The following is a 54,095-nucleotide window of genomic DNA, read 5'->3' on the forward strand; positions in this document are numbered from 1 at the left end:
CCCTTTCCGCTCTCGCAGTACCGGCCGCACAGGCCGATGACGGCCGTTCGTGGTCGGTGCCCCACCCGTTCTCGGCCTCCCAGCCCTCGAAGGCGGAGTCCGGCAAGGCGAAGCGCTCGTTCGGCGCCACCGCGCAGGGTGGCTCGGCGCTGATCACCCACGCTGTCCTCAACGGCGGCAAGCCCGCCGTGGCGGGTACCAAGACGCCGCAGACCTACAGCCTGTCGATCACGGCCACCGACGACTCCGGGATCACGGACGTCTACGCCTACGTCTGGAGGGGAAAGTCCGTCGACGACCCGGACAGCATCGGCATCTACCAGAACGAGGACGTGAACGACTGCAAGGCGGTCGACGCGAACACCCTCACCTGCAAGATGACCGTCACTTTCGACCCGGCGATGCTGTACAACTCGGACGCCGGCTCCTGGAAGATCGGCGCGGCCGCCCTCGCCAACGACGGTGAAGTCATCGAGAACCACACGGCCGGCAAGACATCGCTCCAGCGGTTCTCCAAGCTGACCGTGAACGCCTCCCCGGAGCCGGTGAAGAAGGGCCAGACCCTCACCGTCACCGGCAAGCTCACGCGGGCCAACTGGGACACCGCCACGTACAAGGGCTACACCAACCAGCCCGTGAAGCTCCAGTTCAAGAAGAAGGGCGCCACGAGCTACACGACGGTCAAGACCGTCACCTCCAGCTCCACCGGCACCCTGAAGACCACCGTCAAGGCCTCGGTCGACGGCTACTGGCGCTACAGCTTCGCCGGTACGTCCACCACCCCGGCCGTCTCGGCCGCCGGTGACTTCGTCGACGTGAAGTAGCCGAAGCGGGCGTGGAGCGGTGGACGTGCGGCCGCCTCGTGTGATCTTCACGAAAAAGTCATAGACCGCACAACCGTTCGCCTGACTCGCCTGTCTGTTCCTGTGAGCCAAGAGGCTCACAGGAACAGACGGGTCCCGTCGGGCCGGCGACGCGAGCGCGCCCCGGGGCCCCTTCTCCACTTGGGGACACATGCGTATTCGTGCCACCGTGGCCGCCGTTTCCGGCGCCCTGGCCCTTTCCGCTCTCGCCGTTCCGGCCGTCCAGGCCGACGAGAAGCCGGACGCGGGCCTGAGCCTGCCTTCCGGCGCCGATGTCTTCGCCGCCGAGTCCGCGCCCGCCGCCAAGGCCCGCGCCGCCCGTGCCGCGGAAGTGCCCGTCATCAAGAAGGTCGTCGTCAACGGCGGCAAGGACATCGTGGTGGGCACGAAGTCCAAGCAGAAGTTCACCATCGCGATCACTGCCTCGTCGCCGTCCGGCATCGACGACGCGTTCGCCTACCTGTGGCACGGCCAGTTGGACAAGGTCGACGGTCTCCTCGCTCCCGCCCAGGAGGTCGGCAGCTGCAAGGTCTCGGCCGACCCGACCACCTCCACGTGCACCGTCTCGATCACGGTCGACCCGCGGTCCGACGACCTCTACACGAGCAGCCTCGCCGGCACCTGGAACGTCGCCGCCGGCGCGCTCGCGGGCAGCCGCGGCCAGAACGACTTCGTGTGGAACGACCACCATGCCAAGTCCCGCGTGCAGCGGTTCTCCAAGCTGACCGTGAACGCGTCCCCCGAGCCGGTGAAGAAGGGCAAGACCCTCACCGTCACCGGCAAGCTCACGCGGGCCAACTGGGACACCAACACGTACAAGGGCTACGCCAACCAGCCCATGAAGCTCCAGTTCAAGAAGAAGGGGGCCAAGAGCTACACGACGGTGAAGACCATCAGGACCAGCTCCACCGGCACCCTGAAGACCACCGTCAAGGCCTCGGTCGACGGCTACTGGCGCTACAGCTTCGCCGGTACGTCCACCACCCCGGCCGTCTCGGCCGCCGGTGACTTCGTCGACGTGAAGTAGCCGAAGCCGCACGGCAGGACAGACGGAAGCCCCCGGGAGGACCACCGTCCTCCCGGGGGCTTCCGTATGCCCGCGGCCTACGCCCCGAAGCGCCGCCCCACCCAGCGCCAGACGGACTCCAGCAGAACCGCCGCCGCCACCGCGATGCCGACCGCCGTCCACGGCATCGTCGTGCCGACCAGCTTCAGCGCGAAGAAGTCCTGCAGCCACGGCACCACGAGCACGATCAGGAAGCCGAGCCCCATCGACGCCACCAGGCCGATCCGCCACCAGGTGTACGGGCGGGCGATGATCGCCAGGACCCACATCGCGACCAGGAACAGCGTCAGCGTCGCCGCGCTCGTCTCGGCGTCCAGGGCGCCCTCGCCGGTGTAGTGGTGCCGTGCCACCAGGTACGTGGTGAAGGTGGCCGCCGCCGCGATGACGCCCGAGGGGATCGCGTACCGCATGACCCGGCGTACGAAGTGGGGCTGGGCCCGTTCCTTGTTGGGCGCGAGCGCCAGGAAGAACGCGGGGACGCCGATGGTCAGCGTGGCCAGCAGGGTCAGGTGGCGCGGCAGGAACGGGTACTCCACCTGGGTGCAGACCACCAGGATCGCCAGCAGCACCGAGTAGACCGTCTTGGTCAGGAAGAGCGTCGCGACCCGGGTGATGTTGCCGATCACCCGGCGGCCCTCGGCCACCACCGACGGCAGCGTCGCGAAGCTGTTGTTCAGCAGCACGATCTGCGCCACAGCCCGCGTCGCCTCCGAGCCCGAGCCCATCGAGACGCCGATGTCGGCGTCCTTGAGGGCCAGCACGTCGTTCACGCCGTCGCCGGTCATCGCGACCGTGTGGCCACGCGACTGGAGGGCCGCCACCATGTCCCGCTTCTGCTGGGGGGTGACCCGGCCGAACACCGCGTTCTGCTCGATGGCGGTGGCCATCTCGTCCGGGTCGGTGGGCAGCCGGCGGGCGTCGAGGGTGTTCTCCGCGCCCGCCAGACCCAGCTTTCCGGCGACCGCGCCGACCGAGACCGCGTTGTCGCCGGAGATGACCTTGGTGGCCACGTTCTGGTCGGCGAAGTAGGCGAGCGTGTCGCCCGCGTCCGGCCGCAGCCGCTGCTCCAGGACGACCAGGGCGGCGGGGGCGGCTCCGGCGGCCGCGCCGGGCGCGTCAAGGGCGTCGCCCTGCACACGGGCCAGCAGCAGCACCCGCAGACCCTGCTCGTTGAGCTGCTCGATCTCGGCCAGGGCCGTGTCGCCCTCGGACAGCAGGACGTCGGGCGCGCCGAGCAGCCAGGCGGAAGCCGTCCCGTCGGCCTCGGTGAACGCCGCGCCGCTGTACTTGCGCGCGGAGGAGAACGGCATCGCGTCGGTGACCGCCCAGGCGGCCTCCTCCCTCTGCGGGTACGCGTCGATGAGGGCCTGGAGGCTGGCGTTGGGCCGGGGGTCCGAGGCGCCGAACGTCCGCAGCACCTCCTCGACGTACGCCTCGTCGCTCCCGTTCAGCGGCCGGACCTCCGTGACGTCCATGCCGCCCTCGGTCAGCGTGCCCGTCTTGTCCAGGCAGACCACGTCGACCCGGGCCAGGCCCTCGATGGCCGGCAGCTCCTGCACCAGGCACTGCTTGCGGCCCAGGCGGACGACACCGATGGCGAAGGCGACGGAGGTGAGGAGCACCAGGCCCTCGGGGATCATCGGGACGATGCCGCCGACGGTCCGGGCGACGGAGTCCTTGAAGTTGTTGTCCTTCACCACCAGCTGGCTGATGATCAGCCCGATCGCCGTCGGCACCATCATCCACGTGACGTACTTGAGGATCGTGCTGATGCCGCTGCGCAGCTCCGAGTGGACGAGCGTGAAGCGCGACGCCTCCTCGGCCAGCTGCGCGGCGTACGCCTCGCGTCCCACCCTGGTCGCGGTGAACGCGCCGCCGCCCGCGACGACGAAGCTGCCCGACATCACGGGGTCACCGGCCCGCTTGAGGACCGGGTCGGCCTCCCCGGTCAGCAGCGACTCGTCGATCTCCAGGCTGTCGGCCTCGGCGACCGTGCCGTCCACGACCACCTTGTCCCCGGGGCCGAGTTCGACCAGGTCGCCGAGGACGATCTCGGAGGTGGAGATCTCGGCGGCGACCCCGTCGCGCCGCACGGTCGGCTTCGCCTCGCCGATCACCGCGAGGCTGTCCAGGGTCCTCTTGGCCCGCCACTCCTGGATGATGCCGATGCCGGTGTTGGCGACGATCACGAAGCCGAAGAGGCTGTCCTGGATCGGCGCGACGAACAGCATGATCACCCAGAGCACACCGATGATCAGGTTGAACCGGGTGAAGACGTTGGCCCGGACGATCTCGGTCATCGAACGCGAGGAGCGTACGGGTACGTCGTTGATCTCACCGCGCGCGACCCGTTCGGCGACCTCGGCGGCGCTCAGACCGTCCGGGCGACGGGGCGGCGGTGGCTCCACGGGGTGCACGGGGTCGAGTTCCGCCCCCGCGTCGATCATGGCCGGCCGGGAGGGGCCGGGGGTCTGCTCCCCGGAGGAATCGAGTGCCCGCTGCGTCATGGCTCCGACGTTACGGGCGTCGGAGCCGGATCTCCCGCCGGGGGGTCGAAGATCCGACCAGGGGAGGACGAAGTCGGTCCCGTGGTTGTACGGAGACGCGAGCGGGTCAGGCGGTCCGGTCCGGTCGGTCGTCGCTCAGCGCCCTGCCCGCCGCCTCGGCTCCGGCCGCGTCCTTGACCTCGGCCCGGGCCGCGTGGCGCTTGAGGGCGGCGTCGCGGCCGCGCACGTACCAGATGCCGATCAGGCCGAGTCCGGCGCCGGCCAGCGGGGTCCACACCCACCAGGTGTGGCCGCGGTCGGCGAACCAGCCGTAGAAGGGGAGCTGGGCGAGGAAGAGGACGAACCAGAGGACCGTGCCGCCCACGACGGTGGCGACGACGGGGCCCTCCAGGGGTTCGGGCGCCTCGTGCTTCGGTGTCCACTTCTCCATGTGTTCAGTGTATGGGGCCCGGTGCGGGCCACCCGGTCGGCGGGTGACAGGGCGGTCGGACCAAGGGTCTACGCGCGGAGATAGCGATCTTCGCTTGATGTATTCATACTGAATCTGCTTTGGGCTGGCTCGAATTGTTCGTCTGAACATCCAAATTCGATCACCTCTCGTCCTTTGCTCCGCCTCCCCTACGTACGACTGAGGTCACCCATGCCCCCCTCGGCCACCGCTCCGGTCGACTCCCCGCCCCCTGCGGATCCGCAGCCCCAGGGCAGCCTGGACCGGTTCTTCAAGATCTCCGAGCGGGGGTCGACGGTCGCCCGTGAGTTCCGCGGCGGGTTCGCCACGTTCTTCGCGATGGCGTACATCATCGTGCTCAACCCGATCATCCTGGGCAGCGCGAAGGACATGTACGGCCACCAGCTCGACAACGGTCAGCTGGTCACCGCCACCGTGCTCTCCGCCGCCTTCTCCACGCTGCTGATGGGCGTCATCGGCAATGTGCCGATCGCGCTCGCCGCGGGTCTCGGCGTCAACACCGTCGTCGCGCTCCAGCTCGCCCCCCGGATGAGCTGGCCGGACGCGATGGGCATGGTCGTCCTCGCGGGCGTGGTGGTGATGCTGCTGGTCGCCACCGGGCTGCGGGAACGCGTGATGAACGCCGTGCCCAGGTCGCTCCGCAAGGGCATCGCGATCGGTATCGGCCTGTTCATCCTGCTGATCGGCCTCGTCGACTCCGGTTTCGTCTCGCGCATGCCGGACGCCGCCCACACCACCGTGCCGCTCCAGCTCGGCGCCGACGGCCACCTCAACGGCTGGCCGATTCTCGTCTTCGTCCTGGGTGCGCTGCTCACCCTCGCGCTGATCGTGCGCAAGGTGCCCGGCGCGATCCTGATCTCGATCATCGCCATGACGGTCGTCGCCCTGGTCATCGACGCGGTGGCGGGTCTGCCGGACGGGGCGTGGGGCCTGACGACGCCGTCGTGGCCGGGCAACCCGGTCTCGGCCCCGGACTTCGGGCTGCTCGGTGAGGTCAGCCTGTTCGGAGGCTTCGAGAAGGTCGGCTATCTGACCGGCGTGCTGTTCGTCTTCACCGTGCTGCTCTCCTGCTTCTTCGACGCGATGGGCACCATCCTGGGCGTCGGCGACGAGGCGAAGCTGATGGACGAGAAGGGCCACTTCCCCGGCATCAACAAGGTGCTGTTCGTGGACGGCATCGCGGTCGCCTCGGGCGGGGCGACCTCCGCCTCCGCCACCACGTGCTTCGTGGAGTCCACCGCGGGCGTCGGCGAGGGCGCCCGCACCGGACTGGCGAGCGTGGTGACCGGTCTGCTCTTCTCGGTGGCGCTGTTCCTCACACCGCTGGCGACCATGGTCCCGTCGCAGGCGGCCACTCCCGCCCTGCTGGCGGTCGGCTTCCTGATCATCGCGGGCTCGGTGCGGGACATCGACTGGAGCGACTACACGCTCGCCGTCCCCGCGTTCCTCGCGATGGTGATGATGCCGTTCACGTACTCGATCACCAACGGCATCGGCATCGGCTTCGTCGCCTTCTCCGTGTTGCGGCTGGCCGCGGGCCGGGGCCGCGAGGTCCCGATCGCGATGTACGTGGTGTCGGCGGTCTTCGTCTTCTACTACGCGATGCCGGCGCTCGGCCTCACGTGATCGGGTCCCTGGTCACCGCAGGGCCCGTCGGCCCGCAGAGCTTCTCCGTCTCTCCGTAGAACTTCTCCGTCTCCTCGACGGCCACCTTGAAGCGTTCGTCGAAGTCGTCGCGAATGAGCGTCCGGACCACGTAGTCCTGGACGCTCATTCCGCGTTTCGCGGCGTGCTGCCGGAGCCGGTCGAGCAGCTCACCGTCTATCCGCAGGCTGAGCACTGTCGATCCCATGTCCAGCAGGGTCGCCGCCCCGGAGCGCTCTTTGCGTCACTTTCCGCTTCCAACTCACTCGTTCGGGTGATCGGAATGTACGGGAGATGCAACCGGGTGGTATTTAGATTGGGTAATGAGTTACGCTAACGAACATGCCTGACCTGATCCACGACGGCGACAGTGCCGCCGCCGTGAGCTCCCTCCGCTCCGCCGTGATGCTGCTGGGCCGTCGCCTGAAGCACCAGCGAGTCGACGAGTCGCTGAGCCCCACCGAGATGTCGGTGCTCGGCACCCTGGCCCGCTGCGGCTCGGCCACCCCCGGTGAGCTGGCCCGCAAGGAGCACGTACAGCCGCCGTCGATGACCCGCATCGTCGCGCTGCTGGAGGCGAAGGGGCTGGTCAGGCTGGAACCGCACCCCGATGACCGTCGGCAGAAGAGGGTCAGCCAGACCGAGCAGGCCGAGGCCATGCTCGCGGAGAGCCGCACCAAGCGGAACGCCTGGCTGGCCCACCTCGCCGAGGGCCTGGACGAGGACGAGTGGGAGACGCTTCGGGCCGCCGCGCCCGTGTTGGAGAAGCTCGCCCACCTGTGACCCCACGGGCGCGCCGACGGTGATCTGCCGGGCCGTATCCCCGTATACGGCCGGACCGGATCGCCGCCGGAGCGCCCGTCGTCACGTCCTCGTCGGACCGCACACCGCAGACGTACGAGGAGATGAACCCTTTTGAGTACGGGACCCGGAGCAGACTCCGCCCCCGCACCGACTTCCACCCACGAGAGCACGACCGGCGGGACCTTCTCGTCGCTGAAGATCCGTAACTACCGCCTGTTCGCCACGGGCGCCGTGATCTCCAACACCGGTACCTGGATGTCCCGCATCACGCAGGACTGGCTCGTGCTGAGCCTGACGGGTTCCGCCACCGCCGTAGGCATCACCACGGCCCTGCAGTTCCTTCCGATGCTGCTCTTCGGCCTGTACGGCGGCGTCATCGCCGACCGCCTCCCGAAGCGGCAGATCCTGCTCGTCAGCCAGGCCATGCTCGGCCTGTGCGGTATCGCGCTGGCCGTCCTGACCCTCTCCGGGGTCGTCGAGGTCTGGCACGTCTATCTGGTCGCCTTCCTCCTCGGCATGGTGACCGTCGTCGACAACCCGGCCCGCCAGTCGTTCGTCTCCGAGATGGTCGGCCCCGCGCAGCTCCGCAACGCGGTCAGCCTGAACTCGGCGAACTTCCAGTCCGCCCGGCTCATCGGCCCCGCCGTCGCGGGCGTCCTGATCACCACGGTCGGCAGCGGCTGGGCGTTCCTGCTCAACGGCCTGTCCTTCCTGGCCCCGCTCGTCGGCCTGCTGATGATGCGGAGAGACGAACTGCACGCCTCGGTGACCGTGCCCCGCGCCAAGGGCCAGCTCCGCGAGGGCCTCGCTTACGTCCGTGGTCGCCCCGAGCTGGTCTGGCCGATCGTCCTGGTCGGCTTCGTCGGCACGTTCGGCTTCAACTTCCCGATCTGGCTGACCGCCTTCGCCGACGAGATCTTCGACGGCGGCGCGGGCATGTACTCCTTCTTCAACATCCTGATGGCGGTCGGTTCGCTGGCCGGTGCGCTGCTCTCGGCCCGTCGCCGCTCCTCGCGGCTGCGGATGCTGGTGGCGGCGGGCACGGCGTTCGGCCTGCTGGAGATCGCGGCTTCGCTGTCCCCGTCGGTCTGGCTGTTCGCGATCCTCCTGGTCCCGATCGGCATGCTCGGTCTGACGACGAACATCACCGCGAACACGAGCGTCCAGATGGCCGCGGACCCGGAGATGCGGGGCCGGGTGATGAGCCTGTACATGATGGTCTTCGCCGGGGGTACGCCGGTGGGGGCCCCGATCGTCGGCTGGATCAGCGACACGTACGGCGCCCGCGTCGGCTTCGCGGCCGGCGGCGCGATCTCGGTGATCGCCGCCCTGGCCGTCGGCTTCGCCCTCGCCCGCGTCGGCGGCCTCCGCCTGAAGGTCGACCTCCGCCCGGGCCGCCCGCATGTCCGCTTCGTTCCGCGCGAGCAGCTGGCGACGGCGGCGTGAGCGAACGGAAGGCGCCCTCCCCGGGAGCGGGGGAGGGCGCCTTTCGTGTGCCCGGGCGCGGGGTCAGTCGCGGGGGAAGGCGTCGGTCTTCAGGACCAGGTCCATGGCGGTGTCGGTGAGATCGACGTCGAGGCCGAAGTCGACGACGACCTTCTTGTGGTAGCCGCCGTCCTTCGGCTCCGAGTGGAGGAGGCAGCGACCCACGTACGGGTCGACGATGAGGAACACGGGGACGCCGGCAGCCGCATAGGCGTCCTTCTTGGGCCCGTAGTCGGCCGCGGCCGTGCCCTTGGAGATGACCTCGCCGACGAACTCGATGTGCTCGGGAAGCCAGCGGCCGTGGCTGTTCTTGGCCGCCTTGTCGCAGAGCTTCACGATGTCAGGGGCGAAGCCGTTGCCTTCGCCGAAGTCGATGCGTACGTCCGAGAGGGCCCTCACGTCCATTCCGAACCGGTCCTCCAGAGCACGGACGATCCTGCGGATGATCTCCCAGTGCGTGTCCCGCTGCGGCGACATGTGGACGGTCCCCTCGACGATCTCGACCTTGAATCCCTCGGGGGTGGGCTCAAGCCACTCGAACATCTCGTCCAGAGTGCGCTCGTCGCTGGTGTCGGCCATGTCGATCCTGTCGGTGTCTACGACGGTCATCGTGCCGCTCCTCCCCGCTGCCGCACGGGCGTGCGGGCAGCCGCGTAGGACAACGATAGGCCCGGCGTCCCGGACGCGCCCGGACCTGCCAGACTCGCGCGCATGAGCAGCAGCGATCCCGGTCGTCCGGCCACCGAGCGCCTCTTCGTCGCCGTCCTGCCGCCCGCCGCGGCCGTCGCCGAGCTCCGTGCGGCTCTCGCGCCGCTGCACGCCCTGCCCGGGGCGCCGGAACTGCGCTGGACGGGTCCCGAGGGCTGGCACTTCACGCTGGCGTTCTACGGGGAGGTGCCCGAGGACGTGCGGCCGGAGCTGGAGGCGCGCCTGGAGCGGGCCGCGCGCCGTACCGCGCCCTTCGCGCTCCGGATGCGCGGGGCCGGGCACTTCGGCGGGCGGGCACTGTGGGCCGGGGCGGCGGGCGGGCTCGACACGCTGCGGCTGCTCGCCGAGCGCGCGGATGCCGCCGCCCGGCGGGCCGGGCTCACGACGGAGGAGCACCGCCGTCACACCCCGCATCTCACCCTGGCCCGCAGCCGGCGCGCGGCGGACCTGCGACCCTTCGCCGCGGCGCTGGCGGGGTTCGAGGGGGAGCGCTGGGAGGCCGGGGAGCTCACGCTCGTACGGAGTCACCTGCCGGTGTCCGGGGTGCCGGGGGAGCGGCCGCGCTACTCGGCGGTGCGGGCCTGGCCGCTGGGCGGGTGAGCGCCGCCGTTACGCCGACCGGTGTACGGGGGCGGTCACGTCGGCCCGGTGTGCGGGTGCGGTTGCGGTGACCCGGGCGGGCTGGGCGTCGGTCCGGTGGGCGGTGCCGCTACGCTCGAAGGGTGGACCCGAAGACCAGAAACCGCATCATGGCGGCCGTGCTCGTGCTGATATTCGTCGTCGTCGCCGTGGGGGCCGCCTTCGGCGGCTGAGGCGGTCGGCGTGCGCGGCGTACCGGGCGACGCCCCCGCGCCGCGCTGCGCCAGCACCACCGCACCGATGACACCCACCGCGCCCAGCAACTGGAGCGGTCCCAGCGTCTGCCCCATGAAGAGGTAGCCGAGGACCGTCGCGGCCAGGGGTGAGCCGAACGACAGGAACGATGCGGTGAGCGCCGGCAGCCGTGCTATGCCGTGGAACCACACGACATACGCCAGCAGCGCCCCGATGATGCTCAGGTAGCCGAAGCCGCCGACGTTGCCCCAGGTCAGGCGGTCGGGGAGCGGTTCGCCGAGCAGGGTGACGGGCAGCAGGACGAGGCCGCCGACGGTGAGCTGCCATCCGGTGAACGCCACCGACGAGACCCCTTCGGGGCGCCCCCAGCGCTTCGTCAGCACGATGCCCGAGGCCATGCACACGGCCCCCAGGAGCCCGGCGAGCACGCCGACGCCGTCCAGGGCGGCCTGCGGCCGGAGGACCAGGAGTGCGACCCCGGCGGCGGCGAGCAGGCAGGCGCCGATGTGCGGGAGCCGTATCCGGGCGCCGAGCAAGAGGGCGCCGAGGACCAGCACGATCATCGGCTGGACGGCCATGACGAGGGCCGCCACGCCGCCGGGCAGGTGGTAGGCGGCGAGGAAGAGGAAGTAGAAGAAGGCGCCGATGTTCAGGACGCCCAGCACGGTCGCGCGCAGCCACCAGACGCCCCGGGGCAGAACGCGGGTCACCAGGAGCAGGATCAGCCCGGCCGGCAGGGCGCGCACGGTGGAGGCGAGCAGGGGACGGTCGGGCGGCAGGAACTCCGTGGTGACCAGGTAGGTGGAACCCCAGACGAGGGGCGCGAGGGCGGTGACGAAGGAGATCCGCACCTGGCTCTGTCGGGTCATACCGGTCTCCGTGACGTCGTCGGCGCGGGTGGCGTGAGTGGCGCGAGTGGAGTGAGTGGCGCGGGCGAGGCGCGATGGGCAGGCTCCGGGGGCACGGGGGTCCTCACCGCCCGAAGGTCTCGCTGAAGCAGGTCAGCGCGTGCTCCCGGCGGCCCGGGTGGGCGCGGGCCGTCTCCCAGATGTCGCCCCGGTCCTCCCGGTGGGCGGCCGACTCCGCGACGGACCCGAGCATCACCGGCGCCTCCTGGGGGTGGGGCTGCCCGCCGGTCGCGGCGGTGAGCGCGCGGAGGCCGGCCGGAGCGGCGACGGTGACGACGGACCGCGCCTGGAGGTTGAAGCCGGAGGGCGCCCGGAGGGCGAGGTCGGTCAGCCGCCGGAGGAGACCGGCGGGTATCGGGTCGGGCCGGTAGTGGCGGACGCTGCGGCGGGAGTGGATGACACGGGCGACGGTGTCGAAGTCGCCGGTGTCGAAGTCGCCGTTCGCGGGTCGGGCCGCGATGTCCCCGTAATCATTCGACGTCGAACTATCTCTCATGGAACGGAAAGGTAGGGCGGGAGGTAGGCTGACGTCAAACAGTTCGACGTGGAAGTACCAGGAGTGGGGCCGGGCGATGGACGAGACGGGGACGCGGACGCGGGACGCGGTCGACGACTTCCTGGACCAGTGGGCCGCTCTGCGGTCCGACCTGGACCTGGAGGCCATGGGCGCGGTGGGCCGGCTCCTGCGGCTGACCCGGCTCGTCGACAAGGAGGTCGGTCGGTACTTCGCCGAACACGGCATGGAGCGTTGGGAGTTCGACGTCCTCGCCACCCTCCGCCGCAGCGACCGCCCGCTCACCCCCAAGGAGCTGGCCGCGAGCGTCATGGTCAGCTCGGCCGCGCTGACGAACCGGATCGACCGCCTGACCGCCCGAGGCCTGGTCGTCCGGGAGGCCGTCCCGGACGACCGCCGCAGCCTGCACGTCACGCTCACCGACGCCGGGCGGGCGCTCGTCGACGACACGGTGGAGGGGCATGTGCGCAACGAGCGCAGGATGCTGGCGCGGCTGGACGAGAAGGACTGCGAGGAGCTGAACCGGCTGCTGCGGACGCTGGTGATCACGTTGGAGGGCGACGCCTGAGGCAGACGCCCGACGCCGACGGGTGGTGCCGGACGGTTGGTGCCTACGGGCGGCGCCGGGCGGGGGCATCGACGGGCGGGGCCCGTTACCGCCGGCAGGGGGCGGCGAGGGACACCCGGTCCTCGCGTCCTTGCCTGGAGTGGACTCGAAGGCGTTGGCTTGGGTGCCATGAAGTACACACAGCTCGGACGTACGGGACTCAAGGTCAGTCGGCTCGTTCTCGGAACGATGAACTTCGGCCCGCAGACCAATGAGTCGGACAGTCACGCGATCATGGACTCCGCGCTCGGCGCGGGCCTGAACTTCTTCGACACGGCCAACGTCTACGGCTGGGGCGAGAACAAGGGGCGCACCGAGGAGATCCTCGGCACCTGGTTCGCCCAGGGCGGCGGCCGCCGCGACAAGGTGGTCCTGGCCACCAAGATGTACGGGAACATGGGCGCCGACGGTGAGGCCTGGCCCAACCACGACAAGCTCTCCGCCGTGAACATCCGGCGCGCGGTCGACGCCTCGCTCAAGCGCCTCCAGACCGACCACATCGACCTCTACCAGTTCCACCACGTCGACCGGAACACGCCCTTCGACGAGATCTGGCAGGCGATCGACGTCCTGGTCCAGCAGGGCAAGATCCTCTACGCCGGCTCGTCCAACTTCTCCGGCTACAAGATCGCCCAGGCCAACGAGCAGGCCGCCCGGCGCGGTTCGCTCGGCCTGGTCAGCGAGCAGTGCATCTACAACCTGGTCGAGCGCCGCGCCGAGATGGAGGTCATCCCGGCCGCGCAGGAGTACGGTCTCGGGGTCATCCCCTGGTCGCCGCTGCACGGCGGTCTGCTGGGCGGCGTGATCAAGAAGACGACCGAGGGCGGCCGCCGCGCCTCGGGCCGCGCGGCCGACGCCCTGGCCGACCCCGCTACCAAGGCGCAGCTCCAGGCGTACGAGGACCTGCTCGACAAGCACGGCCTGGAGCCCGGCGAGGCGGCCCTGGCCTGGCTGCTGACCCGCCCCGGCATCACGGGCCCGATCGTCGGCCCGCGCACCGGCGAGCAGTTGGACAGCGCGCTGCGGGCGCTTGAGCTGGAGCTGCCGGAGGCAGTGCTCGCCGGCCTGGACGAGATCTTCCCGGGCCCGGGCCCTTCGCCGGAGGCGTTCGCCTGGTAGGGCAGGGAGCGCACAGGACAAGGGGGCCTCCCGTCACAGCGACGGGAGGCCCCCTTGCGTTGTTGCCCGACGCGTCAGCTGAGAGCCTGGAAGTCCAGCCAGCCCTGGGTCCCGACGGCTACACCGCTGCCGGAGATGTTGGGGTAGAGGTAGAACTTGTCGTCGCCGCCCGTGGCGAAGACGTCCGTCTTGTTGTCCGACCCCGCGTCAGGAACGGCGGTCACCAACGGCCGGTGGCTTCGCGTCCAGCCGGAACCGATGACAGTGGACTGGGGACCACTGCCGAGGCCCTCTCCCGAAGGGCCGGTCCCGGCGTAGAGCCGGAGTTCGCCGTTGGTCCGGTGCCGTGCGAGGAGATCGACGTGGCCGTTGCCGGTGCGGTCGCCCGGCGCGGCCAGGTCGTAGGACGACCAGGATCCGCTGCCGACGAGCACGGGGTCGCGTACGTCGTCGAGATAGAAGGAGGCGGAACCGAAGTACAGCCAGAGGAAGTTGCCTTCCTTGACCAGGAGGTCGGGGTATCCGGCGACCTCTGCGGTGCCGTCGCCGTCGGTGTCCAGGGGGCCGTCCACGTCACCGATGGCGAGGATCTGGTCGGCGTTCTGCCAGTGGTTGTTGGCCTCGTCGAAGACGGCGAGTTCCTGGCGGTCGTACTGGCAGGAGCGGGCGAACGGTGAGGTCCCAATCGGTCCAGTACTCGTAGGACTTGACGTCGTTGACACCGCCATTGCCGAGGATGAATGTCCCGGCGGTGCGAGCCTGCCCGGTGGCGGCCGGCCATCCGTCGGACCCGTCGGGGAACTCCGCAGAACTGATGGTGGGCGGCGAGCTGGGGCGCGTCGGATCGAAGGTGAAGCCACAGGTGCCCGTCGGAACCCAGGGAGAGTTGGCGGCCGAGTCGAGGGTCTGCACCTTCCAGCCGAAGTTGCCGCCCGCCGCTTCCAGATGCGTCTGGAGGGTTGCCTCGGGTACCTTCACCTTCGCGACGGTGCCGGACGTGGCGGACACGATCTGATTGAAGATCTCCGTGCCACCGGCCAGTTGGTTGGCGCGCCAGAGGCGGAACTGAGCGCGGAACGTTCCACCGTCCGCGTCGGAGACCTCCGCGGTCAGGGTGACGTCGGTGTTCCCCCGCGTACGACAAGGCCGGCAATACCATCAAGCGGACGATCGGCACGAAGGCCCAGGACCTTACGTGGGATGCCGAGGGGCACCTGGCGACGCTCACCGAGGGCGGATAGCAGACCAGCTACATCTACGACGCGGACGGCAACCGCATCGTCGCGAAGAACGGCGACGGCTCCAGTACCCTCACCCTCCCGAACGGTGACCAGCTGAACCTCGCGGCGAACGGCGCGAAGACCGCCACCCGGTACTACGTGCACAACGGCGAAACGGTCGCGGTCCGCAACGGCAACGCCATCGCCTACCTGATCAATGACCACCAGGGCACGGCGATGACGGCCATCGCGGTCGGCACACTCGCCCTGACCCGCAGGAAGCAACTGCCCTTCGGCGGGCTGCGTTCCGGGCAGTCGACGGTCTTCGGTAACCGCGGCTTCGTCGGCGGAACAAACGACCCTACGGGCCTCACGCACCTGGGCGCCCGCGAGTACGACCCGGTCCTGGGCCGCTTCCTCTCCGTCGACCCGATCATCGACTTCCGTGATCCGGCCCAGATGAACGCCTACAGCTACGCCCACAACAGCCCGCTCACGAAGTCCGACCCGACGGGCCTGCGCCCGGACGGTCCGGTGGGTGGCAACTCGTACAACGACGAGCGGTGGGCCAGTGACCGGGGAATGACGGCGGGGTACACGAAGAAGAGCTCGAAGTGGGTGTGGAAGCAGACGCCGAAGAAGGACGTCGATTCGGTTCGCTACTACGGAAACTACCGGGCGAGCCCGTCGACCTTCATGATCCCGCGCATTCCCAAGCGAGTCCCCGGGTACAAGGTTTACTATCCGAAGAAGTACCAGAATGGACCGGATGTGGCAGGCGCGGTCAAGCGCGAAGCGGCGAAACTGAAGAAATTGGCGGTCGATTCCGTTTCGACGAAGGGCGAGAAAAGGACACGCGGGGTGTGTGCCGGGTTGTCGGGCGGTGTTGTCGCGCTGGGCAGCGCTGGGGCTTGCTTCATGTGGAGCAAGGATGCCAAGGGTGAACGAAAGTACGGTCTTAGCTTCTCCGCTGGCGTCGGATTGTTCGATGGAGGCCTGGCCGGAGACGGGAGTTACGTGGAAAGCAATGCGGACGACCTCGATCAGCTCGCCGGTTACGGAATAGACAAATCGGTCTCGGCTCATTACTTCGGAGGTGTGACTGCCGCTCACGAGGCCGCGGTCAATACGGATCGTACTGCTGTCCGCAACTTCCGAAACGAGCCGGTGTGGGCGACCAGTTATGGTGGCGGCCCGGGAGTCGGAGCCGGATTGGGAGGCGGATTGAATCACACATGGATGTTCAAGCTGAACTGACGCCTTGAGGGTGTGTCCGTCCGAACGGGCTGAATCGGTCGATGGCGGGCGCCCCAACTCCAGGAGTTGGGGCGCCCGCTGCCTAATGGGTAGATCCTGAGTGGGTGGTTTGTCGTGCTTCTCTTCTTTTCTCTCGTCATGGTTCTGATGGGGTTCTCTCTGAGGAGGAACTGGTGGGGTATGGCGGATCAGATGTCCGGCAGGCATCTGGCTGCGAGTTCGATCGAGCACGAAAGGTCCCGCCGGCTGGGGGCGGTGAGAGTCTTCGGTGGGATTCTCATCGCCTTCGGTGTCTTTATGGCTTTGGCCTTCTTTTATCTCCTGATGCGTGGAGTCTCCTGAATGATGCTCCTTTGTGTCCTCCTGGCCTTCCTGCCCATCGGTGTTCTGGTGCAATACAGCCCGCGAGGATGGGGGAGGGATTTCAGGGAGGCTCTGCGCGGGACGGGGCTCTCTGATTTTTCGATAAGCGCCTTGGCCGCTGGATGGATGGTGGTCGGCGTTGCGTCGCTTGCCGCTCTGCTCGCACGCATCTTTTGAGGATCGCCCGGGGCGGCCCGGTGCAGCTTCGATCCGCCAAGCGCGTTCACAAGGGCACCCCCAGGGCTCGAACTGCCCGGGTCCTTCGCCGGAGGCGTTCGCCTGGTAGGAGCCGCACGCCCCGCGTACGGGCCCGCCCCCGGAGTGCTTCGGCCGGGGGCGGGTTGGCCTCACCGCTTCCCCGCGAACCCGTCCAGCGCCGCCAGCACCGCCCGCCGGGTCTCCGTGCCGCCCATGTGGCCCGCGTTGTCGATGATCGTGAGCGTGGCGTCCGGCCAGGCCCGGTCCAGTTCCCAGGCGGTGATCAGGGGGCCCGCGAGGTCGAAGCGGCCGTGGATCAGGGCGGCCGGGATGCCGGAAAGGCGGTGGGCGCGGGCCAGGAGCCGGCCCTCCTCCAGCCAGGCTCCGTGGGCGAAGTAGTGGGCGCAGATCCGGACGAACGCCAGCTGCTCGCGGTCCGGGCGGCCGCCGTACGGGGCCGGGCCCCCGGTCGCTTCCATCGAGACGACCGCGTCCTCCCAGGCGCACCAGTCCGCCGTCGCCTTCTCCCGTACGGCCGCGTCCTCGCTCTCCAACCGGCGGGCGTACGCCGCGACCAGACCGGCCGGGTCGCTCGTCTCGGGGACGCCCGCGCGGAAGGCGGCCCAGGCCTCGGGGAAGAGTTGTCCCACGCCCCGGTAGAGCCAGTCGATCTCGCTGCGGCGGGTCGTCGTCACCGCCTGGATCACCACCTCCGTGACCCGCTCCGGGTGCTCCTCGGCGTACGCCAGGATCAGGGTCGAGCCCCACGAGCCCCCGTACAGCAGCCACGTGTCGATGTTCAGGTGCTCCCGCAGGCGTTCCATGTCGGCGATCAGGTGGGCCGTCGTGTTGTGCCGCATGTCCGTCGCCGGATCGCTCGCGTGCGGTGTGGAGCGGCCGCAGCCCCGCTGGTCGAAGAGGACCACCCGGTAGCGGTCCGGGTCGAAGTACCGGCGGGAGCCGGGCGAGCAGCCGGACCCGGGGCCGCCGTGGACCACGAGGGCCGGCTTGCCGTCCGGGTTGCCGCACACCTCCCAGTACACGTGGTTGCCGTCCCCGACATCCAGCATCCCGCTCTCGTACGGCTCGATCGGCGGATACCGCGTGTCGTCCCGTGCCCGGTCCATTCCTATGCCCTCCCTGGTAAGCCGGCCGGACAGCCTACGGCAGCGGCGTAGCCTGGATGCCGTGAACGCTGCTCCCCGGGTCCTCGCCGTCATCGACGATCTGCTGTCCGCAGCCGCTCCCGGCGAGCGCGGCGCGCTGTGGCATCTGGCCGAGCCCGGGCGGGAGTTGGATGCCAATCTGGTGCGGCTGCCGTCCGGCGCCGAGGTCGGTGAGCACCAGGAGGACGTGCTCGATGTGCTGCTTGTGGTGCTGGAGGGGGCGGGCCTTCTGAGGGCCGGCGGCCAGGCCCTGGACCTCGCGCCGGGCACCGTTCTCTGGCTGCCCCGCACGTCCCGGCGCGCGCTCGCGGCGGGACCGGACGGGCTCACCTACCTCACCGTCCACCGCCGCCGCCCCGGCCTGGCGATCAAGCCGCCGAGCGGGGCGTACGAGGGCGGCGAGGGGCCCTGCATGCTGGACCGGGTCTGCCCGGAGTGCGGGCGGCTGTCGCAGGACCCCTCGCCGGTGTTCTGCAGCCGGTGCGGGGAGCGGTTCCCGGAGCGGTGAGCCGGAGCGGTGGGCCGGGGGCCTCCAGCACCGCCGCGACCTCGCAGGCCCTGCGGTACCGCGGCCTCAGAAGCCCTCGCACTCCGTCAGTTCCGGCCGTCCCGGCGGGTTCTTGTCGCCCACCAGGCCCGACAGGTTCTCCTTGTACATGTCCTCCCAGACCCGTCCGGCCAGGATCGTCCGCAGCGCCGAGCACACCTCGCCCTTCAGGATCGGCGACTCCGGCCGCATCGCCACGCCGTAGCCCTCCGCACCCCGGATGTTCTCCAGCCGCCGCACCTTGCCCGGGTTGGCCTCGACGTACCCGGCCAGAATGATGTCGTCCGAGGCCACCGCGTACACGTCGGACTTCGGGTCCAACAGCTTGTCCAGGCAGTCCTGATAGGTGTTGGGCTGCGACTTCGCCATGGTGAAGCCCTGTTTCGGCAGCGCCTTCTCGTACGTCGACTCCCGTGCCGTGCACACCTCGACACCCAGGTCCCGCAGATCGCTGGAGTCGTTGATCGTGTACTTGGCCGACTTCTCGCGGACCAGGAAGCCCCGGCTCGCCTCGTAGTACGGGCCCGCGAAGTCGACGCTGTAGCCGTCGGGGCCGGCCGTCTTGCGGTCGTCGGTGATGCTGTAGGAGGCGATGACCAGGTCCACCTGCTTGGTCTTGAGCGCGGTGGACCGGTAGTCCGTGGCGACCGTCGTGAAGGCGACCTCGCCCTTGCCGTACCCCATGCTCTCGGCGATCGCGTAGGCCAGATCGATGTCGTACCCCTGGTACGTACGCGTCTTCCTGTCGAACTTGCTCAGCCCGGGCTGGTCGTCCTTGACGCCGATCTCCAGGGTGGGGTGCGTGTCCTTCCACCGCTCCCGGCTGCCGCTGCCGTCCGAGCCCTCGCCCCGGCCCCGCGCCGATCCCGCACGGTCGTCGGCCCCGCCGCGCTCGCCGCCGCCCTGCGCGACCAGCCAGCCCGCGCCTGCCGGCAGCGCCACGCACACCAGGGCCGCCGCGATCTGCCAACTCCGGTACCGGGCGCGCCGCCCGCTCGCCGCAGGCGTCGGAGGAGCGGGTTCCGGAGACCGAACGGCCGCGCGCAGAACGGGTCTCGGGGGTGTCGGGGGTGGCGAGGGGGCCGGTGTGGAGACCGCCGTGGGCGGATGGGTCGCCGCCGCGACCGCGTTCGGCGAGGCGGGGTCGTCGAGCACCTCGCGGAGCATCGCCTCCGCCGTCGCCGCGTCCAGCCGCTCCCGGGGATCGGTCACCAACAACCCCTGGACGACCGGGGCGAGGGGACCGGCGTACCGGAGGACGGGGTCGGGGTTCTGCCGGATGTTCTCCTGGACCTCCCACACCTCGTGCCCGGCGAACGGCACGCGGCCCTCGACCGCCTCGTACAGCGTGACGCCGAGCGCCCACAGGTCGGAGGCGGGGGTGGGGCCCGGGGAGGCGGGGGCGAAGAGTTCGGGGGCCAGGTAGGAGGGGGTGCCGATGACGCTGCCGGTCCGGGTCACCCGGTCCGCCCCCTCGAAGGTGGCGATACCGAAGTCGACCAGGATCGCGAGGCCGTCGTCCCGGACGAGGACGTTGCCGGGCTTCACGTCGCGGTGGACGACCGATGCCGTGTGGACCGCCCGCAGGCCCTGGAGGACCTGGAGGCCGATGTTCGCGGCACGCGGCACGGCGAGAACCCCGTCGCGGCCCAACAGATCGCCGAGGGACCGTGCTTCGAGCAGCTTCATCACGATCCAGACCTGGTGGTCGGTCTCGACCTGGTCGTGGACCGTCACCACGTTCGGGTGCTCGATCTTGGCGATGGCCTCCGCCTCGCGCCGGGCGCGCTGCATCGCCGCCGCCTGCGTGCCCCCGGTCACGGCGGTCCGGTCGAGGAGCCCCTTGACGGCGACGAACCGGTTCAGACGCCGGTCGTGGGCCTTCCAGACCTCGCCCATCCCGCCGCTGCCGATCCGTTCCAGCAGCTCGTAGCGGCCGTCGATCACGGTCCGGGGGCCGTCGCCGTCCGCCCGGTGGTCGGCGAAGCGCCTGCCCTGCCCGTCGTCCGCTCCGCCGGCCCGGTCTTCGCTGTGCATACAACCCCCTGTGCACTACATGGACCAGGTCAGATTAGACACCTTCTAGGCGGCCGCGCCGCCGTTGCTCTTCAGCAACTGTCCGTTGACCCACTGACCTTCGGGGGAGCAGAGGAAGTCCACCAGATGGGCGGTGTCCCGCGGGGTGCCGAGCCGGCCGAGCGGGGTTGCGCGGACCAGGGACTCGCGCAGGTCGTCGGACATCCATCCGGTGTCGACCGGCCCGGGGTTGACGACGTTCGCCGTCACCCCGAGGTGGGCCAGCTCGTGGGCGGCGGCGAGCGTGATGCGGTCCAGGGCCCCCTTGCTCGCACCGTAGGGGAGGTTGCCCACGGTGTGGTCGCTGGTGAGCGCGACGATCCGGCCGGTGGCGGTGCCCGGTGCGCCGCGGAAGCGGAGACCGTACTCCCGGATCAGCAGCCAACTGGCCCGGGAGTTCACCGCGAAGTGCCGGTCGAACGCCTCCACGGTGGTGTCCAGCAGCCCCGAGTCCACCGACTCCGCGTGCGAGAGGACCAGCGCGGTCACCGGCCCGCCGAGGCGCTGTTCGGCCTCGTCGAAGATGCGGGTCGGCGCGTCGGGGTCGGTGAGGTCCGCCTCGATCGCCGCCGTGCGGGCTCCGGCCTCCGCCAGTTCCTTCGCGATGGACTCGGCGGCTCCGGCCTCGGCGCCCCATTCCATACGGCGGTCGTACGGCGTCCAGTAGGTGAAGGCGACGTCCCAGCCGGAGGCCGCCAGCCGCCGCGCGATGCCCGCGCCGATGCCGATGCTGCGGCCGACGCCGGTGATCAGGGCGATGGGCCGGGACGGGGCGGGAGCGGGGGAGGGGGAAGGGTGCGCGGTGGTCGTCACGCGGTGATCCTTCGTGACCCGCAGGCGTACGTCAATGACGTTTCCGGTCACCCGGACGGGGGTCCGTTCACCCGCGCCGACCTGCTCCGTACCGTCCGTGACCTGCGGCGACCCATCTTCCTGGTGGGGCGACGCGATCTTTCTGTTTCCCCTCGGCACGCCCCGCTCCTAGCGTGGACATCGGAACCACAACGAATGGTGCATTTCGGAGAAAGGAATCCGCTATGAGTGAGCAGCAGCAGTCGCTGAAGGGGAAGACCGCCGTCGTCGCCGGGGGCGCGAAGAATCTCGGGGGCCTGATCAGCCGCTCGCTCGGCGAGGCCGGAGCGAACGTCGTCGTCCACTACCACGGCGAGAACACCGCGGCCGATGCCGAGAAGACGGCGGAGGCCGTACGGGGCACGGGCTCCCAGGCCGTCGTCGTCCGGGAGGACCTGACCCGCGTGGAGGGGGTGCGGAGCCTCTTCGACCAGGCGCTCGACGCCTTCGGCGGGGTGGACGTCGCGGTGAACACCACGGGCATGGTGCTGCGGAAGCCGATCGCCGAGACGACGGAGGAGGAGTACGACCGCATGTTCGCGATCAACTCCAAGGCGGCGTACTTCTTCCTCCAGGAGGCCGGTGCGCGCCTCAACGACGGCGGTCGCATCGTCAGCCTGGTGACGTCCCTGCTCGCCGCGTTCACGGACGGGTACTCCACCTACGCGGGCGCCAAGGCCCCGCTGGAGCACTTCACCCGGGCGGCGGCCAAGGAGTTCGCACCGCGCGGCATCGCGGTGAACAATGTGGCCCCGGGGCCGATGGACACGCCGTTCTTCTACCCGCAGGAGACGCCGGAGCGCGTGGAGTTCCACAAGTCCCAGGCGATGGGCGGCCGGCTGACGGAGATCGAGGACATCGCGCCGCTGGTCACGTTCCTCGTCACCGAAGGCGGCTGGATCACGGGTCAGACGATCTTCGCCAACGGTGGTTACACGGTCCGCTGATCCTTTTCGGGAGTACGGGAGGCCGCGTGAGCCTGGACCTGCGCAAGCTGGAGCATCTCGTCGCCGTCGCCGAGGAGGGCGGGTTCACCCGGGCGGCCGAACGGCTGCACCTGAGCCAGCAGGCGCTGAGCACCTCGATCCGCACCCTGGAGCGGCACGTCGGCGTCCGGCTCCTGGACCGGGGCCACCAGCACGTGACCCCGACCCCGGCCGGCCAGGCCCTCATCGACGACGCCCGGGCGCTCAGCTCCCAGGCGCTCGCCGCCCTGGACCGGGCCCGCCGCATCGGGCGCGGCCGGGCCGGGCACCTACGGATCGGCCACACCCCGGCGGTCACGGCGGAGGAGGTCGTCGAGCTGCTGACCCGGGCGGGCACGGAGGAGCAGGGCATACAGGCCCACGTCCGACAGCTCTTCCCCGACGAACTGCGCGAGCAACTCCTCACGGGCGCCTGCGATCTGGGCCTGAGCCGTGCCATGCCCGCCGACACGGGGCTGACCCGGGCCCGGATCGGCGAACACCGCCTGCGGGTCGCCGTCCCCGCCGGGGACCCGCTCGCCGCCCGGCCCGCCGTGGCCCTGGCCGACCTGCGCGGCCGGCCGCTCACGGTGTGGGGCGAGGCGGGCTCGTCCGCGTACACGGACCTCCTGATCGGCCTGTGCCGTCGGGCGGGCGTCGAACCGGACGTCCGGCGCAACCCGGTCCAGGGCACGCCGCCCGTCACCGCCGTCACCGCGACCGGCCGCATCGCCTTCGTCACGACGCCCCCGGGCCCGGCGGCGGGCGGCGCGGCGTACGTCGTCGACCTGGACCCGCCCGTCCACGTCCCGGTCCACGCGCTGTGGCCCGCGCACACGACGTGCCCGGGGCGGGACGTCTTCCTGAGCCGGACCGCCGAGGGGCGGCAGGTGAGGGACGACATGCGGGGGTGAACCCGCCGACAGAGACTCGGTGGGTGGAAGACGAAGACTCGGTGGGACGAAGAAAGAGGAGGAGCACGATGACCACATCGATCAGCGACCCGGTGGTGGAGAAGTTCATCGCCGCGGTGAACGCGGGCGACAAGGACGCCTTCTTCGCCGACGTCCTCACCGAGGACGCCACCATGTCCGACGACGGCAGCGAACGGGACCTGGCCGCCTGGACGGAGAAGGAGATCTTCTCGCCGCAGGCCAACGGCCGTATGAAGGTCGTGGACGCATCCGACGACGGCCGCGTCCTCGTCGTCGACTACACGAACGACGCCTGGGGCACGATGCGGACCCGCTGGGTCTTCACGGTCACCGGCGACCGCGTCAGCCGCTTCGAGACGGGCCAGGCGCCGTCCTAGCCAGGCCTTTCGCCGCCGGTCACAGCCGGCGGTAGGTGCGGCCGCCGCGCCGGGGGAGGGACGCCGGGTCGTCGGGGCCGGTCCGGGTGGCCCGCAGCGCGAGGTGGACCTCGGCGCGCACGGCGGCGTCGCCGAGGTTCTGGGCGAGGTGCTCGGCGCACTGGGTGAGCCAGTTGGACAGGGTGGTGCGGTGGACGTGCAGTTCGGCCGCCGCCGGGGCCGTCCTGGCGTGATGGTCCAGCCAGCAGGCCAGCGCGATCCGCAGATGCGGCTCCAGGCCGCCGACCAGTCCGCGGGCCCAGGCCCGGACCGCATCGGTGTCCAGGAGGCCGGCGGGCAGCGTCTCCAGCCGGGCGGTGCCGCCGTCCCCGTGGTCGCCCTCGTCGGGGTCGGCGGAGGCGGGCGCGCGGAGGACGAGCAGCAGATGCGCCTGCACGGTGGCGTCCTCCAGGTCCGCGCGGAGCAGCCGGGACAGCTCGCGTATCCGGGCCCGTACCGTACCGGCGGACAGACCGAGCGCGGCGGCGGCGCGGGGCTTGGAGCCGGTGCGGAGCCACACGAGGAGCAGATGCCGGTGGGCCGGGGTCAGCGGGCGCAGTACGGACCCCGCCCAGCGGACGTACGGGGCGGTCGGCAGCAGCGGCACGAGCCGGGAGGTGCCGACGGCGTCGGCGGGGACGATCCGGCGGTCGGGGGTGGCGCTGTGCCGGGCGGCGGCGGCGTCGCTGTGGGCGGTGGGCATCTCGGCCAGGGGCAGTGGCCCGGCCATGCCCGCGAGCAGATGGTGGCGCTCGCTCACCCGGGAGACCAGGCGCAGGACCCGCCCGTCGTCGCCGCCGCGGTGGAGCTCGGCGACGACGAGTTCGCCGTCCAGCCGGCCCAGCAGGGTGCAGGCGTCGGCGTGCGGGGCGAGGGAGGGGCGTACGGCCCGCCACAGGACCTGGTGGGCGGTGGGGACGTCGGCGCCGGTGAGCCGGTAGACCGTGACGTGGGTGAGCCGGCTTCCGCCCAGCGTCTCGGCGACGGCGGTGGTGTGGCCGGCCAGCAGCAGCCGGACGAGGGTGGTGTGCAGCCGCATCTGCTCGCCCCGCAGCTCCGCCGCCCGCTGCCCGCGCACCTCCAGGAGGGCCGCGGTGGACGTGGCGACGCGGGCGGCCTGCTCCGGGGGACGGCGGGGCCGGGGGCCAGGACGAGGACGGCTCCGGCCGCCGGGCGGTGAAGGCAGTGCGGGTGGTCCCGCGGATCGGCGGCGGCGTGCACCCCGTCGGCGGCCGCGGCGGCGGGGGTGCTGTAGACGGCCCCGGCGATCGGGTCGGCCAGCACCGCCCACCCCTGGACGAGCAGCGCGGCCTCCGCGATCAGATGCGCACCGGACCGGGTCGCAGCCCGCAGCAGCCGGTCCGTCGTCTCCCGCGCGTGCCGGGCGCCGCCCGGGCCCTCGTGGCCGGTCGTACCTGTGGTGCTCATGGGCGAGAGCCTCTGCGGGCCGTGCGCGCCGCGTACGGGGGAGTCCCGTACGCGACACGGCAGTCGGAGGTGGGATCGGGACGCGGATCAGGGAATGCGGGCGACCGCGCCCCAGCCGGCCCGGGCCGTGGTGGTGCCGGTGTTGGCGTCGGGCCGCCAGTTCGGCCAGGACACCATCCCCGGCTCCACCATCTCCAGCCCGTCGAAGAACGCGATCGTGGTCTCCGGCTCCCGGAAGATGTACGGGATCGCACCGCTGGCGTTGTACTCGTCCTGGACGGCCCGGTGGGCCTCGTCGGAGGCGGTGGAGTGGCTCAGCGAGAGGTAGCTGCCCGAGGGCAGGCGCTCCACCAGGCGTCGTACCAGTGACAGGGCGTCGTCCCAGTCCACGATGTGCCCCAGGACGTCACTGATCACGAGGGCGACGGGCTGCGTCAGATCGAGGGTCTTGGCCGCGCCCGTGAGGACGGTCTCGGTGTCGCGCATGTCCGCCTCGACATAGGCGGTCGCACCCTCGGGGGCGCTGGTCAGCAGCGCGTGGACGTGCAGGAGCACCAGGGGGTCGTGGTCGACGTAGACGATCCGGGACTCCGGGGCTATCCGCTGGGCGACCTCGTGCGTGTTGTTCGCGGTCGGCAGCCCCGCCCCGACGTCGAGGAACTGCCGGATCCCGGCGTCCCGGGCGAGATAGGTGACGGTCCGGCGCAGGAAGTCCCGGGACTCCTTCGCGAACGTCTCGATCAGCGGGTACTTGCCCCGGTAGGCGTCGCCCGCCGCCCGGTCCGCCGGGAAGTTGTCCTTGCCGCCGAGCCAGTAGTTCCAGACACGTGCGGAGTGCGCGACGCTCGTGTCGATCTGCGCGGGCAGTTCAGGCCCATTTCCGGTCGTACTCATCCTGTAGTACCTCTCTGGTTCGGGCCGGCCGTATCGCCATCACGCACGACACGTCCAGCATTCCCTGATACGTCTGCACGGGGTGGGGGCTGTCCCACACCTCCGCCGTGCCGGGCAGCCCGCCCTCCCGCACCACATGGTCCGCGATCTCCCGGATCTCCACCCGGTAGAGGGAGAGCGCCGGAACACCGGTGAGCGGGTGCGGCGGTGCGTACTCGGGGTGCAGCTGCATCGTCACATCCCCGCGTTCGGCTGTCTGTTGAAGCATCTCGATCTGTTCGCGCATCACCTGGTCGTCGCCCACCTGGCAGCGCAGCGCGGTGACGGGCAGGACGGCCCAGAGGCGGGTCTGCTGCTCCTGGAGCCGCTTCTGACGCTCCGCCAGGAAGTCTGCACGCCTGCGCCGTTCTGCCGCGTCACGCTCCGGGAACATGACCTCGTCCACGGCCATCGCGTACGCCGGGGTGCGCAGCAGCAGCGGGACCAGTGCCGGATGCCAGGTGCGGACGACACTGGCGGCGGACTCCACGCTCATCAGGTCCATCAGCCAGGGGGCCATGGCGTCCCGCCAGGGATGCCACCAGCCGGGCATGTTGGCGGCGTTCAGCCGCCCCATGATGTCGTCGGTCTCCGCCGCCCCGGCTCCGTACAGGTCGAGCAGCGCGGACACCTGCCCGACGTCGAGGGAGGTCTGCGCCTGTTCCAGCCGTCGCAGCGTCGAGGGATGCCAGCCCAACCGCGTCGCCGCCTGCGGTACGGACAGGCCGACGCCTTCCCGCAGGTGTCGCAGGCGGGCCACCAGGACCAGGTGCCGTGCCGTACGGCCCGACCGTTCGCGTGCCACGGTTCCCCCTTCCCGCTCCGGTCCCGCTCCGGCTCGATCTGTCCGACATTCCGCGCAGGCTGAGCACAGTGCACACAGCGCACCTTGCGACGCTCGTACGGCGCTCCCAAGGTAAGCATGTCCGACTCCATCACACGCCAACTCGGTACGACCCGCCTGATCTTGCCCCGAGCCCCGCAGCAACTGCCTATCTGCTTCCTCCTTTCTCCGTCCTCCTCCTCTCCTTCCGCCCCAGCTTCTCCGCCTTTCCGCCCCGCCCGTTCTGCCGTTCCGTGCACCGTCGTTCCGGCGGCCCGTTCTCTGGAGCCCACCGCATGAACCATCCGACCGGCCTGACCGACCCGACGCCGCTGGACCACCTGGCGGACGTGACGCCTCTGATCCACCCGAAACTGCGGTCGGTCGTCGCGGCTCCCCGGCCCGCCCGGCCCCGCCCGCTCGACCTGCGCGTCCGCGCCCAGCGGATCCAGATCGACGAACTCGTCGTCGACGATCCCCACCAGGTGCTCGCCCACGCCCGGCAGGCAGCCCTCGACGACCCCGAGACGGCCGAGCGGTTGGGGTACGGCGCGACGGACACGCTGCCGCTCCCGGACGCGGCCGCGCTGCTGTGCGCCCTGTACGACACCGAGACGCTCACGACGATGGGCCTGCGCCTCACCCGCCACACCACCCGCGTCTCCGCCTCCAACCAGCAGACGGAACCGGTCTCCTTGGTGCGGTCGACCGCCCCGGACGGCCAGGAGGACTGATCCCCTCGGTCGGTGGGCAGCGTGTGGGAGGCTCATGACCGCTTCGGAGGGAATCACGGTGGGAAGACGAGCACGGGCGGCACTACTGGTCGCAGCGGGCATGGTGGCCGCGCTGTTCACGGGAGCGTCCCCCGCGGCGGCGGACGAGACGATCTGCGGCCATGTCGTACGCGGCGCGATTCTGGCCAAGTACAAGGAGACCGGCGGCCTGGAGAGGTCTCCCCTGGGCTGCCCCACGACACCGGAGCTGACGACGCCCGACGGTCAGGGGGCGTACACACACTTCCAGGGCGGCTCGATCTACTGGTCGGCCTGGACGGGCGCGCATCCGGTGTGGGGCGAGATCCGCGACAGCTGGGCGGGCCAGGGCTGGGAGCGGGGCAAGCTCGGGTATCCGGTCGGCGACGAGCTGAGGAACCCGGACGGGGCGGGCGTACGGCAGCAGTTCGAGGGCGGGACGTACTACTGGCACCCCACCAAGTCGAACGGGGCGCACGCGGTGGGCGGCCGGATCGGTGAGCTGTGGGGGCAGTGGGGGCATGAAGGCGGGAAATTCGGCTACCCGGTGACGGACGAGTACGCGGCGGTGAAGGTCGGCGGCAATCTCCCCGAGAACACCGGGGTACGTCAGCGCTTCGAGAACGACCGGTATCTGCTGTGGAGCCCCGGCCAGGCCAGCTCCTTCGAGACCTGCCACAGCGAATGCGTCGGCTACCTCGGCATCACCAACGAACCGTGGGTCAAGCAGACCGAGGTCTTCACGAACCTGGCCAACGGCAAACGCTCCGTTCACGTCACTCCGACCGAGGCCGGTTTCGAGGACGCGGACGACGACCTGCAGGAGAACTGGCGACAGGTGTGGGCCAACACGCCCTTCCTCCGCAACGCCACCCAGACCGAGGTCAACTCCCTCTCCAAGCAGCTCCTCTGCCACGCGGCGTTCGCCTTCCCCAAGCCCGGTGGCGGACGCTTCGGCGGTCCGACCTGGGACCTGGAGGCCTGGCGCTCGGACATTCCCTGGGACGCCGGGGAGGCCTTGCGGACCCAGTGCAACTGGGACTGACCGCACTGCCCGCCCCATGGTCCTGGTCTGCTGCCCATGCCTGACAGCACCGCGCCTGCGCCACGCGACGACAGTCCCGCAGAAGCCCGGCGGGTGCTTCTGAGCCGTACGTTCGACGACGACGCGGACGTGTACGACCGGGCCAGGCCCGGATATCCGCCGGAGCTGTACGACGACTTGGCGGACCTGGCGGGTGCGGTCCCCGGCAGCCGTGTCCTCGAGATCGGCTGCGGCACCGGCCAGGCCACGGTGCCGCTCGCCGGGCGGGGCTGTCGGATCACGGCGGTGGAGGCGGGCCCGCGCATGGCCGCGATCGCTCGCCGGAACCTTGCCGAGTCCCCGGCGGCGCAGGTGGTGACGGCGGAGTTCGAGAGCTGGCCGCTGCCCGCGGAGCCGTTCGACGTGGTGCTCGCGGCGACCGCGTTCCACTGGATCGACCCGGCGGAACGCGTGCCCCGGGCCGCCGACGCGCTGCGTCCCGGCGGGGCGCTCGCCGTGGTGCGCAGCCAGCATGTGATGGGCGGTACCGAGGAGTTCTTCGTCGAGGTCCAGCGCTGCTACGAACGCTTCGACCCGGCGACGCCGCCCGGGCTGCGGCCTCCGGCGGCCGGCGAGGTCGACAACGCCGACCACGCGGAGGAGGTGGCGCGGAGCGGGCGGTTCGGCCGCACGGTCTTCCGCCGCTACGAGCGGGACCTGACGTACACCACGGCGGAGTACCTGGACGTGCTGCGCACCTACTCCGGCCACCGGGCACTCCCGGAAGCCGCCAGGAACGGGCTGCTGGCGTGCGTCGCGGGCCTGATCGACGGGCGCCACAGCGGCCGGGTGACCAAGCGGTACCTCATCGAGCTGGGGGTGTCGCACAGGCGGTGAGCCGGACTGGCGGACTGTACGGGGGCGGGCGCGGGCCGCACGGCAGACTGGGGCGGCATGGACGGTCCCAGCACACCCAGCAGAGCCGCCGGCACCGCCGTGACGCCTACGCCCGCCCGCGCGGCCATCGGGCAGGCGGTCTGACCATCGCTCCGTGCCGGGGAGCAGCCGTCTACCGGGACGCTGCCCGGCGGATGCCGTACGCGGCTGCGCCGACGAGGAGGACGGCCGTTCCGGTGAGCACGGAGGGCAGCGGCAGGGCGAAGGCCAGGACGAGGCAGCCGGCCAGGCCGACGACGGGGATGATCCGGGCCGGGCGGCCTTCGGCCGGGGTCAGGGTCCAGGCGGAGGCGTTGGCGATGGCGTAGTAGGCCAGGACGCCGAAGGAGGAGAACCCGATCGCTCCGCGTACGTCGGTGGTCGCGGCGGCCACGGCGACGACGGCGCCGACGAGGAGTTCGGCCCGGTGGGGGACCTGGAAGCGCGGGTGGACGGCGGCCAGGGCGTGGGGGAGGTGGCGGTCGCGGGCCATGGCCAGGGTGGTGCGGGAGACACCGAGGATGAGGGCGAGCAGGGAGCCGAGGGCCGCGACGGCCGCGCCGACGCGTACGACGGGAACCAGCCAGCCCGCGTCGGCCGCCCGCGCGGCCTCCGTGAGCGGGGCCGAGGCGGAGGCGAGTCCACCGGGGCCGAGGACGAGGAGGACGGAGACGGCGACGAGGGCGTAGACGACGAGGGTGATGCCGAGAGCGATCGGGATGGCACGCGGAATGGTGCGGGCCGGGTCGCGGGCCTCCTCGCCGAGGGTCGCGATACGGGCGTAACCGGCGAACGCGAAGAACAGCAGCCCGGCTGCCTGGAGCACACCGGCGGCCGTGGCATCCGTGCCGATCTCCAGACGGGCCGCGTCCACCCCGTCGGACGTGAGGGAGGCGGTCGCGACGGCGGCGAGCACCGCCAGGACGACCGCGACGATGACGCGGGTGACCAGGACGGACTTCTGGATGCCCGCGTAGTTCACGGCGGTCAGGGCCACCACGGCGGCCACCGCGATCGCGTGCGCCTGGCCCGGCCAGACGTAGGAGCCGACGGTCAACGCCATCGCCGCGCAGGAGGCGGTCTTGCCCACGACGAACGCCCACCCGGCCAGGTACCCCCAGAACGCGCCGAGCCGCTCCCGCCCGTAGACGTAGGTGCCGCCCGACGCCGGGTAGAGGGCGGCGAGCCGGGCGGAGGAGGTGGCGTTGCAGTACGCCACGACGGCGGCCAGCGCGAGGCCGAGCAGCAGGCCGGACCCGGCGGCGCGGGCGGCGGGGGCCAGCGAGGCGAAGATGCCGGCGCCGATCATCGACCCCAGGCCGATCATCACCGCGTCCGGCACACCGATGTGCCGCCGGAGTTCGCCCGGGGCTGCGGCTGCGGGTGTGCGCGGGGGCTTGCTGCTCACGCCTTGTCTCCTTGCGAACATGTTCTGCGGTCCGCCGCACGATAGGCGATCGAGGTGAAGCCCTCACCGAGAAGGTGGTGGGACAGGAGGGGCATCGGGGGGCGTGAAGCTGCGCGGCGGCAGCAAGCACGCATGCTCCCGGGGCTGATGGTCGTGGGTCCCACCTGCTCGGCGAGCTATGAGGCGCGGCCCGCAGACACCAACGTCCTCTCCGACTTCTGGTTCGCCGAGTCCCCGGTACCGGGCCCCACCCCCTCGCCCTGACTCCAGCGTTAGGCGAACGTGGCTGAGGGACGGATGCGGAAGTGTCGGTCGCACGGGTTGCTAGGGTCCACGCATGACGCGCCTCAAGATCGAGATATCCGTTCCCGAGAGTCATGCGGAGGCTGTAATCGAGGCTCTCCACACGGCCGGTGCAGGACGGGTTGGCGATTACGCACGGTGTTCCAGCATCTGGAAGGTGACTGGAAACTGGCAGGCTCTGCCTGGTGCGCAGCCGTACGACGGTGAGGTGGGCGTCGTTCAGCACAGCGAAGAGTGCCGGATCGAATCTGTGTGTGACGCGGATCAGGCAGGCGTCGTCCGGCAGGCTGTCCGTGACGCCCATCCCTACGAGCAAGCGGTCATCCACTTCCTGCCGCTGTACGAGCCGTAAGCAACTCCGGTGGTGTGCTGATCGCAGCCATTCGAGGCGGTTGACCCCGCACTCGACCGCGTGCCGCTGCTTGCAGTCGCCCTAGACCAGCCACTTCCCGTCGCGCATCAGCGTACGGCCGGTCATTTCGGGAACGGTCCCCCACGCCTGCAGCACCTGCGGGGTGACCCGGAAGAAGACGTACGAGGGATGGTCCTTGCGAGGATCCCAACCGTCCTTGGCGGCGAACGCGTCGCCGACCTCGGCCGGAAGCTCCTCGCGGGTCAGCATGCGCGCTGTGCCGTGGACCAGGACCACGTCCCGGGTGTGGCCGAAGCTGAGCCGGGCCCGGCCCGAGGAACACAGGTTGCGTCCCGTCGGGTTGGTGTCACGGGTGGCCAGCCACACCGCCTCGCCGTCCCACCAGAAGGCCAGCGGAACGAGGCACGGCTCGCCGGTGGCGTCGGCCGTGGCGACCCATACGTCGTTGTCCCGCACGAGCCGTTCGAGCGCCTCACGCTTGCGCTGCTCCGGGCTGCGGGGACCGTTGGGAGGAGAGTCAACTGCCGTCATGCGGCGAGGCTATTGCGCTCCGGGTCTTTACCGCATCGGGCGGCAGACCTACGCCTCCGCCTGGCCGGCCGGCAAATTCGGTTGACGGCGGCGGGAGAATTCCTGGCATGGGCACGGATATCAGCGGCTTCATCGAGTACCGGGCGCCGGGGGACGATCAGCAGCCGATCTGGTTCGGCGCGCACGACCTCAGCTCTCTCAACGACGACGTTCGCAACTACGACGCGTTCGGCTGTCTTTTCGGGGTGCGCAACTACGCGAACTTCCGCCCCCTGGCCCCAGGCAGGGGATTTCCGGCCGATACCTCGGTCGCGCTGAGCGCTCGGTTCGCGCAGCTGACCGAGTGGTACGGCGAAGACGGCTTTCACGGCACCACCTGGATCACGTGGGCCGAGGTGAAAGTTGTCGACTGGGACGAGCCCGCGGAGAAGCCGGACAGCCGCCTTCACGAGTACCGGCAGACGCCGAGCGGGCTCAGGATGACCGGGAAGGCCTCCTGGAGCGCACAGTTCGCCGAGGCTGTCGGACTGGAGCGGGGCGATGTCCGGGAGTGGCCCGAAGGCGCCGAGTGGCTCATCGGGGACACGCTCTACAGGGCGGTCACCATCCGCCGCAGGGATGCCGTCACCGAGACCGGGGAGTGGCGACCTGTCTGGGAAGCCATGAAGGGCCTCGCGGAACAGCACGGTGACGACAACGTGCGGCTGGTGGTGTGGTTCGACGACTGATGCGGTCCGGGAGGGTCGGTCAGTCCCTCGCCCGCTGGGCGTCGGCGGTGAAGTCCACGAAGGACGTCCAGGTGGCGGGGGAGACGGCGAGCGCGGGGACGGTGAGGTCCTTGGAGTCGCGGACGTGGACGGTGTGGGGGCAGGTGGCTACCTCGACGCAGTCGCCGCCCTGGCTGCCGCTGTAGCTGGACTTGAACCAGTGGAGGTCGGTACTCATAGTTCCTCTGCCATCTTCTCGATCTTCTCCAGCGTCCTCTCCGGAGTGTATGCCTGGGCTCGGGTGACGCCATACTGACCGAACAGGTCCCCCAGCTCCGGTTGTTCCGTGACGAAGAAGCTGCCGCCCTGGCCCTCGATATAGGCGAGCTGCTGGCGCTTGTCGGTCTCCAGGAGGACGAACGGGCCGTCCAGCGCCGCGTGGTCTTCCCGGTCCGGGGCCATCAGCTGGATGCGCACGTGCCGCAGCCGCGCCACCTCTGCGAGGTGGTGGAGCTGGGCCTTCATCACGCGACGGCCGCCGATCGGCCGGGTCAGCACGATCATCTCCAGGACGAAGCTGATGTCGGCGAGCGGCCTGCGGGACAGCAGCTTCTGCCGTTCGAGCCGCGCGGCGACCTTCGCCTCGATCTCGTCGTCGTCATAGGTCGGGTAGTGGCTCGCAAAGACCGCCTGTGCGTACGCCTCCGTCTGGAGCAGCCCGGGAATGACCTGGTTCTCGTACGAGTGCCTCGCCCACGCCTTCTCCTCCTCTTCCGCGAACGGCGTGAACCAGCCCGGCAGCGGGTTGCGCCGCTCCGTCTGCTTCGGCGGCTTCGGTGCGGCGACCAACAGTGCACCTTGTGCACCCAGCACCTCGTCCGCCCGCTGCACGAAGACGTCCGTCGGCGGTCGGGCACCCCGTTCCACCATCGCCACTTGGGACTTGGAGTAGCCAATCCGCTTGCCCAACTGATCCTGGGACAGCCCGGCCAGCACCCGGAAGTGCCGCAGCAGCAGGCCGAACATCTCGGCGGTGCTTTCCGGCTGTTCACTGGAGTGCACGGGCTCACCTCGTATGTACACCACTGTTCACAAAGTGCTTGTGACCCTGGTCACCGTACGTGTCTGCCGCAACGCTGAGCGCATGGAACTGAAGAATTCACCGGATCCGGTCCCCTTCTGCCCCTCCTGGATCCCCGCCTCCGGTCACGCACTCCGCCATGTCGGCATCCACTTCGACGCGGTCCGGGCCATTGGTCTGCTCGGCGAGGAGATCGCGTACGAGGTCATGCAGTTCACCGACTTCCAGGCCGGGCCCATCGTCCGCTCCGGCATCGGCGAGCGCAGCATGTACTTCCTGCTCGCGCCCGGGACCGCCGCCGAGCACCGCTGGCCTCCCGGTGTGGAGGCGATGAGCCGGAGCGCGCGGGGCGATGCGTTCGTCGGGGTGCCCGCGCTGGGCGGGGGCACCTGGCCGCTGGACTGGCGGTCACGGCCCACGGTCCAGGACCCGTTCGTGGACGGCGCGTTGCTGCACGAGATGGCGTGGCTGCGGGCGGGGTGCGGCGTGAGGGAGTGAGCGAGGCTGCCGCCGCCTCGGCCTGCGCGAGTCCGCCGAGTCGGAGGGCGCCGTAGCTCAGTCCCGCAGTGCCGAACGGCAAGGTCAGAAGGTTCGGTAGATCTCCCGCCGATGGCTGACTGCCAGCACCCAGACGATGAGCTGACCGTCCTCCACCGTGTACACGGCCCGATAGTCACCCACTCGGAGACGCCACCGTGCGTCATGACCCTGGAGCGGCTTGACGTCGAATGCGGAGAGCTCCCCGAATCCAGGGCCTTCTGGAGGTCCGCCAGGCGGCTCAGGATGCGTCGGGCCTCCGGCAACGGGATCTTGAGCAGGTCTCGTTGGGCGTGGGCCGTGAACCGTGTGACGTGGCCCATGGGTCAGTTGGCCGACCGGAGGAGTGCGGCCATCTCTTCAAGGGATACCGACCCTTCCGTCCCCTCGGCCTCCGCCTGGTCCGCGAGCCGGTTGAGCCATTCGTCCTCGTACCGCTCGTCGACCTCGCGGAGGCGTCGGTACTCGTCGATGTCGACGAGTACCGCTTCGCTCTTGCCTCGGCGGGTGATGATCGTCGGTGTCTCGTCACGACGGGCGCGGTCGATGGCGTCCGCGAGGTGCTTGCGTACCTCCGCCATGGATTCGGTCACGGGCTCACTCATGCAATAAATGTAGCAGATGTACATCTGCTACATGCATGGAGGCGGAGAGTGAAGGGCTACCCACTCTCTGCGGTACTGTGATCAAGTCATCACGCTCTGTGCCGCCAGTGGCGCACAGGGCGGCCCCCGGGAGTGTTAGAGCACTAACCCGAGGGCCTTCACCACTAGTGGATCTGGAGTCCACCCGCGATGCTGTCGCATGTTATCCCGCCCCCTCGGGGCTACACGAAGGCCCCCAACGGGCTGATCCGCCACCCGCGCCTCGGCAGTGACGCGAAAGTCCTGGTCCTGTACATCCAGGGGCTGCCCGAAGAGGCCCGCGACAAGGCCTTGAGTGAGCACGCCCGCGCCCTGGGCATGACCGGGCGCGCCTACCAGAAGGCCAAGGCCAACCTCGTGACGTACGGGTACGTGCACGAGAAGCGGGAGAACGTCGAGGGGGGACGGTGGCGGACCGTACAGGTGTTCAGCAACGAGCCGCTGACCGATGACCAGGCCGCGCGCCTCCGTGCCGGTGTTCCCGCCAACGGGTACGCGAACACGGGCGGGTCCGGCGTGCCGGGCGCGTCGCCCGCTCCGAGTGCGCACTTTCCGACCGTCGGTGAGCCGACCGGTCGGATGGTCGGTGGTCTCCTACCCGCGGACGAAGAACAGGGCGAAGACTCTTCCCACCCACCCACCGAAGCGGACGAGGACGCCGAGGAGCCGAGCGCGGAACCGGAACCGCCCTCGCAGGAAGAACTTCTTCTCGCCGAGCGCGTGTTGCTCTCGCTCAGGCACCAGGCCCGTCAGCTCTCCCTCGGGGTGCGTGAAGCCCGCAAGCTCGCCGGGCTCGCCGCCGAGTGGTTGCGGCGGGGCGTCAGCGCCGGGGATCTGCGGCTGGCGCTCAGCAGCGCGCTGCCGGCGGAAGGGGTGCGTACGGCCTTCGGGTTCCTGGCGCACCGGCTGGTGGAGAAGCTGCCCCCGCGTCCGGAGGAGACGGCGGAGTCCACGTCTCCGCCGCCGTCATCACCTCTGCCACTGCCGCTCATCGCCTGTGACGGGCCCGGCGAGGAGCACATGTTCCGGCCGCACGAGTCGTGGGTCACCACCTGTGGGCCCTGCCACCGTGAGCAGCAGCGGGCCTACTGGGCCGACCTGATGGCCCGAGCCGAGGCCGACCCCGCGCCCACGCCGCCGTCCTGGCGGGAGCGCGTCGCCATCGAGATCCGGGCGAACGGGGCCGCTTCCGGTTACGGGACCCGGGCCACGGCCACGTAGATGCCGCTGAACTCCTGGGTGGGCGCGGGCGTTCCGTTGAACCACTCCGGGGCCTTCACCAGGCCGGGGGCGGCGATCTCCAGGCCCTCGAAGAACCGGGCGAACTCCTCGCGGCTCCGCAGGGCCAGCTGGATGCCGCCCTTCTGGTACTCGTCCTCGCTCCGCTGTCCGATCTCCTCGTTCACGTCGGAGGCGCCGTGGGAGAGCACGACGTAACTGCCGGGTGCCATGGCGTCCGTGAACGTGCGCACGATGCCGATCGGGTCCTCGGAGTCCGGCAGGAAGTGGAGGAGGCCGAGGAGGGACAGGGCGATCGGCCGGTCGAAGTCCAGGGTCTCGCGGGCCGCGTCGAGAATGATCGCGGGTTCGCGGACATCGGCGTGGACGTAGTCCGTCACGCCTTCCGGGCGGCTGACCAGCAGTGCTTCCGCGTGCCGCAGGACGATGGGGTCGTTGTCGCAGTAGACGACCCGGGCGGAGGGGCGGATCTCCTGGGCCGTCTGGTGCAGGTTCGGCTCGGTGGGGATGCCCGTGCCGATGTCCAGGAACTGCGTCACGCCCTCGCCCGCCAGCCAGGCCGTCGCCCGGTTCATGAAGGAGCGCTGCTGCCGGGCGCCCACCTTCGCCTCGACGGGCAGGAGTTCGGCCACCTGCTGGTCCACCGGGTAGTTGTCCTTGCCGCCGAGCAGCGCGTCGTAGACCCGGGCCGAGTGCGGCTTGCTGGTGTCGATCGGGGGGTGAGGCGCCTGTGCCGTCATACCGAACTCCAGATACACGTGGTGTGGACCATTCAGTCGCCGCAGTCTGTCACAGCAACACCAGTCATACGCAGGGGTGTTCGGTTGTCGGCCGGGGGCGGGAGGGGAGAGACCGGCCCGGGGTTGCCTCCTGCGCCGATTCTCGATCCACTCGTGACCATCGCCGTGCGGTGGCCGTGAGCCTGCTCACCCGCGCCGGTCAACGCTTTGACCTCGTACGCCCCGCACGCCCAGGATCGGCGGTGTGAACCCTGACGTGCCCCAGCCGCCGCACTCGTCCTCCTCGCCTCCGCCGCCGTCCTCGCCACCCCCGTCGCCCTGGGCCCCGCCGTCGTCGGCCGAGCCGCCGCGCCCGCCGGCAGCGGCCTGGCAGAGCGGGCAGGGCTGGGACCGGCCCCCGGAGTGGAGCCGGCCGCCGACCGGGCCGGTGCGGGCTCCCGCCGGGTCCCGCTACGACGAGCAGGGGCGCAACGGTCGCGGCGGGCGGTTCGGCTGGCTCGGCGAGCTGTCGGCCGTGGTGGCGCTGGTCGTGGCGGGCGTCATGATCATCAGCATCGGCGGGTTCGTCGTCGCGGAGCTGCTGGACGCGGGGCCCGCCTCGGCGGACAGCGAGCTGTTCTTCGAGGACCCCGTCGCCGATCTGGTCGTCCAGCTCCTCGGCATCGCGATCGCCCTACCCATCGTCCTGTGGGGCGCCCGCGTGATCGGCCGGCGGCCCGCCGGAACCGTGTCCTCCGTCGTCGGGCGGCTGCGCTGGGGATGGCTCGCGCGGTGCGCCGCCGTGGGCTTCCCGCTGATGGTCGTGCAGATCGGCGTGCTCATCGCCTGGACCTGGCACGACGAGCCGCTCGGGGAGTCGGGCAGCGGCTTCCCCGGGTGGCCGGTCTTCCTGCTGAGCCTGGCCGTGATCCTGGCGCTCGTCCCGTTCCAGGCCGCCGCCGAGGAGTACGTCTTCCGGGGCTGGCTGGTCCAGGTGATCGGCCGCGTCGCGCGTACGCCCTGGCCCGCCGTCGCCGTCGCGTCCCTGCTGTTCGCCCTGGCCCACGGGTTCGGCGAACTCTCCGGGTTCCTCCTGCTGCTGTACTCGGCCCTGTGGTGGGGCTGGCTCGTGATCCGTACCGGTGGACTCGAAGCCGTGATCGTCATGCACGTCGCCAACAACCTGCTGGCCTTCGGCCTCGCCGCCGGCTTCGGCGAACTCGCCAGCACCGAGACCGCCGCCGACGCCCCCTGGCAGGCCATGGCCGCCGAACTCGTCTTCGCCCCGCTGTACTGCCTCACCGTGGCCCGGATAGCCGACCGGCGCGGGATCGAGCGGGTGAGTCCCTGACACGAGCCGCGGTCCCGGAGCCGGGGCCGCTGCGGTGCACGGAGCACCTCGACCGGTGAGGGGTGCGGAGGGGTGCGGCCCGGCGCGCGCCGGGTCCGTGAAAAGCTGACGCGACAGGATCGGCCGGGGACCGGCCGGGAGCGGGGGATCGTGGAGCGTAAGCGCCTGTGGAAGTCCTGCGTCCCGGTGGCCGCGAACCTGCTGCTCGGGGTTCCGGCCATCGTGCCGGCCTTCCTGGTCTGGTACGTGCTGTCCAACGGGCCCCTGGCGGAGCTGGGGTGGACCGATCGGGAACCGACCGAGAACGACGGCATGTGGCTGTGGCTGGTCATCGTCGTGCCGGTGGTGGCCTGCTTCGGGGGTCTGTGGACCCTGCTCAACCTGTGGATGCGGCGCAGGCTGATGGCTGCCGCGCCTCCCGGCCCGTACTGGTCGCTGGCACTGACGCTGACCCTCTCGCCGTATCTGCTGGGCGTCGCCTTCGGTTGAGGAGCGCGGCCGTCGGACCGGTTCAGAACTCCACGGTCAGCTGCGACCCGACGTGCGCCCGCAGCACCCCCGCCATGTCCGTCGCGCAGTCGCTGATCAGCCACTGGATCTGGAGGCCGTCCATCAGCGCGATGAGCTGCTGCGCGGCGGCCGACGGATCGACGTCGTCGCGGAGTTCGCCCGCCTCCCGGGCCTGGAGGTAGGCGCGTTCGGTGTTGGCGACGGACGTGCGGTAGCGGGTCTCGAAGTACGCGTGGGCCGGGTGGTCGGGGGCCGTGGCCTCCGCCGCGACCACCGAGAACAGCTCGACGATCCCGCGCCGCTTGGCGTTCAGCTCGGCGAGGTCCACCAGCCGGCGCAGATGGTCCACGCCCCGGGTGACGCCGAGCGCCAGCCATGCGTCGTCCACGTCGTCACGGCGCTGGAGGACCGCGAGGAGCAGCGCCTCCTTCGTGGGGAAGTGGTGCAGGAGCCCCGGGTGGGAGATGCCGCAGCGGGTGGCGATGACGCGCAGCGACGCGCCCCGGTAGCCGGCCTCGCCGAACAGGGTCATCGCCTGGTCGAGGATCTCGGTCCGCTTGGCCCGGCCCTTGGCGTAGGTGCGTCGGGTTACCGGGGTCACGCGCATTCACCCGCTGTCATCGCCGTGCCTCTCTGCTTCCGCCCCAGATTCTCACAGGGGTGAATACTTACCAAGCGGTCGGGATTGAGCGTACGGTACTGCGAGTGCCGCCCCGGCCGCCACCGCGCGTGCCGCCAGAGCCGTCGTGGCCGTCGTGGCCGTCGTGAGAGGAAGTCCTGTGGGTCCCAAGCCGCCGTACCTCGACCCCGCGCTGCCCGTCGCGGAGCGGGTCGCCGACCTCCTGGGGCGCATGACGCTGCCCGAGAAGGTGGGCCAGATGCTCCAGCTCAACGCCAAGGAGGGCGTGCGGCACCTCGTGGAGGACCTGCACGCGGGCTCGATCCTGCACGCCTCCCCGGAGCGGGTGCGCGAGGCCGCCGCGCTCACCGCGAGAACCCGGCTGCGCATCCCGCTGCTCGTCGCGGAGGACTGCATCCACGGGCACTCGTTCTGGGAAGGGGCCACGATCTACCCGACGCAGCTCGGGATGGCCGCCACCTGGGACCCGGAGCTGGTCGAGCGGATCGCGCGGGCGACGGCGGTGGAGGTCGCGGCGACCGGGGTGCACTGGACGTTCTCGCCGGTGCTCTGCGTCACCCGGGACCTGCGGTGGGGCCGGGTGAGCGAGACGTTCGGGGAAGACCCGTTCCTGATCGGCGAGTTGGCATCCGCGATGGTGCGCGGCTACCAGGGCGAGGGCCTCGACGACCCGACCGCGATCCTGGCCTGCGCCAAGCACTTCGCCGGGTACTCCGAGACCCAGGGCGGCCGGGACGCCAGCGAGGCGGACATCTCACGCCGCAAGCTGCGCTCCTGGTTCCTGCCGCCGTTCGAGCGGGTCGCGAAGGAGGGGTGCCGGACCTTCATGCTCGGCTACCAGTCGATGGACGGCGTGCCGATCACCGTCAACAACTGGCTGCTCAACGAGGTGCTGCGCGGCGAGTGGGGCTACACCGGGACGCTCGTCACCGACTGGGACAACGTCGGCCGCATGGTGTGGGAGCAGAAGGTCTGCGCCGACTACGCGCAGGCGTCGGCGGCGGCGGTCCGCGCGGGCAACGACATGGTGATGACCACGCCGAACTTCTTCGAGGGCGCCCAGGAGGCGGTGGCGCAGGGCCAGTTGACGGAGGCGGAGATCGACGCCGCCGTACGCCGCATCCTGAAGCTCAAGTTCGAGCTCGGCCTCTTCGAGAACCCGCGCCACCCCGACGCCCGCCGGCAGGCCGAGGTCATCGGCAGCGGGGCGCACGCGGCGCTGAACCTGGAGGCGGCCCGCCGCTCACTGGTGCTGCTGGCGAACGACGGCACGCTGCCGTTCGCGGGCGGCCTGGAGGCCGGCGGGGAGGGGCGGGCCACCGGGCCCGGCCCCCGTACGGTCGCGGTCATCGGCCCCAACGCCGATGACGCGCAGACCCAGTTGGGCGACTGGGCGGGCTCCTCCGGGCAGGCCGACTGGCTCCCGGACGGCCAGCCGCGCGCCATGATCCGTACGGTCCTCGACGGCTTCCGCGACCATGTGCCCGCCGACTGGGCCGTGTCGTACGCGCCCGGCGCCCGGATCCTGGATGTCGGGCCCGACCCGGAGGGGGAGCTCTTCCCGGACGGCCAGCCCCGCCCCGAGGTCGTCCACCCGGCCGCCCCCGACGCCGCGTTGATCGCCGAGGCCGTGGCCGCCGCCGAGGCCGCCGACCATGTGGTGGCCGTCGTCGGCGACCGGATCGAGCTGATCGGCGAGGGCAAGTCGACGGCCACCCTCGAACTCGTCGGCGACCAGGTCGCGTTGCTGGACGCCCTGGCGGCGACGGGCAAGCCGCTGGTGGTCGTCGTCATCAGCTCCAAGCCGCTGGTGCTGCCGCCGTCCGCGCTCGACGCGGCGGCGATCGTGTACGCGGCCAACCCGGGCATGCTCGGCGGCCGGGCGATCGCCGAACTGCTCCTCGGACTGATCGAGCCGACCGGCCGGCTGCCGCTGTCCTTCGCCCGGCACGCGGGCCAGCAGCCGACGTACTACAACCAGGTGCGCGGCCAGCACGGTACGCGCTACGCGGACCTCACCCAGCGCCCGGCGTTCGCGTTCGGCGAGGGGCTGAGCTATTCGACGGTCGACTACACGGACCTGGAGGTGCTGACGGCGGTGGTCGGTGAGTCGGAGACCGTGCGGGCCCGGGTCACGGTGACCAACACGGGCGCGCGGCCCGCCCTGGAGACGGTCCAGGTGTACGTGAGCGACACGGTGACGTCGGTGACCTGGGCGGAGAAGGAGCTCAAGGCCTACCGGCAGGTGGCGCTGGCCCCGGGGGAGTCGCGCGAGATCGTCCTCGGGCTGCCGGTGGCCGACTGCACGCTCGTGGACGCGGAGGGCGTCCGCACGGTGGAGCCGGGCCGCTTCGAGCTGCTGGTGGGCCCGTCGTCCCGGGACGAGGCGCTGCTGCGGGGGGAGTTCACGGTCAAGGGCTGAGCCGTGGACGGTGGGCGACGGCGCCCGCCGACGGGACCGCTCCCGCGTGCGCACGCGGGGCGGTCCCGTCGGGGTGGTGTGGCCCGGGGCCCGGAACCGCCGGCAGTCGTCAGCGGACCTCGAAGAAGTCCACGTTGTGCCGATTGACCTTGATGCCGAGCTTGACGAACCCGCCGTTGCGCTCGTCGCCGGCGTACTTGCTCCAGTACTGGCAGTGGAGGCCGGTCTCGGTCTCCTCGTCCACGGCCTTGGCCACCGGCAGCTCCTCGCAGGAGAGCTTGCTGGCGTCGCTGCGGCCCTTGTACGAGGTCCAGAGGCGCTCGTAGGCGGCCTTGGCGACCAGAATGCTCTGCTTCGGGGTGCTGTTGTAGAACGTCAGGAAGCTGCCCGGCTTGTACTTCTCGCTGATCTCGATCTCGTACGGGACGGTCGCGCCCTCGTACGTCACGTTGCAGATGCTGACCGCGCCGGCCTTCTGGGTCACGCCGTCGGGGCAGTTCGCGCTGGTCTTCCCGGGCACCTTGAGGCGGCGGAGCAGGTCTTCCTGGAGCTTGTGCTCGACCTTCTCGGTGAACGACGCGCCGTTGGCGGGCTCGGGGAGGACCTTGAGCTTCGGGTCGGAGCTGGAGGCGACGACGTCGGCCTGCGGGCCGGTCACCGGCACCGCGAGGTCCGCGCCCGGCTCCGGGGCCTTGGCCTCCTCGCTGGGGGCCGTGCCGGCGGAGCCCGTCGACCCGGAGGCGCGGGCGGAGTCGTCGTCCGACGAGGAGCCGCAGCCGGTCACGAGAATGCCGATGGCGGCCAGCCCGATGAGGTTCTTCGAGATACGCATAAAGGGAGCCTAAGTTGCGCCTGTGACAACGCTGTGTGGCTGAGGAGGCCGCTGTGACCCTGCGGGCGCCTGGCCAAAAGGGGCGTGAAGGGAGGAGAACGGGATATTCCAGTTTGCTTTCCGTACGTTCTGGGTGGGTGATGGTGGCTCAGTCGGGAAGGACTCGTACCGCGAATGTGACGGTCGGCTTCCGTCAGTTTCCGGAGTTCTCGGAGTTCCCGGAGTGGCTGGAGTGTCCGTCCCCTCGGGCGCACGCCACGGCTTCCTGGTCTCCGGCCCGGCCGCGGCGGACACCCGAACGGACCGGGGGCCGCGCGGGAAGGCGACGGCCGTCGCCACCACATGGAGAACGAGCGGGACCTGCTGGACGCCCTGGAGCCGCAGGAGGCGGCGCAGCGGGAGCGGCTGTTGACGACATGGCGGGCGGAGGGGGGAACCGGTGCGCGGCGGTGCATGAGCGCCGGATGTCCGTTCGGAGCACGTACGTCGGGGCGCGTGAAGAAGAAGCGTTTCCGCGTACGGGTATTACCCCGTACGGGTGTGGCGCGGCCGTCCGGACGGTGGCGGGGCGAGCACAATGGGGCGGCGGTTCGTGCAGAGGCGCGCAGGCTCCTCTCCCGCACCTTGCGCTCAAGGAGGACCGGTGGCGGACAGCTGGACGGTTCAGCGGGCCGGGCCCGGGGACGCCGCGCGTACGCAGGCGCGGGAGCAACTTCTGGAAGCGGCCAGGGAGCTGTACGGCGTCAACGGATACCGGGCGACGGCCGAGCACGACGTGTGCGAGGCGGCCGGGGTGCCGGTCGAGGTGCTGCGCCAGGAGTACGGGTCACGGGAGGGGCTGCTCATCGCCCTCCACAACCGGGTCACGACGACCGGGCTGCGGGCGGCGGAGCGCGCCCTGCTGACCGAGGGCATCGACGACTGCTCGATCGAGGAACGGGTCCGGCTGCTCTTCGACGCGTACGTGGAGGCCGTCACCAGCGACCCGCGCGAGGCCCGCGTGACGTTCGTCGAAGTGCTGGGCGTGAGCGCCGTGGTGGACGAGCACTGCAAGCTCTGGCGGGCCCTGTGGACGGAGTTCCTGACGGGCGAGGCCGAGCGGGCGGTGGACCGGGGCGAGGCGGAGGACCGCGACCACCGGGTCGACGTGATGGTGATGGTCGGCACGGTCCACGAACTGATGGCCCACCACGCCCGCCGCTCCCGCCGGGCCCGCCCCGGCGAGGTCTCGGGCGAACTGACCCAGCTGGCCCTGACGATGCTGGGGTCGCAGCGGAGCGGGTGAGGGCCGCTCGGGGGCCGAACCGGGGTGCCCGTTGCCGACCGGGGCTCAGACCGTGACCGGGGCGGTCGTCGCGGCCGACGTCCGCACCGGCACCGGCAACGGATCCTGGAGCGCGGGACCCCCCGCGTACGGGCCGCCCAGTCCCCACGCCTGGTGCATCGCGTCCGCGAAGGTGGCCGCCAGGAGGTGTTCGCCGGTCGGGCCGGGGTGCGTGCCGTCGTACGTGTCCGTGTGGATGTCGTATCCCGGCGGGCGCGAGGCCAGGAGAACGGGGGAGGAGGGGGTGTCGAGGTCGGCCACCGCCTTGGCCAGCAGTTCGTTGAAACGGTCGCAGGAGGCGGCGAAGGGGGCGTCCGTCTCGGCCCGGATGTTCGGTATCACCGGGAGCAGGGCCATGCGGATGCGCGGGTTCGCCGTCCGGGCCGCCTCGATGAACGCGCGGGCGTTCGCCGCCGTCTGCTCGGCGTCCGTGTAGAAGCCGAGGTCTATCAGGCCCAGCGAGACCAGCAGGATGTCCGCCTCCGCCTCGCGCACCGCGTCCGCGATCACCGGGGCCATGTGCAGCCAGCCCTCGCCCCAGCCGGACAGATGACGCCGGGCTGCGGGCGGGAAGGACGGGTCGGCGTACGCGTGGGAGAGCGGGGCGTCCGCCTCGGCGTCGTACAGCGTCGAGCGCGGGCCGACGATCTCGTACGCGAGGGCGGGGTACGCCTCCAGGTGCTGCCACATCCGGTAGCGCCAGGTGAAGTCGCCGGCGCGCCCGATGGTCATGGAATCGCCGACGAAGAGGAAACGCATGGCGTCATCATGGCCGATCACGGCTCCGGCCTGCGACGTGACGATGGACACTTGGGCCATGCGTTCGTATCCGACCGGCCCGGCGGGCACCCGTGCTGCCGCCCTCGCCGCTGCTCTCCTGCTGCTCGCCGGGGCCGGTCCCGCCGTGGCCGACGACGGGCGGCCCGACCGTGACTTCACGATCGAGGACCCCCGTATCACCGAGTCCAGCGGCCTCGCCGCCAGTCGCGCCCACCCCGGCGTCTACTGGACGCACAACGACAGCGACGACGGCCCCTACGTCTTCGCCGTCGACTCCCGGACCGGGAAGACCCTCGCGACCATCACCATGCGAGGAGTGGGTGAGCCGCGCGATGTCGAGGGCATCTCGGTCGGACCCGACGGCGACATCTACGTCGGCGACATCGGGGACAACCTGGACGGTACGTGGAGCCATGTCTGGATCTACCGCTTCCCCGAGCCGAAGCAGTTGCGCGACGCCACCGTCGACGCCGTCCAGTACGACGTGAAGTACGCCGACGGGGCCCGCAACGCCGAAGCGCTGATGGTCCACCCGAAGACCGGCCGCGTCTACATCGCCTCCAAGAACGAGGACGGCGGCGGCCTCTACGAAGGACCGGCGAAGCTCACTGCCGGGGGCGTGAACACCTTCCGGCGGGTCGACGAGGTGCCGTGGGTCACGGACGGGGCCTTCTCGCCCGACGGGAAGCGGCTGGTGCTGCGCTCGTACTTCAGCGCCCGCGAGTACGCCTTCGAGGACGGCCGGCTCGGCGAGGACCGGTCCGTCGCCGCCCCGTTCCAGCGGCAGGCCGAGTCCGTGACGTACACGGCGGACGGCTCGGCCCTGATGTTCGGCTCCGAAGGGGCGCGGAGTGACGTCGTCCGGGTGGAGGTGGCGGGCGGCGGCTCCGGCGGCGATCAGGGGCGGGGGAAGCCCTCGGGGAGCGGCGGTGGCGAGGCCGGTGACCCGGACGGCGGTGGCGGGCAGGGGGCGGCAAGGGCGGTGCCGGGCTCGGTGCGGCGATCGTCGTCGGGGCGGGCGTCCTGTGGTTCGCGCTCCGGCGGAAGCGGGGGTAGGGGGCGTGGGGGCTCTCGTCCCGTCGGCCCTCGTGTCCCTCAGTCCCGGTTCCGTCAGTCCTCGTCTGTCACCGGCCACACCTCGTAGTGCAGCGTCCGGTCCCGCTTCAGCCGGTGCGCGAGCGGGACCAGCACGCCCTGCACGACCGGGTACTTGCGCGACAGCATCCGTGCCGCGTGCGTGTTCTCCTTCGTGCCCGGCCGCAGCAGCCGCGCGTGCGCCCTGATCCGCGGTCCGGTCGGGGCGCCCCGCACCGTGCAGGGGGCGAGCTCCACCTGCGGGTGGTTGCGCATCCGCTCGACCTTCCAGGCGGACGAGAACGTCCGGATGAACGCGTGATCGCCCTCGACGGCGATGTTGACCGGTGTGCCGACGGACGTCCCGTCCTGGCGTCGAGTGGTCAGCAGGACGGTGTACTGCTTGACGAAAGGAGCGAGCTCCCGGCTGGCGTCCATATATCCATTGGGGCACGGGCCGGCCGTCCTGTCAGGTTCGGGACGCCGCCCGTTCCGCCGCCCGCTCCCGGACCAGCACGTCGAAACCGGCGATCAGCCGTTGCAGCCCGAACTCGAACTGGTCGAAGTCGGAGCTGAAGGTGTCCTCCGCCATGCCCGCCATCACCGGGTACGCGCCGCTGAGCATGGCCCGCTCCAGGTAGGGACGCTGGTTGTCCCAGAACGCCTCGTCGCTCAGCCCGGTCTGCGCCACCGCCTCCGCCGCGTCGGCCCGGGTGCGGGCGAGGCCCTCCACGAAGCTGTTCACCGCGATGATCACGCCGATCAGCTCCGGGTCCCGCAGGCCCATGCCGCGCAGGCCCGTGAGCGCGAGCTCCAGTCCGCGCAGGGCGCTGGGGCCGAGCACCGTACGGGCCTGGTTGATCTTGAGCAGCCAGGGGTGGCGGCGCAGGTTCTCCAGGTGCCCCCGGGCCATCCGGTCGATCGCCCCGCGCCAGTCGGCGGGCGGCTCGTCGGGGCGGGCGGCGAACGGCTCCCCCTGTACCCGGTCGAGCATCAGGTCGAGCAACTCGGCCTTGCCGGGGACGTACCGGTAGAGCGACATCGTGCCCGTGCCCAGCTCCGTGGAGAGCCGGCGCATCGAGACGGCGGTCAGCCCCTCCGCGTCCGCGACGGCGACGGCGGCGGTGACGATCCGGTCCAGGGACAGTCCCGGTTTCGGGCCGCGACCGGAGCGCTCGCCGGTGCCCCACAGAAGCTCCAGGCTGCGCGCGATGTCGCCGCTCCCGGTGGCCGGACCGTCCGCCTTCGACGCCGCCCCGGCTGTCGTTCCGTCGTTCGTCATGGGCTCAGCGTAATGGGCCGGAATGAAACTGCGTACACCGTACTCGTCATCGGGTACGGTGTACTCAGTTCGAGCCGCGGGTCTGCGATCGACCTGCCGGTCGTCGAGCGGAATCAGGGGGTATGTCATGTCTGCATCCACACCTGGATCCACATGCGGGTCCACGTCCGGGGCCACATCCGGATACGCGGTGCTCGCCGAGGGCATCGTGAAGCCATGCCGATGGCCCCTTCAGCGTTCGCCTCGGGGCGCGGGGCGGCCGACCTGGTGGTGGCCGCCGCCGAGCTGACCATCCTGGCCGTGACGGCCCTGCTGATCGGCTGGCGCGCGGACGGCGGCGTGCTGGGCGCGCTCGGGGCGTTCGGGCTGCTCCTGCTGCTGCGGTTCAGCCTGGTCTGGGTCGGCGTCTGGCTCGGCATGCTGGTCCCGACCCCGGAGGCGGCGGGCGGGCTGTACGCGGTGGCCTTCCCGCTCACCATGATCTCCAGCACCTTCGTCTCGCCGTCCCTGATGCCCGACTGGCTCGGCTTCGTCGCGGCCTGGAACCCGATCTCCTCGACCGCGACGGCGACGCGCGAACTGTTCGGCAATCCGGTGGCGGGCGGCGGGACCTGGGTCGAGGAGAACGCGCCGCTGATGGCGGTGGTGTGGCCGCTGGCGATCACGCTGGTGTTCCTGCCGTCGGCGGTCCGCCGCTTCCGGCGACTGAGCCGGTGAGGGGCGCGTAGGGTCGGGCCTCGTGCCGACGACCGTGACCCCCTTGCCCATCACCCCGCCGCCCTTCACCACCGCCCGCCTCGACGCGCTCCCGCTCGAACCGGCGTACGCCGAGGAGATGGTGGACGTCCTCGCGGACCCGGCGCTGTACGTGTTCATCGGGGGCGAGCCGCCGGCCCCGGCCGCGCTGCGGGCCCGGTACGAGCGTCAGTGCGCAGGTTCGCCGGACCCGGGGGAGCGGTGGTGGAACTGGGTGCTCCGGGTGCGTGCGGGCGGGGAGGCGGGCGGGGGGCTCGCCGGGTATGTCCAGGCGACCGTACGGGGGCCGCGCGCGGAGATCGGCTGGGTCGTCGGAACCCCGTGGCAGGGCCGCGGTTACGCGACCGAGGCCGCGAAGGGCCTGGTGGCGCACCTGGCCTCGGCCGGGGGCGTGCGGGAGGTCGTCGCCCATGTCCACCCCGGCCACGCCGCGTCCGCCGCGGTGGCGGTGGCGGCGGGCCTCGGGCCGACCGGGGAGTGGGCGGACGGCGAGCGGCGGTGGGCCGCGAGGGTGACTCCGTCGCCGGTGCCGTGAGCCCGAGCTCCGTCAGTCGGGCTGCTTCTCCAGGTGGGCCAGGACGCGGTTCGAGATCCGGGCCAGGGTGTCCAGCTCCTCCGGGGTGAGCGCGTCGATGAACAGCCGCCGGACGTGCTCGACGTGCACGGGCGCGGCCTCCTCGATCGCCTCGCGGCCGGCCGGTGTGGCGACGATGAACGCGCCGCGTCCGTCGTCGGGGCAGTCCTCCTTGCCGACGAGACCGCGCTTGGCCATCCGTGCCACCTGGTGGGACATGCGGCTCTTCTCCCACTCCACCAGCTTGGTCAGGTCCATGAAGCGCATGCGCCCGCCGGCCTCGGTGAGTTTGGCCAGCACGATGTAGTCGGCGGGGGACATGCGGGAGTCTGCCTGGACCCGGCGTGAGAGCCGTCCGATGAGCTTCTCCTGCATGCGGATGAAGCCGTCCCAGGCGGCCTGCTGCTCCGGATCCAGCCAGCGAGGCGTCGCGTTCATGCGAGGAGCGTAGCGAGGCCGCCCCGAGCGTCACCACCGGGAGCCTGCGGTGTTCGCGGCAAGTCGTCCGCGCCCGGCTGTAGTTGACGCATCAACCGTCGCCGCCTAGGTTGGATGACACATCAACCAATTGGTGGAGGGAATTCTCATGAGCGCCCAGAACAAGGCCGGACTCGACGCGCTGCTGACGCCCGAGGAGAGCGTCGTGGTGCTGATCGACCATCAGCCGTTCCAGTTCGCCAACCTGAACAGCCATGAGCCGACGATGATCGTGAACAACGTCGTCGGGCTCGCCAAGGCCGCCAAGGCGTACGGCGTCCCGACCATCCTGACGACGGTGCTGGAGGAGCGCGGCGGGCGGCTGATCCAGGGCGTCCAGGACGTGTTCCCGGAGCAGGAGCCGATCGACCGGACGCTCATCAACACCTGGCAGGACGAGCGCGTCGTCGACGCCGTCAGGGCGACCGGTCGCAGGAAGCTGATCCTCGCCGGGCTCTGGACGGAGATATGCCTGGCGATGCCGGCCGTCCAGGCGGTGGGCGAGGGGTTCGAGGTCTACGCCGTCACCGACGCGTCCGGAGGCGTGTCGGCCGAGGCCCACGACATGGCGGTGCGGCGCATGGTCCAGGCGGGCGTCGTGCCGATCACGTGGCTGGCCGTGATGGCCGAGTGGCAGCGCGACTGGGCCCGCGAGGAGACGATCACGGGGGCCATCGAGGTGCAGGCCCAGCACGGCGGCGCCTCGGGTGTGGCCTTCGCCTGGGAGACGCAGCTCCTGGCCGACCGCGACCGGAGCGCCGCCTGACGCCGGGACGGAGGGGCAGCGGACCCCTGGGGGACGACCGGCGGACCGGGTCCTGACACCCCCTAGGCTGATGCGCCATGACCACCCCTGACCTGTCGCCCGGCTCTCTGCACGCCACCCGTGCCTCGTATGACGCCATGGCCCCCGCCTACGTCGATTTCGCCCGGGGCGAGCTGGCCGCCAAGCCCTTGGAGCGCGCGCTGTTGAGTACGTTCGCGGAACTGGCGGCGGCGGGCGGCGGCGGCCTCCCGGTGGCCGACGTCGGCTGCGGGACGGGCCGGGTGACCGGGCATCTCCACGGACTCGGCCGGGGCCTGGACGTGTTCGGGATCGACCTCTCCCCGCAGATGGTCGCGGTGGCGGGGCGGGAACATCCCGGGCTGCGGTTCGAGGTGGGCTCCATGCTCGCCCTCGACCTGCCGGACGCCTCGCTGGGCGGGCTGCTCGCCTGGTACTCGACGATCCACGTCCCGGACGAGGAACTGCCGCGTGCCTTCGCGGAGTTCCACCGCGTGCTGGCCCCGGGCGGCTACGTACAGCTGGGCTTCCAGGTCGGCGACGAGCCGCTGCGGATGACGGAGGCCTGGGGCCTGGAGGTGTCGCTCGTCTTCCACCGGCGGCAGCCGGAGCGAGTGGCCGAACTGCTGCGGGACGCGGGCCTGGACGTGGTGTCCCGGGTGTGGCGGGAGCGGGAGACGGACGGGCCGTTCCCGGAGCGGGCTCCGCAGGGGTTCGTCCTCGCGCGCAGGCCGGTTGTCAGTGGCGGCTGTGAGGATGGGGACATCAGCGCAACGGACTGACCGGGCGCGGACGGACCGACCGGCACACGGACTGAGGGGGACCCCATGGGCGCCTGGGACATCGGCCACTTCGACAACGACACCGCGGCCGACTTCGGCGGTCGGGTGGACGACGCGGAGGCGGAGAAGAAGGCGGACGTGCTCCGGGGCGTCCTGACCGCCGTGGCGGGCACCGGCCCCGAGGACTATGTGGACGGCGGGGAGGAGGCGGTGGCCGCCGCCGCGCTGGTCGCGGCCCAGTGCCCCGGCGGCGAGCCCGTCACCACGCCGTACGGCCCGAAGAACCCCCTGCCACCGCTCCCCGCCGACCTGCGCCCGCTGGCCGTCCGCGCCCTGGACCGCCTCACCGCGAAGAACGCCGAGCCCCTGGACCTGTGGGCGGACGCCGGCGCGGACCAGGAGTGGCTGGCGGGGATAGCCGCACTGCGGGCGGTGCTGGTGGCGGCGACGGGGGAGTAGGACCGGTCCGGGCCGCGTCCTCAGCGTTTCGGGCGGCCCGCGCGCACGATCCCGTCGACGTCCAGGGAGAGTTCGGCGCCGATGGAGGCGGGCAGTGGGGCCTGCCGGCCGGGGGCGTAGACCTCGTGGCGGTCGTAGCCGGCGGGGAGGGGTTCGGTCAGGACGTGGACGCGACCGTGCCTGCGGTCGACGATGACGTACACCGGGATCTTGGCCTGGGCGTAGGCGGTGACCTTGTGGCGCAGGTCGGTCTGGTAGTTCCCGGAGGTGACCTCCAGGACCAAGCGGAAGCAGGCGGGGTCGTAGCAGTTGTTCTCGATGAGGTGCTCGTCGAAGTCGGCGTCCACGATCGCCAGGTCGGGGATCACGTAGTCCTCGGGGCCACTGGGCAGCCAGAGGCCGATGCCCTGGAGGACATTCGACTCCTCGCCGTGCAGACCGGCGGAGAGGAAGGGGATCATGAGTGTGGTCAGGGCTTTGGCATGCGGGCCGTCCGGGGGTGGTGCCACGGTGACGAGGCCCTCGATGATCTCGACGCGATGCCCCGGAAGCTGTTCGGTGAGACGGTTGGCCGTTTCCAGCAGCGTCTCCGGCTCATCGTCACAGGGGTGCTCGACTGCTGCTGCAGACATTGCGGCCTCCTGGAATGGGCTGGTGTCGAGAGCATCATCGTAGGGCGGGGCTGCCCGAGATCGCGCTTCTGGCATATGCCACCCCGTCGAGTGCAGCAGAGACGGCCCGGCACCCACGTGGGTGCCGGGCCGTCTCCGTACAGCCGTACAGAACCGAAGGGCTACAGCTTCTCGATCACGTAGTCGACACACGCCGTCAGCGCCTGCACGTCCGCCGGGTCGATCGCCGGGAACATCGCCACGCGCAGCTGGTTGCGGCCCAGCTTGCGGTACGGCTCGGTGTCCACGATGCCGTTGGCGCGCAGCACCTTGGCGACGGCCGCCGCGTCGATCTCGTCCGCGAAGTCGATCGTGCCGATGACCTGCGAGCGCTTCGCCGGGTCCGTGACGAACGGGGTGGCGTACTTCGACTCGTCGGCCCAGCCGTAGAGGTGGCCGGAGGACGCGGCCGTGCGGCCCGTCGTGAAGTCCAGGCCACCCTGGGTGTTCATCCACTTCAGCTGCTCGTTCAGCAGGAAGAGGGTGGACAGCGCGGGGGTGTTGTACGTCTGGTTCTTCAGCGAGTTGTCGATCGCCGTCGGCAGCGAGAAGAACTCCGGGATGTGCCGGCCCGAAGCGTGGATCCGGGCCGCACGCTCCAGCGCCGCCGGGGAGAACACGCCGATCCACAGGCCGCCGTCCGAGGCGAAGGACTTCTGCGGGGCGAAGTAGTAGACGTCGGACTCGGTGATGTCGACCGGCAGACCGCCCGCACCCGAGGTGGCGTCCACCAGGACGAGCGCGCCCTCGTCGGCGCCCGCGACGCGCTTGACCGGCGCCGCGACACCCGTCGAGGTCTCGTTGTGGGTGAAGGCGTAGACGTCCACCCCCGCCTCGGCCTGCGGCTCCGGGTGGGTGCCCGGCTCGGAGGCGATGACGGTGGGGTCGGACAGCCAGGGCGCGAGCTTCGCTGCCTTGGCGAACTTCGACGAGAACTCGCCGAAGTTCAGGTGCTGGGACTTCGAGTCGATCAGACCGTGCGTCGCCACGTCCCAGAAGGCGGTGGAGCCGCCGTTGCCGAGGATGACCTCGTAACCCTCCGGCAGGGAGAAGAGAGCGCGCACACCGTCCCGTACCTCGCCGACCAGGTTCTTGACCGGGGCCTGGCGGTGGGACGTACCGAGGAGGGAGGTGCCGGTGGCGGCCAGCGCGTCGAGCGCCTCCGTCCGCACCTTGGAAGGACCGGCGCCGAAGCGTCCGTCGGCGGGCTTGATGTCAGCGGGAATCTGGATGTCGGCCACGGGACGGAGCGTAGTCCCTCGGTGGCGCGGCTCCGTAACCGTGTCCGTCCGATGAGACATGCGCTCCGGCCCGTGGACCCCGTACGCGGGGGCTACTTCTTGTCGCCGCCGAACGGGCAGCCCAGCTTCACCGGCAGCTCGTGCAGGTCGTTCTGCGTCACGATCGGCTTGTTGCGCAGCTCGGACGCCGGGACCGCCAGGTCCAGTTCAGGGAAGCGCTCGTAGAGGGCCGGGAGCGCGATGCCCGCCTCCAGGCGGGAGAGGGCCGCGCCGGGGCAGACGTGCGGGCCGTGGCCGAAGGCGATGTGGCGGTTCGGGGTGCGGGCGGCGTCGAACTCGCCCGCCGTCGGGCCGTACTGCTCCTCGTCCCGGCCCAGCGCGCCGAACGAGACGATCAGGCCCTCGCCCTTCGGGAGGACCCTGTCGCCGACCTCGATGTCCTCCGTCGCGAAGCGGATCAGGACGTGCGAGGTCGGGGTGTTCCAGCGCAGCGTCTCCTCGATCACGCCGTCCCACCCGATCTCGCCGTTCAGCACCTTCTTGCGCTGCTCCGGGTGGGTCTGGAGCGCCTCGACCACGTTGACGATCAGGCTGATCGTGGTCTCGTGTCCGGCGGCGATGATCAGTTGCAGCGTGTTGACGATCTCCTCGTCGGTGAGGTGGTCACCGTTCTCCGAGGCCGCGATCAGCGCGCTGGTGAGGTCGTCGCCCGGGTTCGCCCGCTTGTCGTCGACGATCTTCGTGAAGAGCGTCCCGAGGTCCGCCATCATCTGCGGGACCTCCTCCGGCGGGGTCTGCGTCGAGAAGAACTTCTCGAACAGCTCCTTCAGCCGCGGGTGGTCCGCCGCGTCCACGCCCATCAGCTCGCTGATGACGTTCATCGGCAGCGGGTAGGCGAACTCGGCCTTCAGGTCGACCGGCTGTCCGGCGGGCAGTGCCGCCAGCTTCTCCAGGCTCGCGTTGGTCAGGGCCTCGATGCCCGCCCGCAGCCGCTCCACCCGCTTCACCGTGAGCGCCTGCGCCACCAGCGTACGGAGCCGGCGGTGGTCGGCCCCGTCGACCGTCAGCATCGAGCGGCCCGGGTTGGCCAGGCCGATCAGCGGCCAGTCCATGGGTATCTCGCCCCGCCGCCAGGCGTTCCAGACGTTGATGTCCTTGACCAGCCGGCTGTCGGT

57 protein-coding genes and 3 pseudogenes (2 of these 60 only partly in view) are annotated in these 54,095 nt (G+C 70.9%); 31 read left to right on the forward strand and 29 right to left on the reverse strand.

Going from position 1 to position 54,095, the window contains the following annotated elements:
- Positions 1 to 824: the 3' portion of a DUF5707 domain-containing protein gene (locus CCZ36_RS19945; protein WP_069735398.1), read on the forward strand. 43 nt of this gene lie to the left of the window's left edge; 824 of the gene's 867 nt are visible here — the last part of the coding sequence; its start codon lies off the left edge, out of view; it ends in the stop codon at positions 822 to 824.
- A 190-nt stretch (positions 825 to 1,014) separates the two neighbouring features.
- Entirely contained in the window at positions 1,015 to 1,890 is an 876-nt protein-coding gene (locus CCZ36_RS19950) for a calcium-binding protein (protein WP_164873530.1), read from the forward strand.
- A gap of 77 nt (positions 1,891 to 1,967) precedes the next feature.
- On the opposite strand, the gene CCZ36_RS19955 is transcribed toward CCZ36_RS19950, so the two are convergent.
- Both CCZ36_RS19955 and CCZ36_RS19960 read right to left on the reverse strand, forming a co-directional pair.
- Complete coding sequence (locus tag CCZ36_RS19955; protein WP_128818261.1) at positions 1,968 to 4,436, reverse strand: HAD-IC family P-type ATPase; 2,469 nt, start codon at positions 4,434 to 4,436, stop codon at positions 1,968 to 1,970.
- Positions 4,437 to 4,542: 106 nt separating this feature from the next.
- A complete protein-coding gene (locus CCZ36_RS19960) occupies positions 4,543 to 4,866 on the reverse strand; it encodes a DUF2530 domain-containing protein (protein WP_128818262.1) in 324 nt (107 codons plus the stop codon).
- A 210-nt stretch (positions 4,867 to 5,076) separates the two neighbouring features.
- Between CCZ36_RS19960 and CCZ36_RS19965 the strand changes: the two genes are divergently transcribed.
- Positions 5,077 to 6,531, forward strand: coding sequence for an NCS2 family permease (locus tag CCZ36_RS19965; RefSeq protein WP_128818263.1), 1,455 nt, complete (start codon positions 5,077 to 5,079; stop codon positions 6,529 to 6,531).
- Here CCZ36_RS19965 and CCZ36_RS19970 read toward each other — a convergent pair.
- On the reverse strand, positions 6,524 to 6,757 hold the full coding sequence (locus CCZ36_RS19970; protein ID WP_032749464.1) for a hypothetical protein: 234 nt from the start codon (positions 6,755 to 6,757) through the stop codon (positions 6,524 to 6,526). The genes CCZ36_RS19965 and CCZ36_RS19970 overlap by 8 nt on opposite strands.
- Before the next feature lie 134 nt (positions 6,758 to 6,891).
- Between CCZ36_RS19970 and CCZ36_RS19975 the strand changes: the two genes are divergently transcribed.
- Both CCZ36_RS19975 and CCZ36_RS19980 read left to right on the forward strand, forming a co-directional pair.
- Positions 6,892 to 7,332 (forward strand): MarR family winged helix-turn-helix transcriptional regulator, encoded by a 441-nt coding sequence (locus CCZ36_RS19975; protein WP_006126571.1) that lies wholly within the window; start codon positions 6,892 to 6,894, stop codon positions 7,330 to 7,332.
- 132 nt (positions 7,333 to 7,464) lie between these two features.
- Entirely contained in the window at positions 7,465 to 8,799 is a 1,335-nt protein-coding gene (locus CCZ36_RS19980; RefSeq protein WP_128818264.1) for an MFS transporter, read from the forward strand.
- Positions 8,800 to 8,862: 63 nt separating this feature from the next.
- Here CCZ36_RS19980 and CCZ36_RS19985 read toward each other — a convergent pair whose 3' ends face one another.
- A complete protein-coding gene (locus CCZ36_RS19985) occupies positions 8,863 to 9,447 on the reverse strand; it encodes a Uma2 family endonuclease (protein ID WP_069735392.1) in 585 nt (194 codons plus the stop codon).
- 102 nt (positions 9,448 to 9,549) lie between these two features.
- On the opposite strand from CCZ36_RS19985, the gene thpR reads away from it, so the two are divergent.
- A complete protein-coding gene (gene thpR, locus CCZ36_RS19990; protein WP_128818265.1) occupies positions 9,550 to 10,146 on the forward strand; it encodes an RNA 2',3'-cyclic phosphodiesterase in 597 nt (198 codons plus the stop codon).
- 35 nt (positions 10,147 to 10,181) lie between these two features.
- Here the strand turns inward: thpR and CCZ36_RS19995 are convergent, their stop codons facing one another.
- The gene (locus CCZ36_RS19995; protein WP_079149415.1) at positions 10,182 to 11,249 is read right to left on the reverse strand and encodes an EamA family transporter; all 1,068 of its coding nucleotides are present in this window, start codon (positions 11,247 to 11,249) and stop codon (positions 10,182 to 10,184) included.
- A gap of 103 nt (positions 11,250 to 11,352) precedes the next feature.
- Positions 11,353 to 11,784, reverse strand: coding sequence for a nitroreductase family protein (locus CCZ36_RS20000; protein ID WP_128818266.1), 432 nt, complete (start codon positions 11,782 to 11,784; stop codon positions 11,353 to 11,355).
- Positions 11,785 to 11,860: 76 nt separating this feature from the next.
- Between CCZ36_RS20000 and CCZ36_RS20005 the strand changes: the two genes are divergently transcribed.
- Positions 11,861 to 12,370, forward strand: coding sequence for a MarR family winged helix-turn-helix transcriptional regulator (locus CCZ36_RS20005; protein WP_069735390.1), 510 nt, complete (start codon positions 11,861 to 11,863; stop codon positions 12,368 to 12,370).
- Positions 12,371 to 12,538: 168 nt separating this feature from the next.
- Positions 12,539 to 13,528, forward strand: a complete 990-nt coding sequence (locus CCZ36_RS20010) for an aldo/keto reductase (RefSeq protein ID WP_069735389.1) — start codon at positions 12,539 to 12,541, stop codon at positions 13,526 to 13,528.
- Between the two features lie 74 nt (positions 13,529 to 13,602).
- On the opposite strand, the gene CCZ36_RS20015 is transcribed toward CCZ36_RS20010, so the two are convergent.
- Entirely contained in the window at positions 13,603 to 14,256 is a 654-nt protein-coding gene (locus tag CCZ36_RS20015; protein ID WP_128818267.1) for a hypothetical protein, read from the reverse strand.
- Positions 14,257 to 14,907: 651 nt separating this feature from the next.
- On the opposite strand from CCZ36_RS20015, the gene CCZ36_RS36705 reads away from it, so the two are divergent.
- Entirely contained in the window at positions 14,908 to 16,005 is a 1,098-nt protein-coding gene (locus tag CCZ36_RS36705; RefSeq protein WP_335755807.1) for an RHS repeat-associated core domain-containing protein, read from the forward strand.
- A gap of 710 nt (positions 16,006 to 16,715) precedes the next feature.
- Here the strand turns inward: CCZ36_RS36705 and pip are convergent.
- The gene (pip, locus tag CCZ36_RS20030; protein WP_128818269.1) at positions 16,716 to 17,693 is read right to left on the reverse strand and encodes a prolyl aminopeptidase; all 978 of its coding nucleotides are present in this window, start codon (positions 17,691 to 17,693) and stop codon (positions 16,716 to 16,718) included.
- Positions 17,694 to 17,754: 61 nt separating this feature from the next.
- Here pip and CCZ36_RS20035 point away from each other — a divergent pair, with 61 nt between their 5' ends.
- A complete protein-coding gene (locus CCZ36_RS20035) occupies positions 17,755 to 18,240 on the forward strand; it encodes an AraC family ligand binding domain-containing protein (protein WP_128818270.1) in 486 nt (161 codons plus the stop codon).
- Between the two features lie 66 nt (positions 18,241 to 18,306).
- Here the strand turns inward: CCZ36_RS20035 and CCZ36_RS20040 are convergent, their stop codons facing one another.
- Together CCZ36_RS20040 and CCZ36_RS20045 are read right to left on the reverse strand one after the other, a co-directional pair.
- Positions 18,307 to 20,316 (reverse strand): serine/threonine-protein kinase, encoded by a 2,010-nt coding sequence (locus tag CCZ36_RS20040; protein WP_128818271.1) that lies wholly within the window; start codon positions 20,314 to 20,316, stop codon positions 18,307 to 18,309.
- 45 nt (positions 20,317 to 20,361) lie between these two features.
- Entirely contained in the window at positions 20,362 to 21,168 is an 807-nt protein-coding gene (locus tag CCZ36_RS20045; protein ID WP_069735600.1) for an SDR family oxidoreductase, read from the reverse strand.
- A gap of 224 nt (positions 21,169 to 21,392) precedes the next feature.
- Here CCZ36_RS20045 and CCZ36_RS20050 point away from each other — a divergent pair, with 224 nt between their 5' ends.
- From CCZ36_RS20050 to CCZ36_RS20060, 3 genes are all read left to right on the forward strand, one after another.
- Positions 21,393 to 22,154: an SDR family oxidoreductase gene (locus CCZ36_RS20050; protein ID WP_069735384.1), complete on the forward strand. Its 762-nt coding sequence runs from the start codon at positions 21,393 to 21,395 to the stop codon at positions 22,152 to 22,154.
- A gap of 26 nt (positions 22,155 to 22,180) precedes the next feature.
- Positions 22,181 to 23,086 carry a LysR family transcriptional regulator gene (locus CCZ36_RS20055; RefSeq protein WP_069735383.1) on the forward strand — a complete coding sequence of 302 codons (906 nt, stop codon included), beginning with the start codon at positions 22,181 to 22,183 and terminating at the stop codon, positions 23,084 to 23,086.
- A 68-nt stretch (positions 23,087 to 23,154) separates the two neighbouring features.
- Entirely contained in the window at positions 23,155 to 23,484 is a 330-nt protein-coding gene (locus tag CCZ36_RS20060) for a nuclear transport factor 2 family protein (protein WP_069735382.1), read from the forward strand.
- 19 nt (positions 23,485 to 23,503) lie between these two features.
- Here the strand turns inward: CCZ36_RS20060 and CCZ36_RS20065 are convergent.
- The 3 genes and pseudogenes from CCZ36_RS20065 to CCZ36_RS20075 form a co-directional block, all read right to left on the reverse strand.
- Positions 23,504 to 24,951: pseudogene (locus tag CCZ36_RS20065) on the reverse strand (helix-turn-helix domain-containing protein).
- 87 nt (positions 24,952 to 25,038) lie between these two features.
- Positions 25,039 to 25,845, reverse strand: coding sequence for an SAM-dependent methyltransferase (locus CCZ36_RS20070; RefSeq protein WP_069740943.1), 807 nt, complete (start codon positions 25,843 to 25,845; stop codon positions 25,039 to 25,041).
- Complete coding sequence (locus tag CCZ36_RS20075) at positions 25,820 to 26,689, reverse strand: helix-turn-helix domain-containing protein (protein WP_069735379.1); 870 nt, start codon at positions 26,687 to 26,689, stop codon at positions 25,820 to 25,822. The genes CCZ36_RS20070 and CCZ36_RS20075 overlap by 26 nt, the downstream gene beginning before the upstream one ends.
- 314 nt (positions 26,690 to 27,003) lie before the next feature.
- Here CCZ36_RS20075 and CCZ36_RS20080 point away from each other — a divergent pair, with 314 nt between their 5' ends.
- From CCZ36_RS20080 to CCZ36_RS20090, 3 genes are read left to right on the forward strand one after another with little or no spacing between them, the layout of a single operon-like run.
- Positions 27,004 to 27,441, forward strand: coding sequence for a hypothetical protein (locus tag CCZ36_RS20080; protein WP_128818272.1), 438 nt, complete (start codon positions 27,004 to 27,006; stop codon positions 27,439 to 27,441).
- 58 nt (positions 27,442 to 27,499) lie between these two features.
- A complete protein-coding gene (locus tag CCZ36_RS34815) occupies positions 27,500 to 28,504 on the forward strand; it encodes a DUF2599 domain-containing protein (protein ID WP_141745956.1) in 1,005 nt (334 codons plus the stop codon).
- A 36-nt stretch (positions 28,505 to 28,540) separates the two neighbouring features.
- Positions 28,541 to 29,380: a class I SAM-dependent methyltransferase gene (locus CCZ36_RS20090; RefSeq protein ID WP_128818273.1), complete on the forward strand. Its 840-nt coding sequence runs from the start codon at positions 28,541 to 28,543 to the stop codon at positions 29,378 to 29,380.
- Between the two features lie 172 nt (positions 29,381 to 29,552).
- Here CCZ36_RS20090 and CCZ36_RS20095 read toward each other — a convergent pair whose 3' ends face one another.
- Positions 29,553 to 30,827, reverse strand: a complete 1,275-nt coding sequence (locus tag CCZ36_RS20095) for an APC family permease (RefSeq protein WP_079149413.1) — start codon at positions 30,825 to 30,827, stop codon at positions 29,553 to 29,555.
- 132 nt (positions 30,828 to 30,959) lie between these two features.
- On the opposite strand from CCZ36_RS20095, the gene CCZ36_RS36430 reads away from it, so the two are divergent.
- Together CCZ36_RS36430 and CCZ36_RS20100 are read left to right on the forward strand one after the other, a co-directional pair.
- The gene (locus CCZ36_RS36430) at positions 30,960 to 31,091 is read left to right on the forward strand and encodes a hypothetical protein (protein WP_256094578.1); all 132 of its coding nucleotides are present in this window, start codon (positions 30,960 to 30,962) and stop codon (positions 31,089 to 31,091) included.
- A 73-nt stretch (positions 31,092 to 31,164) separates the two neighbouring features.
- Positions 31,165 to 31,482 carry a hypothetical protein gene (locus CCZ36_RS20100; protein ID WP_069735374.1) on the forward strand — a complete coding sequence of 106 codons (318 nt, stop codon included), beginning with the start codon at positions 31,165 to 31,167 and terminating at the stop codon, positions 31,480 to 31,482.
- Between the two features lie 81 nt (positions 31,483 to 31,563).
- On the opposite strand, the gene CCZ36_RS20105 is transcribed toward CCZ36_RS20100, so the two are convergent.
- Positions 31,564 to 32,034 carry a pyridoxamine 5'-phosphate oxidase family protein gene (locus CCZ36_RS20105; protein ID WP_069735373.1) on the reverse strand — a complete coding sequence of 157 codons (471 nt, stop codon included), beginning with the start codon at positions 32,032 to 32,034 and terminating at the stop codon, positions 31,564 to 31,566.
- A 107-nt stretch (positions 32,035 to 32,141) separates the two neighbouring features.
- Between CCZ36_RS20105 and CCZ36_RS20110 the strand changes: the two genes are divergently transcribed.
- The gene (locus CCZ36_RS20110) at positions 32,142 to 32,762 is read left to right on the forward strand and encodes a hypothetical protein (RefSeq protein WP_128818274.1); all 621 of its coding nucleotides are present in this window, start codon (positions 32,142 to 32,144) and stop codon (positions 32,760 to 32,762) included.
- Between the two features lie 19 nt (positions 32,763 to 32,781).
- Here CCZ36_RS20110 and CCZ36_RS20115 read toward each other — a convergent pair whose 3' ends face one another.
- Both CCZ36_RS20115 and CCZ36_RS20120 read right to left on the reverse strand, forming a co-directional pair.
- Positions 32,782 to 32,979: a DUF397 domain-containing protein gene (locus CCZ36_RS20115; protein ID WP_128818275.1), complete on the reverse strand. Its 198-nt coding sequence runs from the start codon at positions 32,977 to 32,979 to the stop codon at positions 32,782 to 32,784.
- On the reverse strand, positions 32,976 to 33,803 hold the full coding sequence (locus tag CCZ36_RS20120; protein WP_128818276.1) for a helix-turn-helix domain-containing protein: 828 nt from the start codon (positions 33,801 to 33,803) through the stop codon (positions 32,976 to 32,978). Before CCZ36_RS20120 ends, CCZ36_RS20115 begins: the two co-directional genes overlap by 4 nt.
- Positions 33,804 to 33,885: 82 nt before the next feature.
- Here CCZ36_RS20120 and CCZ36_RS20125 point away from each other — a divergent pair, with 82 nt between their 5' ends.
- Positions 33,886 to 34,320 carry a hypothetical protein gene (locus CCZ36_RS20125; RefSeq protein WP_128818277.1) on the forward strand — a complete coding sequence of 145 codons (435 nt, stop codon included), beginning with the start codon at positions 33,886 to 33,888 and terminating at the stop codon, positions 34,318 to 34,320.
- A gap of 84 nt (positions 34,321 to 34,404) precedes the next feature.
- On the opposite strand, the gene CCZ36_RS36970 is transcribed toward CCZ36_RS20125, so the two are convergent.
- On the reverse strand, positions 34,405 to 34,503 hold the full coding sequence (locus CCZ36_RS36970; RefSeq protein WP_443069812.1) for a type II toxin-antitoxin system RelE family toxin: 99 nt from the start codon (positions 34,501 to 34,503) through the stop codon (positions 34,405 to 34,407).
- Between the two features lie 182 nt (positions 34,504 to 34,685).
- Positions 34,686 to 34,964, reverse strand: coding sequence for a type II toxin-antitoxin system Phd/YefM family antitoxin (locus tag CCZ36_RS20135; protein ID WP_176735174.1), 279 nt, complete (start codon positions 34,962 to 34,964; stop codon positions 34,686 to 34,688).
- Between the two features lie 189 nt (positions 34,965 to 35,153).
- On the opposite strand from CCZ36_RS20135, the gene CCZ36_RS20140 reads away from it, so the two are divergent.
- A complete protein-coding gene (locus CCZ36_RS20140) occupies positions 35,154 to 36,224 on the forward strand; it encodes a hypothetical protein (RefSeq protein ID WP_128818278.1) in 1,071 nt (356 codons plus the stop codon).
- On the opposite strand, the gene CCZ36_RS20145 is transcribed toward CCZ36_RS20140, so the two are convergent.
- Positions 36,197 to 36,982: an SAM-dependent methyltransferase gene (locus CCZ36_RS20145; RefSeq protein WP_069735597.1), complete on the reverse strand. Its 786-nt coding sequence runs from the start codon at positions 36,980 to 36,982 to the stop codon at positions 36,197 to 36,199. The two genes, CCZ36_RS20140 and CCZ36_RS20145, sit on opposite strands and share 28 nt — an antisense overlap.
- A 427-nt stretch (positions 36,983 to 37,409) precedes the next feature.
- On the opposite strand from CCZ36_RS20145, the gene CCZ36_RS20150 reads away from it, so the two are divergent.
- Complete coding sequence (locus tag CCZ36_RS20150) at positions 37,410 to 38,312, forward strand: CPBP family intramembrane glutamic endopeptidase (protein WP_128819639.1); 903 nt, start codon at positions 37,410 to 37,412, stop codon at positions 38,310 to 38,312.
- Positions 38,313 to 38,462: 150 nt separating this feature from the next.
- Complete coding sequence (locus CCZ36_RS20155) at positions 38,463 to 38,801, forward strand: hypothetical protein (protein WP_069735366.1); 339 nt, start codon at positions 38,463 to 38,465, stop codon at positions 38,799 to 38,801.
- A 22-nt stretch (positions 38,802 to 38,823) separates the two neighbouring features.
- Here the strand turns inward: CCZ36_RS20155 and CCZ36_RS20160 are convergent, their stop codons facing one another.
- Positions 38,824 to 39,423 (reverse strand): TetR/AcrR family transcriptional regulator, encoded by a 600-nt coding sequence (locus CCZ36_RS20160; RefSeq protein WP_128818279.1) that lies wholly within the window; start codon positions 39,421 to 39,423, stop codon positions 38,824 to 38,826.
- Between the two features lie 178 nt (positions 39,424 to 39,601).
- Between CCZ36_RS20160 and CCZ36_RS20165 the strand changes: the two genes are divergently transcribed.
- On the forward strand, positions 39,602 to 41,884 hold the full coding sequence (locus tag CCZ36_RS20165; RefSeq protein WP_069740955.1) for a glycoside hydrolase family 3 N-terminal domain-containing protein: 2,283 nt from the start codon (positions 39,602 to 39,604) through the stop codon (positions 41,882 to 41,884).
- Between the two features lie 109 nt (positions 41,885 to 41,993).
- Here CCZ36_RS20165 and CCZ36_RS20170 read toward each other — a convergent pair whose 3' ends face one another.
- Positions 41,994 to 42,716 carry a hypothetical protein gene (locus CCZ36_RS20170; RefSeq protein WP_128818280.1) on the reverse strand — a complete coding sequence of 241 codons (723 nt, stop codon included), beginning with the start codon at positions 42,714 to 42,716 and terminating at the stop codon, positions 41,994 to 41,996.
- A gap of 643 nt (positions 42,717 to 43,359) precedes the next feature.
- Here CCZ36_RS20170 and CCZ36_RS20175 point away from each other — a divergent pair.
- Complete coding sequence (locus CCZ36_RS20175; protein ID WP_069735363.1) at positions 43,360 to 44,001, forward strand: TetR/AcrR family transcriptional regulator; 642 nt, start codon at positions 43,360 to 43,362, stop codon at positions 43,999 to 44,001.
- 45 nt (positions 44,002 to 44,046) lie between these two features.
- Here the strand turns inward: CCZ36_RS20175 and CCZ36_RS20180 are convergent, their stop codons facing one another.
- Positions 44,047 to 44,859: a GDSL-type esterase/lipase family protein gene (locus tag CCZ36_RS20180; RefSeq protein WP_237302710.1), complete on the reverse strand. Its 813-nt coding sequence runs from the start codon at positions 44,857 to 44,859 to the stop codon at positions 44,047 to 44,049.
- On the opposite strand from CCZ36_RS20180, the pseudogene CCZ36_RS20185 reads away from it, so the two are divergent.
- Positions 44,858 to 45,876: pseudogene (locus tag CCZ36_RS20185) on the forward strand (WD40 repeat domain-containing protein). The gene CCZ36_RS20180 and the pseudogene CCZ36_RS20185 overlap by 2 nt on opposite strands.
- Before the next feature lie 54 nt (positions 45,877 to 45,930).
- Here the strand turns inward: CCZ36_RS20185 and CCZ36_RS20190 are convergent.
- Both CCZ36_RS20190 and CCZ36_RS20195 read right to left on the reverse strand, forming a co-directional pair.
- Positions 45,931 to 46,332 carry a PPOX class F420-dependent oxidoreductase gene (locus CCZ36_RS20190; protein WP_069735360.1) on the reverse strand — a complete coding sequence of 134 codons (402 nt, stop codon included), beginning with the start codon at positions 46,330 to 46,332 and terminating at the stop codon, positions 45,931 to 45,933.
- 31 nt (positions 46,333 to 46,363) lie between these two features.
- Positions 46,364 to 47,176, reverse strand: a complete 813-nt coding sequence (locus CCZ36_RS20195) for a TetR/AcrR family transcriptional regulator C-terminal domain-containing protein (protein WP_128818281.1) — start codon at positions 47,174 to 47,176, stop codon at positions 46,364 to 46,366.
- Between the two features lie 213 nt (positions 47,177 to 47,389).
- On the opposite strand from CCZ36_RS20195, the pseudogene CCZ36_RS20200 reads away from it, so the two are divergent.
- Both CCZ36_RS20200 and CCZ36_RS20205 read left to right on the forward strand, forming a co-directional pair.
- A pseudogene (locus CCZ36_RS20200) lies at positions 47,390 to 47,893 on the forward strand (ABC transporter permease); the annotation flags it as partial.
- Between the two features lie 22 nt (positions 47,894 to 47,915).
- Complete coding sequence (locus CCZ36_RS20205) at positions 47,916 to 48,467, forward strand: GNAT family N-acetyltransferase (RefSeq protein ID WP_128818282.1); 552 nt, start codon at positions 47,916 to 47,918, stop codon at positions 48,465 to 48,467.
- A gap of 12 nt (positions 48,468 to 48,479) precedes the next feature.
- On the opposite strand, the gene CCZ36_RS20210 is transcribed toward CCZ36_RS20205, so the two are convergent.
- Positions 48,480 to 48,944 carry a MarR family winged helix-turn-helix transcriptional regulator gene (locus tag CCZ36_RS20210; protein ID WP_069735357.1) on the reverse strand — a complete coding sequence of 155 codons (465 nt, stop codon included), beginning with the start codon at positions 48,942 to 48,944 and terminating at the stop codon, positions 48,480 to 48,482.
- 148 nt (positions 48,945 to 49,092) lie between these two features.
- Between CCZ36_RS20210 and CCZ36_RS20215 the strand changes: the two genes are divergently transcribed.
- The 3 genes from CCZ36_RS20215 (at position 49,093) to CCZ36_RS20225 (ending at position 51,008) form a co-directional block, all read left to right on the forward strand.
- Positions 49,093 to 49,749 carry a hydrolase gene (locus CCZ36_RS20215; RefSeq protein ID WP_069735356.1) on the forward strand — a complete coding sequence of 219 codons (657 nt, stop codon included), beginning with the start codon at positions 49,093 to 49,095 and terminating at the stop codon, positions 49,747 to 49,749.
- Between the two features lie 77 nt (positions 49,750 to 49,826).
- Entirely contained in the window at positions 49,827 to 50,549 is a 723-nt protein-coding gene (locus tag CCZ36_RS20220; RefSeq protein ID WP_128818283.1) for a class I SAM-dependent methyltransferase, read from the forward strand.
- 45 nt (positions 50,550 to 50,594) lie between these two features.
- Positions 50,595 to 51,008: a DUF4259 domain-containing protein gene (locus tag CCZ36_RS20225; RefSeq protein ID WP_069735354.1), complete on the forward strand. Its 414-nt coding sequence runs from the start codon at positions 50,595 to 50,597 to the stop codon at positions 51,006 to 51,008.
- A 20-nt stretch (positions 51,009 to 51,028) separates the two neighbouring features.
- Here the strand turns inward: CCZ36_RS20225 and CCZ36_RS20230 are convergent, their stop codons facing one another.
- The 3 genes from CCZ36_RS20230 to CCZ36_RS20240 form a co-directional block, all read right to left on the reverse strand.
- A complete protein-coding gene (locus tag CCZ36_RS20230; RefSeq protein ID WP_128818284.1) occupies positions 51,029 to 51,640 on the reverse strand; it encodes a Uma2 family endonuclease in 612 nt (203 codons plus the stop codon).
- Between the two features lie 161 nt (positions 51,641 to 51,801).
- Positions 51,802 to 52,920 carry a phosphoserine transaminase gene (serC, locus tag CCZ36_RS20235; RefSeq protein ID WP_128818285.1) on the reverse strand — a complete coding sequence of 373 codons (1,119 nt, stop codon included), beginning with the start codon at positions 52,918 to 52,920 and terminating at the stop codon, positions 51,802 to 51,804.
- Between the two features lie 92 nt (positions 52,921 to 53,012).
- Positions 53,013 to 54,095, reverse strand: partial view of a cytochrome P450 family protein gene (locus tag CCZ36_RS20240; protein WP_069735351.1) — the 3' portion only. 150 nt of this gene lie beyond the right edge of the window; 1,083 of the gene's 1,233 nt are visible here — the last part of the coding sequence; its start codon lies beyond the right edge, outside the window — the gene reads right to left on this strand; the stop codon is at positions 53,013 to 53,015.

This window comes from Streptomyces sp. S063, from assembly GCF_002832675.1.
Lineage (GTDB): Bacteria > Actinomycetota > Actinomycetes > Streptomycetales > Streptomycetaceae > Streptomyces > Streptomyces sindenensis.

Coding starts and splice junctions, on each gene's coding strand:
- CCZ36_RS19950 (WP_164873530.1), top strand. CDS start 1,015: ATGCGTATTCGTGCCACCGTGGCCGCCGTTTCCGGCGCCCTGGCCCTT.
- CCZ36_RS19955 (WP_128818261.1), bottom strand. CDS start 4,436: ATGACGCAGCGGGCACTCGATTCCTCCGGGGAGCAGACCCCCGGCCCC.
- CCZ36_RS19960 (WP_128818262.1), bottom strand. CDS start 4,866: ATGGAGAAGTGGACACCGAAGCACGAGGCGCCCGAACCCCTGGAGGGC.
- CCZ36_RS19965 (WP_128818263.1), top strand. CDS start 5,077: ATGCCCCCCTCGGCCACCGCTCCGGTCGACTCCCCGCCCCCTGCGGAT.
- CCZ36_RS19970 (WP_032749464.1), bottom strand. CDS start 6,757: ATGGGATCGACAGTGCTCAGCCTGCGGATAGACGGTGAGCTGCTCGAC.
- CCZ36_RS19975 (WP_006126571.1), top strand. CDS start 6,892: ATGCCTGACCTGATCCACGACGGCGACAGTGCCGCCGCCGTGAGCTCC.
- CCZ36_RS19985 (WP_069735392.1), bottom strand. CDS start 9,447: ATGACCGTCGTAGACACCGACAGGATCGACATGGCCGACACCAGCGAC.
- thpR (WP_128818265.1), top strand. CDS start 9,550: ATGAGCAGCAGCGATCCCGGTCGTCCGGCCACCGAGCGCCTCTTCGTC.
- CCZ36_RS19995 (WP_079149415.1), bottom strand. CDS start 11,249: ATGACCCGACAGAGCCAGGTGCGGATCTCCTTCGTCACCGCCCTCGCG.
- CCZ36_RS20000 (WP_128818266.1), bottom strand. CDS start 11,784: ATGAGAGATAGTTCGACGTCGAATGATTACGGGGACATCGCGGCCCGA.
- CCZ36_RS20005 (WP_069735390.1), top strand. CDS start 11,861: ATGGACGAGACGGGGACGCGGACGCGGGACGCGGTCGACGACTTCCTG.
- CCZ36_RS20010 (WP_069735389.1), top strand. CDS start 12,539: ATGAAGTACACACAGCTCGGACGTACGGGACTCAAGGTCAGTCGGCTC.
- CCZ36_RS20015 (WP_128818267.1), bottom strand. CDS start 14,256: ATGGCGGTGTCAACGACGTCAAGTCCTACGAGTACTGGACCGATTGGG.
- pip (WP_128818269.1), bottom strand. CDS start 17,693: ATGGACCGGGCACGGGACGACACGCGGTATCCGCCGATCGAGCCGTAC.
- CCZ36_RS20040 (WP_128818271.1), bottom strand. CDS start 20,316: ATGCACAGCGAAGACCGGGCCGGCGGAGCGGACGACGGGCAGGGCAGG.
- CCZ36_RS20050 (WP_069735384.1), top strand. CDS start 21,393: ATGAGTGAGCAGCAGCAGTCGCTGAAGGGGAAGACCGCCGTCGTCGCC.
- CCZ36_RS20060 (WP_069735382.1), top strand. CDS start 23,155: ATGACCACATCGATCAGCGACCCGGTGGTGGAGAAGTTCATCGCCGCG.
- CCZ36_RS20070 (WP_069740943.1), bottom strand. CDS start 25,845: ATGAGTACGACCGGAAATGGGCCTGAACTGCCCGCGCAGATCGACACG.
- CCZ36_RS20080 (WP_128818272.1), top strand. CDS start 27,004: ATGAACCATCCGACCGGCCTGACCGACCCGACGCCGCTGGACCACCTG.
- CCZ36_RS20090 (WP_128818273.1), top strand. CDS start 28,541: ATGCCTGACAGCACCGCGCCTGCGCCACGCGACGACAGTCCCGCAGAA.
- CCZ36_RS36430 (WP_256094578.1), top strand. CDS start 30,960: ATGCTCCCGGGGCTGATGGTCGTGGGTCCCACCTGCTCGGCGAGCTAT.
- CCZ36_RS20100 (WP_069735374.1), top strand. CDS start 31,165: ATGACGCGCCTCAAGATCGAGATATCCGTTCCCGAGAGTCATGCGGAG.
- CCZ36_RS20105 (WP_069735373.1), bottom strand. CDS start 32,034: ATGACGGCAGTTGACTCTCCTCCCAACGGTCCCCGCAGCCCGGAGCAG.
- CCZ36_RS20110 (WP_128818274.1), top strand. CDS start 32,142: ATGGGCACGGATATCAGCGGCTTCATCGAGTACCGGGCGCCGGGGGAC.
- CCZ36_RS20115 (WP_128818275.1), bottom strand. CDS start 32,979: ATGAGTACCGACCTCCACTGGTTCAAGTCCAGCTACAGCGGCAGCCAG.
- CCZ36_RS20125 (WP_128818277.1), top strand. CDS start 33,886: ATGGAACTGAAGAATTCACCGGATCCGGTCCCCTTCTGCCCCTCCTGG.
- CCZ36_RS20135 (WP_176735174.1), bottom strand. CDS start 34,964: ATGAGTGAGCCCGTGACCGAATCCATGGCGGAGGTACGCAAGCACCTC.
- CCZ36_RS20140 (WP_128818278.1), top strand. CDS start 35,154: ATGCTGTCGCATGTTATCCCGCCCCCTCGGGGCTACACGAAGGCCCCC.
- CCZ36_RS20145 (WP_069735597.1), bottom strand. CDS start 36,982: ATGACGGCACAGGCGCCTCACCCCCCGATCGACACCAGCAAGCCGCAC.
- CCZ36_RS20170 (WP_128818280.1), bottom strand. CDS start 42,716: ATGCGTATCTCGAAGAACCTCATCGGGCTGGCCGCCATCGGCATTCTC.
- CCZ36_RS20180 (WP_237302710.1), bottom strand. CDS start 44,859: ATGGCCCAAGTGTCCATCGTCACGTCGCAGGCCGGAGCCGTGATCGGC.
- CCZ36_RS20190 (WP_069735360.1), bottom strand. CDS start 46,332: ATGGACGCCAGCCGGGAGCTCGCTCCTTTCGTCAAGCAGTACACCGTC.
- CCZ36_RS20195 (WP_128818281.1), bottom strand. CDS start 47,176: ATGACGAACGACGGAACGACAGCCGGGGCGGCGTCGAAGGCGGACGGT.
- CCZ36_RS20210 (WP_069735357.1), bottom strand. CDS start 48,944: ATGAACGCGACGCCTCGCTGGCTGGATCCGGAGCAGCAGGCCGCCTGG.
- CCZ36_RS20215 (WP_069735356.1), top strand. CDS start 49,093: ATGAGCGCCCAGAACAAGGCCGGACTCGACGCGCTGCTGACGCCCGAG.
- CCZ36_RS20220 (WP_128818283.1), top strand. CDS start 49,827: ATGACCACCCCTGACCTGTCGCCCGGCTCTCTGCACGCCACCCGTGCC.
- CCZ36_RS20225 (WP_069735354.1), top strand. CDS start 50,595: ATGGGCGCCTGGGACATCGGCCACTTCGACAACGACACCGCGGCCGAC.
- CCZ36_RS20230 (WP_128818284.1), bottom strand. CDS start 51,640: ATGTCTGCAGCAGCAGTCGAGCACCCCTGTGACGATGAGCCGGAGACG.